54 protein-coding genes and 1 pseudogene (2 of these 55 cut by a window edge) are annotated in these 57671 nt (G+C 42.2%); 52 read left to right on the plus strand and 3 right to left on the minus strand.

The features are described from left to right. From HMPREF9124_RS06495 to tnpA, 30 genes and pseudogenes are all read left to right on the plus strand, one after another. Positions 1-311, plus strand: the end of a protein-coding gene (locus tag HMPREF9124_RS06495; protein ID WP_009429562.1) for a radical SAM protein. Its footprint begins 616 nt before the window's first position; the window shows 311 of its 927 coding nt (coding positions 617-927); the start codon falls outside the window, past its left edge; its stop codon occupies positions 309-311. Positions 312-320: 9 nt separating this feature from the next. Further along, complete coding sequence (locus HMPREF9124_RS06500; protein ID WP_009427805.1) at positions 321-1595, plus strand: aminotransferase class V-fold PLP-dependent enzyme; 1275 nt, start codon at positions 321-323, stop codon at positions 1593-1595. A gap of 23 nt (positions 1596-1618) precedes the next feature. Next, complete coding sequence (locus HMPREF9124_RS06505) at positions 1619-2314, plus strand: B3/B4 domain-containing protein (RefSeq protein ID WP_009428521.1); 696 nt, start codon at positions 1619-1621, stop codon at positions 2312-2314. A 274-nt stretch (positions 2315-2588) separates the two neighbouring features. Further along, complete coding sequence (locus tag HMPREF9124_RS06510; RefSeq protein WP_009428596.1) at positions 2589-3878, plus strand: double-cubane-cluster-containing anaerobic reductase; 1290 nt, start codon at positions 2589-2591, stop codon at positions 3876-3878. 53 nt (positions 3879-3931) lie between these two features. Then, entirely contained in the window at positions 3932-4186 is a 255-nt protein-coding gene (locus tag HMPREF9124_RS06515) for a DUF3343 domain-containing protein (protein WP_036597695.1), read from the plus strand. Positions 4187-4334: 148 nt separating this feature from the next. Then, entirely contained in the window at positions 4335-5270 is a 936-nt protein-coding gene (locus HMPREF9124_RS06520; protein ID WP_009427845.1) for a C40 family peptidase, read from the plus strand. A gap of 288 nt (positions 5271-5558) precedes the next feature. After that, the gene (locus tag HMPREF9124_RS06525; RefSeq protein WP_009428251.1) at positions 5559-6314 is read left to right on the plus strand and encodes a L,D-transpeptidase family protein; all 756 of its coding nucleotides are present in this window, start codon (positions 5559-5561) and stop codon (positions 6312-6314) included. Between the two features lie 8 nt (positions 6315-6322). Then, positions 6323-7180 carry a YitT family protein gene (locus HMPREF9124_RS06530; RefSeq protein WP_009429332.1) on the plus strand — a complete coding sequence of 286 codons (858 nt, stop codon included), beginning with the start codon at positions 6323-6325 and terminating at the stop codon, positions 7178-7180. 272 nt (positions 7181-7452) lie between these two features. Continuing rightward, a complete protein-coding gene (locus HMPREF9124_RS06535) occupies positions 7453-8361 on the plus strand; it encodes a hypothetical protein (protein ID WP_242821568.1) in 909 nt (302 codons plus the stop codon). A gap of 14 nt (positions 8362-8375) precedes the next feature. Then, positions 8376-9344, plus strand: a complete 969-nt coding sequence (locus tag HMPREF9124_RS06540) for a tRNA dihydrouridine synthase (RefSeq protein WP_009428010.1) — start codon at positions 8376-8378, stop codon at positions 9342-9344. Beyond that, entirely contained in the window at positions 9335-9928 is a 594-nt protein-coding gene (gene fliB / locus HMPREF9124_RS12335) for a flagellin lysine-N-methylase (protein ID WP_009429616.1), read from the plus strand. The genes HMPREF9124_RS06540 and fliB overlap by 10 nt, the downstream gene beginning before the upstream one ends. Positions 9929-10092: 164 nt before the next feature. Continuing rightward, a complete protein-coding gene (locus tag HMPREF9124_RS12340; RefSeq protein WP_036597700.1) occupies positions 10093-10437 on the plus strand; it encodes a hypothetical protein in 345 nt (114 codons plus the stop codon). A gap of 134 nt (positions 10438-10571) precedes the next feature. Next, positions 10572-12056 (plus strand): DUF1846 domain-containing protein, encoded by a 1485-nt coding sequence (locus HMPREF9124_RS06555; RefSeq protein WP_009427960.1) that lies wholly within the window; start codon positions 10572-10574, stop codon positions 12054-12056. A 336-nt stretch (positions 12057-12392) separates the two neighbouring features. Continuing rightward, positions 12393-14228: an NAD(P)-binding protein gene (locus HMPREF9124_RS06560; protein WP_009428748.1), complete on the plus strand. Its 1836-nt coding sequence runs from the start codon at positions 12393-12395 to the stop codon at positions 14226-14228. Then, positions 14222-15957, plus strand: a pseudogene (locus HMPREF9124_RS06565) (NADH-dependent [FeFe] hydrogenase, group A6). The gene HMPREF9124_RS06560 and the pseudogene HMPREF9124_RS06565 overlap by 7 nt, the downstream one beginning before the upstream one ends. Before the next feature lie 383 nt (positions 15958-16340). Continuing rightward, positions 16341-17258, plus strand: a complete 918-nt coding sequence (locus tag HMPREF9124_RS06570; protein ID WP_009429462.1) for an ABC transporter permease — start codon at positions 16341-16343, stop codon at positions 17256-17258. 17 nt (positions 17259-17275) lie between these two features. Beyond that, complete coding sequence (locus HMPREF9124_RS06575) at positions 17276-18328, plus strand: ABC transporter permease (RefSeq protein ID WP_009429456.1); 1053 nt, start codon at positions 17276-17278, stop codon at positions 18326-18328. Between the two features lie 13 nt (positions 18329-18341). Beyond that, entirely contained in the window at positions 18342-19352 is a 1011-nt protein-coding gene (locus tag HMPREF9124_RS06580) for an ABC transporter ATP-binding protein (protein WP_009429972.1), read from the plus strand. Beyond that, on the plus strand, positions 19352-20332 hold the full coding sequence (locus tag HMPREF9124_RS06585; RefSeq protein WP_009429353.1) for an ABC transporter ATP-binding protein: 981 nt from the start codon (positions 19352-19354) through the stop codon (positions 20330-20332). Before HMPREF9124_RS06580 ends, HMPREF9124_RS06585 begins: the two co-directional genes overlap by 1 nt. A gap of 45 nt (positions 20333-20377) precedes the next feature. Further along, entirely contained in the window at positions 20378-22051 is a 1674-nt protein-coding gene (locus HMPREF9124_RS06590) for a peptide ABC transporter substrate-binding protein (RefSeq protein ID WP_009428687.1), read from the plus strand. Between the two features lie 116 nt (positions 22052-22167). Continuing rightward, the gene (pyrH, locus tag HMPREF9124_RS06595; RefSeq protein WP_009427838.1) at positions 22168-22872 is read left to right on the plus strand and encodes a UMP kinase; all 705 of its coding nucleotides are present in this window, start codon (positions 22168-22170) and stop codon (positions 22870-22872) included. Positions 22873-22960: 88 nt separating this feature from the next. Continuing rightward, entirely contained in the window at positions 22961-23515 is a 555-nt protein-coding gene (gene frr / locus HMPREF9124_RS06600) for a ribosome recycling factor (RefSeq protein ID WP_009429767.1), read from the plus strand. Further along, entirely contained in the window at positions 23512-24237 is a 726-nt protein-coding gene (locus tag HMPREF9124_RS06605) for an isoprenyl transferase (protein ID WP_009428891.1), read from the plus strand. The genes frr and HMPREF9124_RS06605 overlap by 4 nt, the downstream gene beginning before the upstream one ends. 14 nt (positions 24238-24251) lie before the next feature. Next, positions 24252-25142, plus strand: a complete 891-nt coding sequence (locus HMPREF9124_RS06610) for a phosphatidate cytidylyltransferase (RefSeq protein ID WP_009428309.1) — start codon at positions 24252-24254, stop codon at positions 25140-25142. A 35-nt stretch (positions 25143-25177) separates the two neighbouring features. Then, the gene (dxr, locus tag HMPREF9124_RS06615; protein ID WP_009428728.1) at positions 25178-26422 is read left to right on the plus strand and encodes a 1-deoxy-D-xylulose-5-phosphate reductoisomerase; all 1245 of its coding nucleotides are present in this window, start codon (positions 25178-25180) and stop codon (positions 26420-26422) included. A gap of 166 nt (positions 26423-26588) precedes the next feature. Continuing rightward, positions 26589-27692 carry a M50 family metallopeptidase gene (locus HMPREF9124_RS06620; RefSeq protein WP_009428218.1) on the plus strand — a complete coding sequence of 368 codons (1104 nt, stop codon included), beginning with the start codon at positions 26589-26591 and terminating at the stop codon, positions 27690-27692. A gap of 133 nt (positions 27693-27825) precedes the next feature. Then, positions 27826-28917 (plus strand): flavodoxin-dependent (E)-4-hydroxy-3-methylbut-2-enyl-diphosphate synthase, encoded by a 1092-nt coding sequence (gene ispG, locus HMPREF9124_RS06625; RefSeq protein WP_009429468.1) that lies wholly within the window; start codon positions 27826-27828, stop codon positions 28915-28917. Continuing rightward, on the plus strand, positions 28914-33410 hold the full coding sequence (locus HMPREF9124_RS06630; RefSeq protein WP_009428955.1) for a PolC-type DNA polymerase III: 4497 nt from the start codon (positions 28914-28916) through the stop codon (positions 33408-33410). The genes ispG and HMPREF9124_RS06630 overlap by 4 nt, the downstream gene beginning before the upstream one ends. 152 nt (positions 33411-33562) lie before the next feature. After that, positions 33563-35662 (plus strand): elongation factor G, encoded by a 2100-nt coding sequence (locus tag HMPREF9124_RS06635; RefSeq protein ID WP_009427673.1) that lies wholly within the window; start codon positions 33563-33565, stop codon positions 35660-35662. A gap of 269 nt (positions 35663-35931) precedes the next feature. Continuing rightward, complete coding sequence (tnpA, locus tag HMPREF9124_RS06640) at positions 35932-36387, plus strand: IS200/IS605 family transposase (protein WP_007156859.1); 456 nt, start codon at positions 35932-35934, stop codon at positions 36385-36387. A gap of 219 nt (positions 36388-36606) precedes the next feature. On the opposite strand, the gene HMPREF9124_RS06645 is transcribed toward tnpA, so the two are convergent. From HMPREF9124_RS06645 to HMPREF9124_RS06655, 3 genes are read right to left on the minus strand one after another with little or no spacing between them, the layout of a single operon-like run. Continuing rightward, a complete protein-coding gene (locus tag HMPREF9124_RS06645) occupies positions 36607-37323 on the minus strand; it encodes an ABC transporter permease (RefSeq protein ID WP_009427702.1) in 717 nt (238 codons plus the stop codon). Then, entirely contained in the window at positions 37320-38135 is an 816-nt protein-coding gene (locus HMPREF9124_RS06650; protein ID WP_009429950.1) for an ABC transporter ATP-binding protein, read from the minus strand. The genes HMPREF9124_RS06645 and HMPREF9124_RS06650 overlap by 4 nt, the downstream gene beginning before the upstream one ends. A 2-nt stretch (positions 38136-38137) precedes the next feature. Then, a complete protein-coding gene (locus tag HMPREF9124_RS06655; protein WP_009429298.1) occupies positions 38138-38932 on the minus strand; it encodes a MerR family transcriptional regulator in 795 nt (264 codons plus the stop codon). 343 nt (positions 38933-39275) lie between these two features. Here HMPREF9124_RS06655 and plsX point away from each other — a divergent pair, with 343 nt between their 5' ends. The 22 genes from plsX to trpS form a co-directional block, all read left to right on the plus strand. Next, positions 39276-40286, plus strand: a complete 1011-nt coding sequence (gene plsX / locus HMPREF9124_RS06660; protein ID WP_009428658.1) for a phosphate acyltransferase PlsX — start codon at positions 39276-39278, stop codon at positions 40284-40286. Positions 40287-40288: 2 nt separating this feature from the next. After that, positions 40289-40525, plus strand: a complete 237-nt coding sequence (gene acpP, locus HMPREF9124_RS06665) for an acyl carrier protein (protein WP_009427958.1) — start codon at positions 40289-40291, stop codon at positions 40523-40525. Position 40526: 1 nt separating this feature from the next. Further along, positions 40527-41243 carry a ribonuclease III gene (gene rnc, locus HMPREF9124_RS06670; protein WP_009427981.1) on the plus strand — a complete coding sequence of 239 codons (717 nt, stop codon included), beginning with the start codon at positions 40527-40529 and terminating at the stop codon, positions 41241-41243. Further along, the gene (smc, locus tag HMPREF9124_RS06675; RefSeq protein ID WP_009428545.1) at positions 41224-44484 is read left to right on the plus strand and encodes a chromosome segregation protein SMC; all 3261 of its coding nucleotides are present in this window, start codon (positions 41224-41226) and stop codon (positions 44482-44484) included. Before rnc ends, smc begins: the two co-directional genes overlap by 20 nt. A gap of 76 nt (positions 44485-44560) precedes the next feature. Beyond that, entirely contained in the window at positions 44561-45433 is an 873-nt protein-coding gene (gene ftsY, locus HMPREF9124_RS06680; protein ID WP_009428076.1) for a signal recognition particle-docking protein FtsY, read from the plus strand. 180 nt (positions 45434-45613) lie between these two features. Beyond that, entirely contained in the window at positions 45614-46588 is a 975-nt protein-coding gene (locus HMPREF9124_RS06685) for an ABC transporter ATP-binding protein (protein WP_009428598.1), read from the plus strand. Further along, positions 46585-47205, plus strand: coding sequence for an ABC transporter permease (locus HMPREF9124_RS06690; protein ID WP_009429418.1), 621 nt, complete (start codon positions 46585-46587; stop codon positions 47203-47205). Before HMPREF9124_RS06685 ends, HMPREF9124_RS06690 begins: the two co-directional genes overlap by 4 nt. A 208-nt stretch (positions 47206-47413) precedes the next feature. Continuing rightward, the gene (locus HMPREF9124_RS06695) at positions 47414-48169 is read left to right on the plus strand and encodes an ABC transporter permease (RefSeq protein ID WP_242821610.1); all 756 of its coding nucleotides are present in this window, start codon (positions 47414-47416) and stop codon (positions 48167-48169) included. A gap of 562 nt (positions 48170-48731) precedes the next feature. Beyond that, on the plus strand, positions 48732-49046 hold the full coding sequence (locus HMPREF9124_RS06705) for a transcriptional regulator (protein WP_009428284.1): 315 nt from the start codon (positions 48732-48734) through the stop codon (positions 49044-49046). Further along, positions 49036-50418, plus strand: coding sequence for a signal recognition particle protein (ffh, locus tag HMPREF9124_RS06710; protein WP_009429106.1), 1383 nt, complete (start codon positions 49036-49038; stop codon positions 50416-50418). The genes HMPREF9124_RS06705 and ffh overlap by 11 nt, the downstream gene beginning before the upstream one ends. A 153-nt stretch (positions 50419-50571) precedes the next feature. Beyond that, on the plus strand, positions 50572-50811 hold the full coding sequence (gene rpsP / locus HMPREF9124_RS06715; protein ID WP_009534306.1) for a 30S ribosomal protein S16: 240 nt from the start codon (positions 50572-50574) through the stop codon (positions 50809-50811). A 23-nt stretch (positions 50812-50834) separates the two neighbouring features. Then, a complete protein-coding gene (locus HMPREF9124_RS06720) occupies positions 50835-51062 on the plus strand; it encodes a KH domain-containing protein (RefSeq protein WP_009428061.1) in 228 nt (75 codons plus the stop codon). 133 nt (positions 51063-51195) lie between these two features. After that, a complete protein-coding gene (rimM, locus tag HMPREF9124_RS06725; protein ID WP_009429555.1) occupies positions 51196-51720 on the plus strand; it encodes a ribosome maturation factor RimM in 525 nt (174 codons plus the stop codon). Continuing rightward, positions 51717-52448 carry a tRNA (guanosine(37)-N1)-methyltransferase TrmD gene (trmD, locus tag HMPREF9124_RS06730; protein WP_009428896.1) on the plus strand — a complete coding sequence of 244 codons (732 nt, stop codon included), beginning with the start codon at positions 51717-51719 and terminating at the stop codon, positions 52446-52448. Before rimM ends, trmD begins: the two co-directional genes overlap by 4 nt. Positions 52449-52754: 306 nt before the next feature. Then, positions 52755-53594, plus strand: a complete 840-nt coding sequence (locus HMPREF9124_RS06735; protein WP_009428396.1) for an ABC transporter ATP-binding protein — start codon at positions 52755-52757, stop codon at positions 53592-53594. Next, positions 53581-54288, plus strand: a complete 708-nt coding sequence (locus tag HMPREF9124_RS06740) for an ABC transporter permease (RefSeq protein ID WP_009428030.1) — start codon at positions 53581-53583, stop codon at positions 54286-54288. Before HMPREF9124_RS06735 ends, HMPREF9124_RS06740 begins: the two co-directional genes overlap by 14 nt. Positions 54289-54448: 160 nt before the next feature. After that, positions 54449-54802 carry a 50S ribosomal protein L19 gene (gene rplS, locus HMPREF9124_RS06745; protein WP_009429342.1) on the plus strand — a complete coding sequence of 118 codons (354 nt, stop codon included), beginning with the start codon at positions 54449-54451 and terminating at the stop codon, positions 54800-54802. A gap of 59 nt (positions 54803-54861) precedes the next feature. Then, positions 54862-55389 carry a signal peptidase I gene (lepB, locus tag HMPREF9124_RS06750; protein ID WP_009428803.1) on the plus strand — a complete coding sequence of 176 codons (528 nt, stop codon included), beginning with the start codon at positions 54862-54864 and terminating at the stop codon, positions 55387-55389. Positions 55390-55402: 13 nt separating this feature from the next. Beyond that, positions 55403-56281, plus strand: a complete 879-nt coding sequence (gene ylqF, locus HMPREF9124_RS06755) for a ribosome biogenesis GTPase YlqF (protein ID WP_009429450.1) — start codon at positions 55403-55405, stop codon at positions 56279-56281. Positions 56282-56368: 87 nt separating this feature from the next. Beyond that, positions 56369-57013 carry a ribonuclease HII gene (locus HMPREF9124_RS06760; protein ID WP_009428909.1) on the plus strand — a complete coding sequence of 215 codons (645 nt, stop codon included), beginning with the start codon at positions 56369-56371 and terminating at the stop codon, positions 57011-57013. Between the two features lie 106 nt (positions 57014-57119). Further along, positions 57120-57482, plus strand: coding sequence for a YraN family protein (locus tag HMPREF9124_RS06765; RefSeq protein ID WP_009428970.1), 363 nt, complete (start codon positions 57120-57122; stop codon positions 57480-57482). Between the two features lie 127 nt (positions 57483-57609). After that, on the plus strand, positions 57610-57671 hold the start of the coding sequence (gene trpS / locus HMPREF9124_RS06770; RefSeq protein ID WP_009428444.1) for a tryptophan--tRNA ligase. The gene runs 1090 nt beyond the window's last position; the window shows 62 of its 1152 coding nt (coding positions 1-62); it begins with the start codon at positions 57610-57612; its stop codon lies beyond the right edge, outside the window.

The raw sequence follows: 57671 nt of genomic DNA on the forward strand, positions 1-57671 counted from the left end.
CCGATACACCCTTGTATCAGGACATAGTAAAGGGATGCTTTCATCCGGCAACGGAACTGGAAAACCTAAAAGAAGATAGAAGACTGGTGGAACTTTTGGCTACGGACGGAACGGAACTATTTTATGATTCCTTTCACGACTGTATTCGAAAGCGAGTTTGGGGTACCTTAGCGAAAGATAGAGAAAAAATGCTGAAACAACTGGACAAATGGATAGAAGAATTTAAGCAGAAGGAATCGATCTATGCCACGGATTTTCCCTACAAGGACTGTCCTGCTCAGACGATGTTTGATTTGGAAAATATTTTATAGGAGAGACAGATGGAAAAGAAAAAAATATATCTGGATAATGCCGCAACTTCTTTTCCGAAGCCGGAAGAAGTTCCAAGGGCGGTCTACGATTACATGACAAAGCTCGGTACCAATGTAAATCGGGGCGGATATGCTACTGCCTATGATACGGAAACCGTTGTCTTTGAATGTAGAGAGTTGATTGGAGCCTTATTTCATGCGCCGGATTATAAAAATGTTGTATTTACAAGGAATATTACGGAAAGCCTGAATGTAGTACTAAAAGGTCTTTTGCGTAGTGGAGACCATGTCATTGTTTCTTCTATGGAGCACAATGCGGTAATGCGGCCTATCAGGCAGCTGGAAAAAAAGGGAATCAACTTTACAAGAGTGCAGTGTGAGTCAGATGGCAGCTTAAAACCGGAAAAGCTTTTGAGCTGTCTTCGTCCGGACACAAAGGCAGTAGTAATGACCCACGCCAGTAATGTCTTCGGCACCATGCTTCCTATTCAAGAAGTGGGGAATTTCTGCAAAGAAAACGGATTGATTTTTATTTTGGATTCGGCGCAAACAGCCGGCGTTTTCCCAATCGATATGGAAAAAATGCATATCGATATTCTCTGCTTTACCGGTCACAAAGGACTTTTAGGACCGCAGGGGATAGGCGGCTTTATTCTTCGAGATGAACTTGTTCTAAAAATAGAACCTTTGATTTCCGGAGGAACCGGAAGCCTTAGCAATGTAGAGACGGTTCCGGAGTTTATGCCGGATCGTTTTGAGGCGGGAACACCGAACTTACCGGGAATTTTCGGCTTGCATGCCGCGCTAAACTGGCTCCGAAAGCTGGGAGAAGCTGATTTATTAAAGGGGGAAAGTCTAAAAGAAAACAGTGCTGTGCAAGAAGTTTTCGGCAAAACTCCATTTTCCGTAGAACAATGCTTTTCAGCAGCCTTAGAAAAAATCAGAAAGCATGAATTGCATCTTACTGCAGAATTTCTTAAAATGCTGGGTCCCTTAGAAAAAGAAGGAAAATTAAAAATAATCGGGAAAAAAGATATGGAAAAGCGTACCGGAGTGGTTTCCATTCAGACTCTGACAAGAGAACTTTCCGATACGGCTTTTCAGCTGGATACACGCTATGGTATTATGACGAGAGTTGGCCTGCACTGCGCCCCGTCCGCCCATAAAACCATGGGGACTTATCCGACGGGAACGATTCGTTTTTCCTTTGGCTTTGCGAATACAGATCAGGAAGTAAAGATAGCTGCCGATGCTCTGAGGGAATTATTGGAGGAAGAAAAGTAAATTTTAGCAAAGGAGATTTTTCTATGAAAATTATTGTGGACAAAAGTATTGCCGATTTAGGGAAAAAGAGTATTGTGATTGCCATTGCCAAAAATGTAAATCCTGCTGCAAAGCTCTCGGACGCCTTCCTCGAGAAGCAGAAGAAGATGGAAGAGTGGGCACTGAATTGTGATGCGGAGGAAGCGGCGAAGCATCCTGTTAATCAGGGCTATATCGACTCTATTTCTGCAGTAGGAAGAAGTACTAAGAAGAATCCCCCTACGGCTGTAGCCCTTATTCAAAATATCAAGCGCCGCGGTTCTATACCAAACATTAACAGCATTGTAGATATCTACAATGTAGAGTCCCTGCATTCTTTCCTTGCTATCGGCGGACATGATTTCGATAAGATTGAGGAAGAAATCTGCTTTACGGTCAGCAAAAAGGAAGATATTTTTTACCCGATTCTTGCCCCGGAGAAGAATGTGGCGGAAACGGATTATGTTTACAAGGATAAGAAGGGCATCATGGCTTGGATTGATGTTCGTGACGGAGAAAACTACAAGTTTGACGAGAATACGAAGAATGCTATTTTTATCATCCAGGGAAATGCCAATACTTCCGTAGAGATGCGCCTGGAGGCCTTGGAGCGTATCCGAAAGGATATGGCGGAATGTATGCCGGATATGGAATTTACTACACATGTTATTACTTATGGAGATGAGAATACAGAAATTTAGACAAAAAATTTATAAAGAATCTATATAAATCCATAATTTTATACAAACTCACTATTTCTCAAGATCTTTTTTGCTCGGTATAATGGTATAGAAACCATTTTGTGTTACCGAGGGACTTATGGAGCGTGAGTTCCCTCAAAGACATCGGAACGATTTCCGGTGTCTTTCTTGATTCAGAATGAGTGTCGCGTGCAAAGCGTGCGAAATCTCGTTTATTACGAGCATTCTGTATAGGTGCTTATGAATCAAATCATTTTTTTCAGGAGGTCAAATTATGGACAAGAACCATCAGATGTGGTCCGATCTGGGAATGGATCTGGATAAACACGACTTACTTTGTGCCGCCCTTCCGGGTGCATTCGGCGATGTGTTTTTAACACAGGAGAACCGTCCGAAAGGGATGGATTATTTCAATATGGTTACTGCGGATATTCACGGGATTCGTCCTGCAGAACTGATTCAAGCACAAAAAGAAGGCAGAAAGGTCATTGGTACATTCTGTGTCTTTGTTCCGGATGAGGTAATTATTGCGGCAAACGGAATTGTTACCGGTCTTTGCGGCGGTTCCCAGTTCTGGGTACCGGAAGGAGAAAAGGTGCTTCCCGCCAATACCTGCCCCTTGATTAAGGCATCTGTCGGTGCAAGACTGGGTAAAACCTGCCCTTATTTCCGTATTGCCGATATGTTTGTGGGAGAGACGACCTGTGACGGAAAAAAGAAGGCCTACGAAATTCTTTCCGAAGATGTCAAGATGCACATTATGCATCTTCCACATGGAAAAAGACCGCAGGACGCAGCTGCTTGGGATAGAGAAATTCTTGACTTTGTTAAAGTTATGGAAGACTTTACGGGAAATAAAGTCGATATTGATAAGTTAAATCAAGCTATTCATATTGTAAATGAAAAGAGAAAGGCACTGCAGAGACTCTATAATTGCAGAAAAAATACTTGCGTACCGATTAGCGGAAGAGACGTGCTTCTCATTATGCAGATTGCTTTCTTTGATGATCCGGAGCGTTTGACGGCTCAAGTCAATACTCTTTGTGATGAGCTGGAAAAGAGGATAGAGGAGGGGATTTCCGTATCTCCGAAGAATGCTCCGAGAATTTTACTTACCGGTACACCGATGGCCATTCCGAACTGGAAGATGCATAATATTGTGGAAACCAGCGGTGGAATCGTGGTTTGCGAAGAAAACTGTACGGGAACCCGTTATTTTACCCATACCGTAAAAGAAAACAACAAGACCATGGAAGAAGCTGCTTCCGCCCTTACGGAACGTTATTTCAACAATATTCATTGTGCTTGCTTTACTCCGAACCCGGAAAGAATCGACGATATCCTAAGACTTGCCAAGGAATATCAGGTAGACGGTATTCTCAATGTAAACTTAAAGTTCTGTAATCTCTATGCTACGGAAAATTACTTCGTTGAGAGACGCTTAAAGGAAGAGGGATACAAGGTTTTAAGCTTGGAAACCGACTATGAAGACAGTGATGCGGAGCAACTGAGAACCCGTGTCAGTGCTTTTCTCGAAATGATTGAAGCGAATAAAACTAATTAATTGAATGGTTAATATACATAAAATTTTTTATACAATATGGTGATATTTCAAATATGTTAAATTATTACATTTTATTTGACAATCATGAGCAGGCAATAAAAATGCATAGAGACTTGCAAAATGCAGGGATTGATTCCGTTATAGCGCCTACCCCTCGTTCAGCCAGTCTTTGTTGCGGAGTGTGCTTAAGAATCATGAAGGAAGATTTTCAGAACCTGGAGCATTATTTACAGGAAAATAAAGCTGTATATCGAGAAATAAAAGAAATTCAGGAGAACTTAAATCCCAAAAGAGATGCTTATTTATAAAAAAATGTCGCTCAAAAAAAGAGCGACATTTTTTATAAACTTACAAAAACCTAAACTTTTGAGAGTAAAACTTACAATTTAAGTTTTGTTCTTGTGAAAAGGGAAGCTTTGCTTTATGATAAACAAAGTTTAGAAGAAGAGGTTTAGTATGAGAAATAAGAAATTTTTAGCTCTATGTTCGATAGCTGCTCTTTCCGTATTTCTTGCAGTTCCTGCCTATGCAGGGCAATGGCAAAAGGGGAGCGGAAAAAATAAAAATAAATGGTGGTATAATCACTTGGACGGAACTTATCCGAAGTCTGCTTGGGCATGGATTGACAGCAGTGGGGACGGTTTTGCGGAGTGTTATTATTTTGACAGCCAAGGATGGTTACAAACCAATAAAACAATTGACGGTTATACTGTAGATTCCACAGGAGCCTGGATTGAAAATGGTGTTGTAAAGTTGAAGTCCGTTAGTGAAACAGGTGTGTTTACAAATGGAAAAAATGAGTACAGTACCGGTACCGTGGAGATGGAAGGTGATCTGAATCTTGGTACGGAAGTGAAGGAGATTAAAGAAAATTCCATTTCTGCCGGAAAGAATGTACTGAATGGTAAGTCCAATCAGCCGGATAAAAAATTACAGGATAAGAAAGATGGAAGTGACATCTTGGATTTGAGTGATTCTTTCGGAGATCCGGATTTGGATACGATTAACGCTGCACTGAATGCCAACAAGGATATGAGTGATTTAATCACCTATGCACGATCTTTTATTGGCGTGCTTCCCTATAAAACAGCCGGTAGTTCTCTGATTAATGGAACGGACTGTTCAGGTTTTACACAGCAGGTGTTTAAAAAGTTTGGAATATCTATTCCGAGAGATTCCAGGTCTCAATATGCGGAATCCATTAAAATTTCCGAAGCGGAATTACAACCCGGAGATTTGATTTTTTATGGTTCTTCTCCAAGCACAATTTATCATGTCGGTATTTATTCCGGAAATGGCACCATTATTCATAATACAAGAACAGGAGACTTTGTCAGAGAACACGACTACCACTATGCAAAGGCTTACGGTTTTGGAAGATATCTTCGTTGATTGATGTTTTGTTTTTTGAAAGATTTATTTTCGAGGTATTACGAGACGGTTCGACCGTCTCGTTTTTTTTGAAAATATTCTTTTTTCGTATTATGTCATTCCCTTTAAATATTTTCTTATTTGCCTTTCTGTCTTCATATTTACAGAAAGAAAAAAATTGAGTATTATAGCTAGGTCTTGGCGAAACGAGATATCGCACGCTTTGCGCATGATACTCGTTATGAATTAGAAAGAATAATTTGAGAATATGAAAATAAACAGATTAAAAACAAAACATGGATTATTTTTTTGCTCCTCTGTTTTTCTGTCGGGTTCTCGGTTTTTGCAGGTCCCGGAGATGAGTACCGGAGGAAGCTTGAAGAAAAGAAAATTGCAGAAGAGGACAACAAGAAACCTTCTTATGAGGCAATAGAGTTTGATGATAAACTTCCGGAAAGTCAATCCGATGAAAAGGAAGAAAGAATCGGAAAGGCTCTCTTTGCATCTAAGGTAGGGCAGAGAGAATCCCAAGTTATTTTGGTATTAGACCACCAATTGAGCCTTTGGAATAAAGGAGAGGATCGTTATTTTAAGCTGAAAGAGTGGAAAAACGGTTACGGAAGAAAGGGAATGAAAAAGGCGGAAGAGCGCAAAGAAGGAGATGAAACGAGTCCTATAGGTGCATTTCCGATTTCCTTTGCCTTCGGCTTTAAGGAGAAAGAAAATACTTTGTTGCCTTATCGTCAAATCAAGAAAAATTCCGTCTGGTCCGGAGAAAAATCCACTTACAATCAGTGGGTGGAAAAAGAAGTTCCTGTTGCGGGCGAGCAGCTCTGGAACTATAAGATTTGCTATGAAAAAGCGCTTGCAATCGGTTTCAATCAAGATCCTGTTGTGTACGGGAGGGGATCGGCCATTTTCTTACATATCAAATCCCCCGGTACTTGGGAGAGTGCGGGGTGTATTACAATAGAAAAGTCTTCTATGGAAGAGTTATTGCCTTTATTAAAAGAAAAACTGAGTATTCTGATTCTTCAAAATGAAGAGGAAATTAAGAATTACTAGGAGGAAAAATGGATAAGAAGAAAAGAATTATTCGAGATTATATCTTTATTGTTGCAGGAAGCTTTTTGATTTCCGTGGCATCCCTATCCATTTATGATAGGGCGGAACTCGTTATCGGAGGAGTAACCGGTGTATCCATTATCATCCGTCATTTATTTTCCGTACCGCTGTGGTTGAGTTATACATTGATTAACGTGCCTTTATTTGTTATCGGTTTTTTTACTAAGGGCGGAAAATTTCTGTTTCGAACGATTGTTTCTACTTTACTCTGTTCTTTTTTTCTGTTTATCTTACCGGCTTGGGAAATTTTGCCCAAAGACGATTTCTTCTTAGCCTCGGTAGTCGGCGGAATCTTTATGGGCTTAGGTTGCGGTATGGTTTTTATTTCGAACTGTACAACAGGTGGAACGGATTTACTTGCCGCAATTCTGCAAACCAAGTTTAAACACATTTCCATGGCTAAGCTGGTTCAATGCGTGGACTCTATGGTTATTCTTTGGGGCTTACAGATTTTTGGTGTAAGAAAGGCTTTGTATGCTCTTGTTTCCATTTATGTTTTTACCAAAGTCTGTGAAGCCATTATGGAAGGAATGCACTTTGCCAAGGCGGTAACCATTATTTCTCATAAAGGAGATGAAATTGCAAACTATATTATTACCACGATGCATCGTGGCGTGACCGGACTGGACGCCAAAGGAATGTATACTAAAAAAGGCATTACCATGCTGTACTGCGTTCTTAGTAATCGTGAAGTTTCCAATCTGAAAGACGTTGTGAATGATATGGATGAAAAGGCATTCTTCATTATTTCCGATGTACGGGAGGTTCATGGAGAGGGATTTATCAGAAGGGATGAATTGGTTTGATTAGAAGAAATCATAAAAAATGGCTTCTTTTCCTATTGGCAGGATTGTTTTTACTTTCCTGCTTTTTCGTTTCTCCGGAAAAGATTACGAATCAAACTTCTTTTTCTTTCTTTTTGCAATTTCCTTTTATCCGCTATTTTCCATTTGAATCATTCTTGTATTTGGCGACTTTATTAATTTTGTCGTCTTATCTTATGGAAACAAGAATTCTTTTCTATTTGAGCTATCCTCTTTTACGCTTATGTAAAAGTAAAAGAGGATTACATGCCTGTTTGGTTTTGATCAGTTTCTTTGTTTCTCTGTTTTTTGGAACCGGGATTAGCCTGTATTACACCCTTCCCTTATGTAATGCCACTCTAGGCAGAGAAGAGGATTCTCCTTTTCTCTTTATTCATTGTTTTTGTCTGCAGATCCTGGCAGCGGAACTGGGTAGTATTCTTTTGCCTTATACGGCTTTGTCCGATTTTTATTTATTTTTGCATTTTAATTATTCACTCCTCGAGTATTTTCGTATCAGTTTTTTGTTTTTCCTCTTTTCTATTCTTTTTTTGCTTCCTTATGTTTTTTGCTTTAAAAAAGAAAAGAACCAAGTATTATCCTCCGGAACCTTGGAAAGACTGCAAAACGCCTATTTTACATTGAAGAAAGAGAAAATTTTAGGAAAGGGAAACTGTTTCTATCCCTTTTGTTTTTTCGGGATTTTGTTTTTCCTTTCTTGCATAAAATGGATTCCAATTCCGTTTTGTTTTGCGCTTACTTTGATTTACACCATCTTCTTTCGACGTAGAGTCATTGTAAGACTGGATTATGATCTTCTAAGCTTGATTATTCTGGTTTTTCTTATCCGGGGAAATCTTCTTCATCTTCGCGCGTTTTCCGAATTTCTATTACCTTTTATCCAGGGAAGGGAAGCCTCTCGAGCTTTGATTTTATCGGAAATTTTTACGCGTCTTCCGGTCAGTGTGTTTTTGGCGGACCTAAGCACGAAGGGGAGACAATTGATTATCGCCTCTATTTTATCCGCTATTCATCCTCTGGCCTTAAATTACAGTGGAATTATTACTCATTCCATGTTGAAAAACAAAGAGCATACCAAAGTATTTGTTTTGCATTACATTTTTTTACATCTTCAGATGCTGCTCTTATTTGTTTTTCTGGCCTTTTTTACCGGCAATCTATAGATAGGAGGAGCGTTATGAATTGTTATTTTGCACCATTGGAGTCTATCACTTCCTATCCTTTACGGAATACTCATGCACATTTTTTTCCTGAAACGGATAAGTATTTCAGTCCGTTTGTATCGGCAAATGAAGAAGGCAGTTACAGCGGAAGAATTGCAAGGGACCTTAGTCCGACAAACAATGAGAATCTTTATCTTGTTCCACAGCTTATGGGGAAAAACCACAAGCATATGCTGGAGGTTTTCAAATATCTGCAAAATTTGGGATATCAGGAAGTGAATCTGAATTTAGGATGTCCGAGCGGAACGGTTGTCGCAAAAGGAAAAGGGGCGGGAATGCTTCGGAATCTGACACTTTTAGAAGAATTTTTCAACGATATTTTTTCAGCACTTCCCAGTGGTCTTTCCGTTTCGGTTAAAACACGAATCGGTATTTCCGACAGCTCGGAAACAGAAGATATTTTCTTACTTTTTAACGCATTCCCTTTTTCTGAAATGATTGTACATCCTCGTTTACAGAAGCAGTTTTACAAGGGAAATGTAGATTTGGATGCTTTTAGAAAGATTTGCGGCATTTCAAAACATAAATTGATTTATAACGGAGATATTGAAAATATTGCAACGGCAATAAAAATCCGGGAAGAATTTCCCGAGATTTGCGGCATTATGCTTGGAAGAGGGTTGCTGTCCAATCCAGCTTTGGTTCGTGAAATCAAAGGGGGTAAGGCTTTACAGGAAGAAGAGTTTAAAGACTATATTTCGGCTGTAGAGGATGCCTTTTCAAAAGAAATCGCGGAGGATCGAAATCTGCTTGCAAAATTAAAGGAATGCTGGACCTATTTTTCCAGGAATTATCCGAATAGTGTGAGAGGAATAAAAGAACTTCGTAAAGCAAAAAATATGGCAGAGTACCGCAGTGCAAAATATAGAATTTACAGTGAAAGCAGTTTCTACGCATATAGAGGAGAAAAGGAATGGATATAGAATATCCGAGTTATTATGAAGAATTCAGATGTATTGCGGGAAAATGCAAGGACAGCTGTTGTCGAGGCTGGTGTATCGATGTTGACAGGGAAAGCAAAAAACGGCTGGATAGAATTAAAGGACCTCTTGGAGAGAAGATTAAAGAGAAGCTGAAAGAAGGAGAGGGGAACTATTATTTTCCCTTGGAAGAAAATGGGGATTGTCCCTTTCTTTTAAAGAGCGGCCTGTGTGAAATGATCCTATCCGAAGGAGAAGATGCATTATGTAATGTCTGTGCGTCTTACCCTCGAGTGAAACAAATCTACGGAAATTATGCCCAATATGACTTAAATGCTTCTTGCGAGGAAGCGTTCCGATTTATTTTAAAATGGGACGGACGCATCGTTCGTGCAGTAGAAGAGGGCATGGGAGAAAAACTTTCAAGAGAGCAGGAGAGAGAGCTTATCCATGTTTTAGCTTTTCGCACTGCTCTTTGGGAGGAGTTATCCTATCTTCCAACCGATTTCAATACTTTTTTTCTTCATCTATTCCCATTTTTTTGGAGGGAGAAAGTCAAATATTTCCTCAAAGTGAGCATCCGTTAAGAAAGAATCAATCAATCCATGAGCTTCTTACAAAATGGCAGGAACTGGAAGAATATCCTTTCTTAAGCAAGGAACGATATTCCGCCTTTTTAAAATGGCAAGACAAAAGTACGGAAATAAATAAGGACTTCGGTCAATGGAAAGAACTATTTAAGAAATACAAAATGAATCCGGAAATGCAGTTTAACAGTCTTTCAAAAGAAAAACGACTGGAATGGGAAAAACAAATCGTAGCACTATGTCGTTATTATCTGTTTCGCTATACCTTACTTTCCATAAAAGAGGCATCGCTTCTTCCTGTATTTTCCCTGCTTTATCAGAGTATTGAGTGGATTTATACCGCTTTTGTTTTTATCAACACTGTATCCGATGAGGAAAAGAAGCAATTTTCCTGCTTTTTTGGAGAAGAGCCCAGCGTATTGCGTATAGCCGTATTTTTTTCTAAAGAACTGGAACATGATGAAGGAAACATAAGAAATCTTTTATACTTTCTTCCTCTTTTCAACTAATGGAAAAAGAGTATAATGGGCTGAGTTTGGTACAAAGAATCTATTTCATCAAATCGTTCTGAAGTAGAAATTTATTTTTAACGAGTATCCTGTAGAGTACAGTTTCTCGTTGTAGAAGAAGGGATGGGGAGAACTTGGATAAGATTGGATTTGATAATGAACAGTATCTGAAAACACAATCGAAGCATATCAAAGAGCGAATCGCTAAATTTGGCGGCAAATTGTATCTGGAATTTGGCGGAAAATTATTTGATGATCATCATGCAAGCCGAGTTCTTCCCGGTTTTCAACCGGACAGTAAGATTCGTATGCTTGGAGAACTGAAGGATGATGCAGAAATTGTTATTGCCATTCATGCCGGAGACATTGAGAAGAATAAGGTTCGGGGAGATCTTGGAATCACCTATGATATGGATGTCCTTCGCCTAATTGATGCTTTCAGAGGATACGGGCTTTATGTCGGTTCCGTTGTTTTGACCCGTTTTAGCGGACAGGAAGGAGCAATTGCTTATCAGAAGAAGCTGGAAGCTTTAGGTATCAAGGTCTATCGTCATTATTCCATTCCGTCTTATCCGTCCAATGTTCCTCTCATTATCAGTGAAGACGGTTTTGGGAAAAATGAGTATATTGAAACCTCTCGTTCCCTGATTGTGGTGACCGCTCCCGGACCGGGATCGGGAAAAATGGCGGTTTGTCTGTCACAGCTTTACCAAGAGCATAGACACGGTATCAATGCGGGATATGCGAAGTTTGAAACCTTCCCGATATGGAATATTCCCTTACAGCATCCGGTAAATTTAGCCTATGAAGCAGCTACTGCAGACTTAAATGACGTGAATATGATTGACCCCTATCACTTGGAAGCCTATGGAGTCAGTACGGTTAATTACAACAGAGATGTGGAAGTTTTCCCTGTGTTGAAAGCTATGTTTAATACCATTTACGGAAGTTCTCCCTATGAATCTCCAACGGATATGGGCGTCAATATGGCGGGAAACTGTATCATTGATGATGAAGCGGTTAGAAAAGCTTCTCAGCAGGAAATCATCCGACGTTACTATCATGCTCTAGTGGAAAAAAGAAAGGGAAGCGGCAGTGATTCCATAGTGGAAAAAGAACAGCTTCTTATGGAAAAAGCAAACGTTTCCGGAAAGGACAGACCGGTTATTTCCGCAGCTTTACAGAAAGCCGAACTGACAGGAGCTCCTGCAGCTGCAATCTCTTTACCAAACGGTTCCATTGTGACCGGAAAAACTTCTTCTTTACTGGGCGCTTGTTCTGCAATGTTACTCAATGCATTAAAGGTTTTAGCGGGGCTTCCGGATGATTTGAAGGTTATTTCTCCTGAAATCATTGAACCGATTCAGCACTTGAAGGTTGAGCATTTGGGGAATCATAATCCGAGATTGCATACGGATGAAATCTTAATTGCCTTAACGATTTCCGCAAATACGGACCCCAATGCGGAGAAATGTATGGAACAGTTGGTTAATCTGAATCAGTGTGAAATGCATTCTACCGTAATTCTTTCTCAGGTAGATGAAAAAACACTGGGGAAACTGGGAATCCGCATTACGTCTGAACCGCAGTACCAAAACAAAAAGCTTTTTCACTCATAATTTAATTCATAGCAAGTGGAGCAGGCGAAGCCTGAGACATCTTGTTCATAACAAGTATCGTGCGCAAAGCGTGCGATATCTCGTTTATAGATAAAAAATTGCATCTTTATCGTAGTTTTCTTTTTGAAAATGGATAGAGGTGCTTTTTTAGTTTACTTTTATATATGTTAGATATATCTAACTAAAAATACTCTGTTAAAAAAATAACTTTTATACATTATGCACAAAAAATTCCTTCTTTTTTTGTGAGAAAAAAAAGTAGGCAATGTTATACTGGCTTTGAATACTAGAGTCTTAAGGCGAAAGCGCATCTTGCGTTTTAGCAAAGGAGAAAAAATGAGCAGGTTAATCATTGTAACGGAAAATGAAGCGCAAAAAACCGTGGAAGGTCTGTATCGTGACTTGGAACGGAGAATTCAAGCTTCGCAACCGGGATTATGTCCGGTTGATTTGGCAGAGGCATTCTTACATGTTTGCCATTCCCAGTCATGCGGTAAATGTACCCCCTGCAGAGTGGGGTTAGGGCAGTTGGAAAAATTAATGGAATCCGTTTTAAACGGTTCCGCCGATATGGATACATTAAAAACGATTGAAAAGACTGCAGAGGCGATTTACCATTCAGCGGATTGCGCTATAGGTTTTGAGGCTGCAAAGATGGTCCTCAGAGGTATCCGCGGATTTTATGACGATTATGCGGAGCATGTAAAACATGGCAGATGCTTCGCTAAACAAAGTCAGCCGGTTCCTTGTGTGGCACTTTGTCCTGCTCATGTAGATGTTCCGGGCTATATTTCCTTGATTCATGAGGGACGTTATGCCGAGGCAGTCCAACTGATTCGAAAGGATAATCCCTTTCCTGCCGCATGCGGTTTAATCTGCGAACACCCTTGTGAGCTTAGATGCAGAAGAACTATGGTGGATAAGGCGATTAATATTCGAGGACTGAAGCGCTATGCCGTAGAACATGAAGGAGAAATCAAGGTTCCCCAAATTATGGATAAAACCGGCAAGAAGGTAGCCATCGTCGGGGGAGGTCCTTCCGGTTTAAGTGCCGCATATTATTTAAGTATTATGGGCCATGATGTAACCGTCTATGAGCAGAGAAAAAAGCTGGGAGGAATGCTCCGTTACGGTATTCCGGCTTATAGACTTCCGAGAGAAATTCTGGATCATGAAATTGAAGGCTTAATGAAGACCGGTTTTCAGGTTAAGACGGATGTAAGCATCGGAAAGGATCTGAGTCTGGCTCAGCTAAAGAAAGATTTTGATGCGGTTTATGTTTCCATCGGTGCTCATACGGATAAGAAGCTCGGTATTCCGGGAGAAGATGCGGAAGGCGTTATTTCCGCAGTAGAAATGCTCAGAAATATCGGGGATGACCGGTATCCGGATTTCTCCGGTTTGGATGTTGTGGTAGTCGGAGGCGGAAACGTTGCTATGGACGTGGCCAGATCGGCAGTTCGTCTTGGTGCAAAGACCGTAAAGGTTGCCTATAGAAGAAGACGAGTAGACATGACGGCACTTCCTGAAGAAGTGGAAGGCGCTATTGCTGACGGTTGCGATATTGTTGAATTGCATTCTCCGGTTCGGATTGAAAAAGATGAGAAGGGACATTGTAAGGGTATTGTTTTAAAACCGCAAATTATCGGGGGAGTTCGATATGGAAGACCTTCTCCCAAGGATTCTCAGGCTCCCGAAGTTCTGGTAAATGCGGATTTGGTTCTTGTTGCCATCGGACAGGGAATTGACTTCCGTAAGTTTGAAGAATACCAGGGAATCACCATTGAATCGGGACGCATTAATGCTTTGGATACTTCAGCTTTAAAGAATGCTGAAGGAATTTTTGCAGGTGGTGATTGCGTAACCGGCCCGGCTACGGTTATTCGTGCCATTGCCGCAGGAAAAACGGCAGCGGCAAACATTGATGAATATCTCGGCTTCTTCCATGAGATTGAGTCGGATATTGTGCTTCCGCCTGTTCGTTTTGATGACAATGCACCCACCGGTCGTGTCAATATGAAGGAAAGACCGGCTAATGAAAGAGTCTGTGACTTTAAGCTCATGGAGTACGGTATGACGGATGAAGAGGCTTGCCAGGAATCCGGAAGATGTCTGCACTGTGATCACTTTGGTTATGGAATATTTAAGGGAGGCAGAGAGAGCAAATGGTAAATTGTATAATAGATGGAAAAAAGTATGTGTGCCGGAACATACTACGATTTTAGATGCGGCAAAAGAAGTGGGTATAACCATTCCGACACTATGTTACTTTAAAAATTTAAATGAAATTGGCGCTTGTCGTGTCTGTGTTGTGGAAGTGGAAGGAGACGCCCGTTTACACGCCGCATGTAACAGCCCTGTACTGGAGGGAATGGTCATCCGTACCAATTCCAAAAAAGCCAGAGAAGCAAGAAAATATAATGTTGAATTGATTCTGTCTCAGCATAATGTCACCTGCACCACTTGTGTTCGTTCCGGAAACTGTTCTCTACAGTCCGTAGCCAATGATTTAAACATCGTAGGAAAAGATTATTTTCCGAAGGATTTACCAAAGCAAAAAGGCTCAAAGGCCTTCCCGTTGATTCGTGAATATGATAAATGTATCAAATGTATGCGTTGTATCCAAGTCTGCGATAAAATTCAGGCTACCCATGTTTGGGATGTTATCAATAGTGGAGGAAAGAGTACCGTTGATGTAAGAGACTTTTATCGCCTGGAGGATTCCTCCTGTGCGCTCTGCGGACAATGTATCACCCACTGTCCGGTTGGCGCTTTACGGGAAAGAGACGATACCGATAAAATTTTGGATGCACTGGATGATCCGGAGACCATTGTTTTGGCACAAATCGCACCTTCTATTCGAACAGCCTGGGGAGAAGAGTTCGGCTTAAGTCCGGAGGAAGCAACGGTGGAGCGTTTATCCGCTTGCTTAAAGGAAATGGGATTTGATTATGTCTTTGATACGGATTTTTCTGCAGACTTAACGATTATGGAAGAAGCTTCGGAGTTTTTACACAAGCTGACGCATAATGAAGGGCAGTTTCCGATGTTTACCAGCTGTTGTCCGGGTTGGGTTCGCTTTATCAAGAGTCATTATCCTGAATTCATTCCTCAGGTATCCACTTCCAAGTCTCCTCAGCAGATGTTCGGTGCAATTGCAAAGAGTTATTATGCGGATATCTTAAAGGTGGATCCAAAGAAAATATTCTCTGTCAGCATTATGCCCTGCCTCGCGAAAAAGGCGGAATGTGCTTATCCCAATATGGTGGATAAAGACGGAAACTTTGATGTCGATGTCGCTTTAACAACCAGAGAAGTGAACCGATTGATTCGAGCACTGCATATTTCTCCGGCTAAGCTATCCGATAGAGCATTGGATATGCCTCTCGGCATCGGTTCGGGAGCCGGTAATATTTTCGGTGCAACCGGCGGTGTTATGGAAGCAGCTCTTAGAACGGCTTATTATCTTGCGACCGGTGAGAATCCGGATCCGGATGCCTTTCAGGAAGTCAGAGGTATGGAAGGATGGAAGGAATCCAGCTTTACAATCGCCGGGAATAAACTAAAGATTGCAGTAGTGCATGGTCTTGCCAATGCAGACCGTTTACTGAACGCCTTGAAAAACGGTCAAGTCCATTATGACTTTGTTGAGGTTATGGCTTGTCCCGGAGGATGCGTAGGTGGTGGAGGACAACCGATTCATGATCAAGTGGAAATGGCTGCTCTTAGAGCCCCTGTCTTATATAAGCAGGATAGAGAAGGCAGTATCCGCTTCAGTCATGAGAATCCCTCTATTAAGTCCGTATATAAGGATTATTTGGGAGAACCGCTGTCTGAAATTGCCGAGGAACTGCTTCATACCGACCAAAAGGGTTGGTTGATGCCTCAAGAAATAAAATAAACTAAACTTTCGGGATGGAGTTATATCCTGTTGGTTTTCATTTCATCAAAGAAAGTCTGTAAAAAATCGTAGATTAATTACAGACTTTTTTTGATTTTAACGACTATCTTTCGCACATTGTGTGGTATCTCGTTTTAACAAGACATCACTCTCAAAGTATGCGTATTTCATTTTAACAAAACATCATTAGATAAGTTATACAAGAAAAAATATGCAAGATTTATATAAAACAATAAAGACAATCAGTTTTATTATGGACATAAATTAGTAATTTGAATTTTATGTCTTGAAATCCAAACTCTAATCGTGTATATTCTTCAGTAAAATTTCATTTAAGCCAGCTAAAGACAAATGTTTGTTGTACATCGCCTTGGGAGGATACTATGCCAAAGTATATCTTGAAAAGAGCCATTATGTCTCTGATAACTGCATTTTTGGTAGCAACCATGACCTTTTTTGTCATGAACATGGTTCCCGGCGGTCCTTTTCTGGCTGAAAAAGCGGTAACTCCGCAGGCACAGGCTGCGATGGAAGCAAAATACGGTTTGGATAAACCGCTCATCAAGCAGTATACGACCTATATGACCGGGCTTCTCCATGGAGACTTCGGTCTTTCCATTAAGAAGAGGGGAAGAACCGTGGCGCAAATCATTGCCGTAAAGTTTCCGGTTTCCGCTCGTATAGGAGGCATGGCACTTGTTTTGGCCGTTCTTACCGGGGTGCCTCTCGGTGCGGTTGCCGCCTTCAACAGAGGAAAGTTTCTGGATAATCTCATCATTGTTTTATCCACGGCGGGAATCGCTATTCCTTCCTTCTTATCCTCCACTCTTTTGGTTTACGTCTTTACAACAAAACTTCATTTATTACCTTCTTTAGGCTTAAAGGATGCGAGAAGTTATGTGATGCCGGTCATTGCTCTGGCTTTATATCCCAGTTTTTATATGGCTCGTCTTATGCGCTCATCCATGCTGGACGTTATGGGACAGGACTATATGAGAACGGCAAGAGCAAAGGGAGTAACGACCTTCAAATCCATTTTTAAACATGCGCTCCGAAATGCTATTCTGCCGGTTATTACCTATTTGGGACCGCTTCTTGCGTCTCTTATGACCGGTTCCTTTATCGTAGAAAAGATTTTCAATATACCGGGACTCGGTTCCGAATTCGTGAGCTGTATCACCAGCCGAGATTATCCCATGATTATGGGAACGACCATTTTCCTGGCCGTATTTGTTATCGTCATGAATCTTTTCGTGGATATTGCCTATGCTTTTGTCGATCCGCGTATCAAATTAAAGTAGGAAGGAGAGATGAGAGTATGGAAGAAATCAAGAAAAATCCCCTGAGTATGCAGGTCTCCATGGAGGACTTTATGCCTGCATCCGGTGAAGATAAAGAGTCCCTCGTGGTGATGCGGGAGTCTGTCGGTTTCTGGAAAGACGGTATTCGCAGATTCCGGAAAAACAAGATTGCCATGAGTGCCTTTTTCCTTGTTCTTTTGATTATGATATTCTGTTTTATCGTTCCCGCCTTCTATCCTTATAAGTATGAACAACAGATGAAGGGGTCTGAGCGTTTGGCTCCCATGCAATATTCGAAGGTGGAACAAGCGGAGATGGCAAAAGGAGAGAAGATTTTTCCGCATCTCCTCGGAACGGATCAAAATGGACGTGATTATATGATTCGTGTTCTCGTCGGTGGAAGAGTATCGATGACTGTCGGACTTGTAGCCTCTGTTCTGATTTTAATGATTGGGTCCGTGTTCGGCGCCATAGCAGGGTATTTCGGCGGAATTATCGATATGGTTATGATGAGAATTGTAGACATTATCTATACCGTACCGGATGTTTTGATTATTATTCTGCTGGCGCAGACTCTGAAGTTTCCACTGGAAAAGCTATCCATGCTTCCTGCTTTTACCTGGATGCAGAAACTGGGCTCCAACATGATTTCCATGTTTATCGTCTTTGCTTTACTCTACTGGGTCGGCATGGCCAGAATTGTCCGTTCCCAAATCATGATTTTAAAGCAAAGTGAGTATGTTACAGCGGCAAGAGCTTTGGGAGCAGGCCCCGGAAGAATTATTTTCAAACACCTGATTGTAAACTGTATCGGTACTTTGATTGTGACCACTACACTGCAAATTCCGAGTTCCATCTTTACGGAATCCTTCCTTTCCTTCTTGGGACTGGGAGTGCAGGCTCCGATGCCATCCCTCGGTTCTTTGGCCAGTGCGGCACTGAACGGCTTTCAAACTTATCCGGAAAAACTTTTTGCACCGGCTTTCCTGATTTTTATCATCATTTTAAGCTTTAACCTCTTGGGAGACGGACTTCGCGATGCCTTTGATCCCAAGTTAAAACAGCAGTAAGAAAGGAGTAAATATGGCAGAAGAGTTTCTTGTAAATATCCAAGAAGAACGACTTTCCTTCTTTACTCCAGCAGGAGAGGTAAAAGCCTTAAATAATGTCAGCATTCAAATGAAGGAGGGAGAGGTTCTCGGTATCGTTGGAGAATCGGGTTCAGGAAAATCCGTTACAGCCTATTCCATTATGGGTCTTACCGCGCAAAACGGAAAAATTGTAGGCGGCACCGTGGATTTTAATGGACATGCCATTCAGAATATGACCGAAAAAGAGCTCCGTAAGATTCGGGGAAATGAGGTCAGTATTATTTTCCAGGATCCCATGACCTCTTTAAATCCGGTATGGACTATCGGAAACCAAATTGCGGAGGCGGTGTCTCTCCATACGGATAAGAAGGGGAAAGCGGCGAGAGACAGAGCAAAAGAACTTTTGGAGCTGGTTGGCATAAACGAACCGGAGAAAAGACTCAAGCAGTATCCGCACGAGCTTTCCGGCGGTATGCGACAAAGGGTGATGATTGCCATCGCTCTAGCCTGTGAGCCGAAACTTCTTATTGCGGATGAGCCGACGACTGCGCTGGATGTGACGATTCAGGCTCAAATTCTGGAGCTTATGCAGGAATTAAAAAAGAAGCTTGGTATGGGAATCATCATGATTACCCACGATCTCGGAGTAGTGGCCTCTATGTGTGATTATATTGCGGTAATGTATGCCGGTGAAATTGTGGAATACGGTACAACCGATGATATTTTCTACAATCCGAAACACGAATATACCAAGGGACTTCTCCGTTCAATTCCGAAGTTTCATGAGAAGGATTATTCGAGGCTGGTTCCGATTGACGGGCAACCGGTGGATTTATTAAATCCGCCGAAGGGTTGCGGCTTTGCACCAAGGTGTGCATCTTGCATGAAGATTTGTCTGGAAGTGAAACCCGAAAAGAATTATTACGGGGGAGTACACTATGCCAGATGCCTATTACAGCAAAAAGAGGATTTCATAAGAAACACCGGAAAGGGGGAAGTATAATGGCAGATCATTTACTCGAACTCAGTCATTTAAAGCAGTATTTTCCCGTTGCCGGCAGTAAAAAAGTGGTCAAGGCGGTGGATGATGTTTCTTTCTATATCAATAAAGGAGAAACCCTCGGTCTTGTTGGAGAATCCGGTTGCGGAAAAACGACCACCGGTAGATCGATTTTACGACTCCATGAGCCTACAGAAGGGAAAATCGTCTATGACGGAGAAGTGATTTTTGATTCTGAAAAGGGAATCAAGAAAAACATGCTTCCTTACAGAAGGAAGATGCAGATGGTTTTTCAGGATCCTTATGCATCACTTGATCCCAGAATGACCGTAGAGGATATCGTAGGAGAGGCTATTGACATTCATAAGCTTTGTAAGAATAAGAAGGAGAGAAGAGAGAAGATTTTGTCCCTCCTTTCTACCGTAGGGCTGAACTCCGAGCATGCGAACCGTTATCCGCACGAGTTTTCCGGAGGGCAGAGACAAAGAATAGGAATTGCCAGAGCGCTTGCCGTAAATCCCGAATTTATTGTCTGTGATGAGCCAGTATCCGCTCTTGACGTCTCCATTCAGGCGCAGGTTGTGAATATGTTTGAGGATTTGCAGGAAAAGTTCGGCTTGACTTATCTCTTTATTGCGCACGACCTTTCCATTGTGAATCATATTTCATCCCGAATCGGAGTCATGTATCTGGGACACCTCGTGGAACTTGCGGACAGCGACCAAATCACCTTCCACTCGATGCATCCCTATACCAAATCCCTTATCTCGGCAGTACCGATTGCCGATCCGAAGGTGGCTAGAGCCTCACATAGAATTATCCTGAGCGGAGACGTACCGTCTCCTCTAAATCCGCCTTCGGGATGCCCTTTCCGGACTCGCTGTCCCTATGCGGATGAACAATGTGCATCGGAAACACCGAAATTCAAGGAAGAGCAAGCGGGACATTTTGTAGCTTGTCATCATTTGGATAAGTTAAATTAGTTACCTGCTATCTTAGGATAGTGTTGATACAGAAAAGGAGGGTATATGAAAAAAACAAAATTAATTAGTGCTATGCTCCTTGCTGCAGTATTACTTTCAGCTTGTGGCGGATCAAAGACTGTTGACGGCACAAAGTCCGGCAGTGATGCGGCAAGTGAACAAACTGCGGAAAAGACCTCTGCCGGCGGCTCTATCGATGTGCAGATCGGTTCTTCTCCGGAGACCATGGATCCGGCTTTGAATTCCGCTGCCGATGCGGCCAACATGATTCTTCATGCGTTTACGGGACTTCTTACGGTAGACAAGAATCAAAATATTGTGGGAGGTCTTGCAGAGAAATGGGAAACTTCCGGAGACGGTTTGACCTGGACCTTCCACCTTCGCCCGGACTTAAAGTGGTCTGACGGATCCGACTTAACAGCAGAGGACTTTGTCTATAGCTGGAAGAGACTTGCCGATCCTTCACTTGCGGCTCCTTATGGCTATGATTTATTAAATATGATTGAAGGCTATGATAAGGCCGCAAAAGGTGACTTGGATGCTTTAGCTGTTTCAGCACCGGATAGCAGTACTTTTGTAGTAAAGCTAAGTAGTCCCTGTACTTATTTTGATAAAATTGCTTCTTTCATCTCCACATCTCCGGTACAAAAAGTTACCGTTGAAGAAAATGGAGACGAATGGTCTACTAAGCCGGAGACCTATATTACCAGCGGTCCTTATAAAATGACGGAGTATGTAGACGGTGACCATATTACCTTTGAAAAGAATGACTACTACTATGATGCAGCAAATATTACCTTCGACAAGATTGTTTTCCATCTGATTTCCGATGATAATGCGGCATATACCGCATATAATCAGGGAGAACTCCTTCTTGCCAAAGCGATTCCTTCCGAGGAAATTCCGAACTTGGCAGGAAAAGAGGATTTCCATGTGGATCCCATGATGGGAACCTACTATGTTTCTTTTAATACACAGAAGGCTCCCTTTGACAACCCGAAGGTAAGAGAAGCACTGTCTCTTGCTATTGACAGAAACTATGTTGCCAACACCATAATGCAAGGTACTTATTCTCCGGCAGTGAACTTTGTTGGTCCCGGTATCAGTGATGCTGCAAAAGACTCTCAGTTTGCGGAAGTTACGAAAGAGAAGTATGGCGATTTCTTTAATAATGACGACTATGATGCTAATTTTGCAAAGGCAAAGGAGCTTCTTGCCGAGGCGGGCTATCCGGACGGCCAAGGCTTCCCGCAATTTTCCTATCTCACGAATGATACCGGATATCACAAGGCGGTAGCGGAGTATCTGCAGGACGTATGGAAGAAGCTTGGCCTCAATATGACGATTGATATCCAGGAGTGGAAAACAGTTACGGCAAATCGTAGAAACGGAAACTTTGATGTGGCACGTAACGGTTGGGTAATGGACTATGATGATCCTTCCAATATCATTAACCTCTTTGAAACCGGTAACGGTAACAATGACGGTAAGTACAGTAATCCTGAATTTGATAAGCTTGTGGAAGAAGCAAGAAGCACCGCCGATGTGGAAAAGCACTATGATTATCTCCATCAGGCAGAGCAGGTTATTTTAAAGGATTACGGCATGGCTCCTATAGCTTACTACAGCGAGTTCTATCTCAAGAGTCCGAAGCTTCAGAACGTATGGTACTCTCCGACAGGATATTACTACTTCATGTACGGAACCTTGGCAGAGTAATTTTACAGATATAAATCCGGAAAACTTAAGTTTTCTTTTATCACGAAAAAGGCTCGGAAGAATTGCCGAGCCTTTTTTTGTATGGTAAACTAAGGCATTAGAAAGAGGAGAATACTATGGAAAAAAGAAGAGTCATGTTGAAACTTTCCGGAGAGGCCCTGGCCGGAGAGAAGCATTTCGGATTTTCCGATGATGTAATTTTTAGAGTGGCGGATCAGGTAAAAAGAGCAGTAGACAGAGGCATAGAAGTAGCCATTGTAATCGGCGGAGGAAACTTCTGGAGAGGAAGACAGTCCGAGCAGGTAGACCGGTATAAAGCGGATCAGGTCGGCATTCTTGCGACACTCATGAATTGCATCTACGTTTCGGAAATCTTCCGAATCAGCGGAATGAAGACCAGAATCATGTCCTCTTTTTCCATTTCCGATATGAGTGAAGTCTTTTCCAAGGATGAGGCAAATAAAGCTTTACAAAATGGAGAAGTGGTATTCTGTGCCTGTGGTACGGGGCATCCCTATTTTTCCACCGACACCGGCGTAGTGCTTCGTGCGCTGGAGCTTACCTGTAAGGAAATTCTCCTTGCAAAGGCCATTGACGGGGTCTATGACAAGGATCCGAAGAAGTTCCCCGATGCCAAGAAATACGATACACTCAGTATTGAAGAAGTGGTGGAAAAGCGTCTGCAGGTCATTGACCTTTCCGCATCCATCCTTTGCCTCGAGAACAGCCTCCCGATGTCCGTATTTTCCTTAGAGGAAGAGGACGGCATCTTCAAGGCCCTTCTCGGAGAACACAAAGGAACAAGAGTGACAGCAGACTGACTTTCAAGGAAATAGTATCCCGTAGTGAGAATTCATTCTGATTTAAGATAAAACAAAAGCTAAAAATACGAAAGAAGAGGACTGAAAAATGGATGATCAATTTACAATCTATATTGAGAAAATGCATAAGACTCACGACAACTTAATGAGTGAGCTCGCGACGATTCGTGCCGGTCGTGCGAATCCCCATGTTTTAGATCGAATCACTGTGGATTACTATGGTACGCAGACCCCGATTCAGCAGGTAGGTAATATCTCCGTTCCGGAAGCAAGAATCATTCAGATTCAGCCATGGGATAAGTCTGTGATGAAGGAAATCGAAAAAGCGATCAATATGTCCGACCTCGGAATTAATCCTACAAACGACGGACAGGTGATTCGTCTTGTGTTCCCTGAACTTACTGAAGAGAGAAGAAAGGAACTGACTAAGGATGTAAAGAAGAAGGGCGAAGCGGCAAAGGTTGCTATTCGAAACATCCGAAGAGATGCCATGGATTTGGCTAAGAAGCTGGAGAAAAATGCGGAGATTACCGAGGACGATTTAGCAAGACAGACGAAGGATATTCAGGAGCTCACCGACCACATGATTGAGAAGATTGATCAGTCCGTGGAAGCAAAGAACAAGGAACTCCTTACAGTATGATGGAAAACACGGAGCGCTTTCCAAAGCACATTGCCATTATTTTGGATGGAAACGGTCGTTGGGCGGCTTCTCGCGGGCTTCCGAGAGCCCTCGGCCATAAAAAAGGCTGTGAGACCTTGGAACAGATTGTAGAAGACTGCGCAAGGCTTGGCGTATCCTATTTAACCGTATACGGTTTCTCCACAGAAAATTGGAAGCGCTCTGAAGAAGAGGTTGGAGCGCTTATGCAGCTTTTTCGTTTCTATATGAAAAAGCTTATTTCCGTTGCCAATGCAAATAATGTGAAAGCGAAGATGATTGGCGAGCGAAGTCGTTTTTCCGGGGATATTCAGGAAGGGATCCGTGCTTTGGAAGAAAGCACGAAGGACAATACGGGGATGGAGTTTATCTTTGCCGTAAACTATGGCGGAAGAGATGAAATCATTCGTGCAATGCATCGCTTTTCTGAAGAATATAGGGGAGAGAATTTGAAAGATGCTTTAGCTAATCTTACGGAAGAGCAGCTTGCTTCCTACTTGGATACAAAAGATATTCCCGACCCTGACCTTGTTATCCGTACCTCCGGGGAATTTCGGACTTCGAACTTCCTTTTATGGCAATCTGCCTATTCCGAGTATTATATTACGGATGTGCTCTGGCCCGACTTCAATAAGGAAGAGCTTTTAAAAGCGATAGAAAGTTACGGAAAAAGGGAAAGAAGATTTGGTGGAAGAAAAAAATAGAGGGTTAGGGGTAGATGGAGAAACACAACGAAACGGAAGAAATAAAAAATCGAGAAGGCAGTGTTAAAACAGCTCCGAAAGGACAGAACGAGAAGAAGCTGTCCTCCTTTTTTGTGCGATTAGCAAGCGGAATTGTCTTACTGCTTCTTTTGTTTATCATCCTTCCCGATGGAGGAAATCTACTGTTATTCTTTAATTTCATTTTATCTATTTTTGCCTGCTATGAGCTTCTGCATTGTTTTTCCTTTCATAAGGAGAAAATGTCGATTTTACCCTACCTTTTTATTTCTCTGCATTACCTTGCACTTTACTATGGGAAGCATTTTGAAATGGTCCTTATGCTGGTTTATTTCATTCTGCTCTGTGTAGACTATGTTCTGTTTTATCCGGAAAAGACAATTCGGGAGATTTGCCTGTATTTTCTGATTCTACCCTATGCGGGAATCATGTTTTCCTACCTCTATCAGACAAGAGGAGTCATGCATGGAAAGATTCTGGTTTGGCTGATTTTTCTATCGAGCTGGGCGGCGGATACCTGTGCCTATGCCGTAGGGATTCTTTTCGGAAAGCACAAAATGACACCGGTTTTAAGTCCGAAGAAGACCTGGGAAGGGGCTATCGGGGGAGTTCTCGGCTCTTTTCTTTTAACTTACCTTTACGGACTGTATAATAATCAAGTCTATGACGGATTTTTCCATTCCCCTTTAAAGCTTGCGATTTCTGTCGCCTTTGCCTCCCTTTTTTCCATTGTGGGAGATTTGACGGCTTCCGGAATCAAGCGGGATTTTGGAATCAAGGATTACAGTAATTTGATACCCGGACATGGAGGAATACTGGACCGTTTTGATTCGGCACTCTTTACGGCTCCGATTATCTACTTTGCTTTGGTTCTTTTTGTGAAATAATGTTTTTTCTAAGATTGTGTGAATCGAGGATATATATGAATATTGTGATTTTGGGGTCTACAGGCTCTATAGGCACACAGACCCTGGAACTTTTAAAAGACCATACGGAATATAAAGTGCTTGCCCTTTCTGCCGGAGAAAATATTTCACTTTTGGAAGAGCAGGCGCGGGAGTGGAAGCCGAAGTATCTTTGCGTTTTTCATGAAGATAAAGCAAAACTTCTGAAAGAGCGCTTTCAATCAAGTTATAATCGAGATGATACGCTTCATTCGGAATCTGCCGAGAACAGCATACCTTACGAAAAGAAAGAAATCGAAAAAGATAGCTATTCTCCTGTGATTTACTCCGGAATGGAAGGCCTTATCCGGCTTTCCGCCTTGGAGGAAGCCGATATGATTGTAATCAGCGTAGTGGGAATGGTCGGAATACAGCCCACTATTTCGGCTATTCAGGCGGGAAAAAAGATAGCTCTTGCCAATAAAGAAACATTGGTCTGTGCCGGGCATTTAATCAATGACTTATTAAAAGAGTCGAAGGCGGAGCTTTTCCCTATTGATTCCGAGCACTCCGCAATCTGGCAGTGCTTAAGAGGAGAAAAGGCGGAAGAAGTCGAGAAACTCATTTTAACGGCTTCGGGAGGGCCTTTCTTCGGTCTTACAAAAGAGGAAATGAGGGGAAAGAAGAAGGAAGATGCCTTAAAGCATCCCAACTGGTCTATGGGAAGAAAGATTACCATAGACTCCGCTACCATGGTGAATAAAGCCTTGGAAGTTTTGGAAGCACACATCCTTTTTCATATTCCGATTGAAAAAATCCAGGTTGTCATTCAGCGGGAGAGTATTATCCATTCTGCGGTACAATTTCGAGACGGTGCAATCAAGGCGGAACTGGGAGTCCCTACTATGCGTGTTCCCATAGCTTATGCCGTTTTTGAAGAAGAGAGAGAAGATTTCAAGGGAGAGAAGCTGGATTTTACCAAGGTGATGTCTCTGCATTTTTATCCCCCTTCTTATACCGATTTCCCGGCTCTAGCCTTAGGACGGTCTGCAGGACTGAAGGGCGGTTCCATGACGACTGTTTTTAATGCGGCAAATGAAGAAGCGGTTTCCCTTTTCCTTCAGGATAAAATAGCCTTCCTTTCCATTCCGGCTTTAATAGAAAAGGCGATGCAGCTGCATGAGAAGGACTGGAAGGCTTACCCTTCTGTAGATGAGATACTTTCTATTGAACGCTGGGCAAGGAACTGTGTAGAAGAGAATGCAAATCAGGTAGAAGTATAGATCTTAGGAGAAAGCCAATGAAGGCTTATAATGAAAATGATTTTAGATTTTAATACAAGATAGTATAGAGATTAATTATTTTAACAAGTAAAGGAGTAATTTTGAGTATTGTTTTGGCGTTACTTGCCTTATCGTTTTTGGTTTTTTTCATGAATTAGGTCACTTTTTGGCGGCGAAGTTTTTTAAGGTCGGTGTTTTGGAGTTTTCTATCGGGATGGGTCCTCGGATTCTTTCCGGTGTCTTCCGTAACACAAGGTATAGTTTGAAACTTCTCCCCTTAGGCGGAAGCTGTGCGATGCTCGGAGAGGATGCGGCAGGCAGCGGTGATTTTTCGACAGCGAAAGGGGAAGAAGAGGAAGATGTTCTGGACTTTGATGGCGTAGTTTTTTCCAAGGAAGACTTGGAAAAATACAGCTTCGAGAAGAAACCCGCCTGGCAAAGATTTATTATCTGCTTTGGAGGGGTCTGGCATAACTTTCTTTTGGCCTTTCTCTTTGCCATTATTCTTACGGTAAATATTGGTACGGAATTTCCGATTATCGGAGCCTCTACCGTGAAGACTCCGGCCATGGAAAGCGGTTTACAAGATGGAGATAGAATTGTAGCTATTGCCTTTGCCGACGGAAGTAAACGCTCCCTTGCCACCTTGCAGGAGCTGTCGATTTTTCTTGAGCTTCATCAGGAGGACTTTAAGAAAGGAGAGATTAAAGTCACTGTACTTCGAGAGGGAAAGAAAGAAAGCTTTAGCTTTAGTCCCTATCGGGATCCGGAAACGGGAAGATATCGCCTTGGAGTGCAATTAAAAAACGGAAGGGCCAAGGCGAATAATTTATTTCAAGTTTTTGAGTACAGCTATTACGAATTCCGCTTTAATGCACGAATTGTCTTTGACAGCCTCGCCATGATTCTAAGAGGAAAGGTTTCCAGACAGGATGTGATGGGGCCGGTAGGAACCGTGGCCGTGATTGGCGGTGCGGTACAGCAGTCCAGCTCCGGAGGTCTTCGCCTAACGATATTGGTTTTAATGAACCTTTCTCTTATGCTTAGTGTAAACCTCGGGATTATGAATTTACTGCCGATTCCGGCGCTGGACGGCGGAAGACTCCTCTTTATTCTTCTCGAAATGCTTCTTCGAAAGCGTTTAAACCCGAAGTGGGAAGAGAGAATCAACACTGTAGGAATGGCTATTTTACTACTTCTCATGGTGGCTATTGTCTTTAATGATGTATTCAACTTGTTTACGGGAGTGTATTCCAAGTTGTTAAACTAATCTGTAGTACAGCTGAAATACAAAGAGGAATGAGTAAAAATGTGTTTTAGGGAAACATTGAGGAAGTCTATAAAACAGTGTTCATCCGGTGATTTTTTGAAATTGAAATAATCCGGCAAAAAGGGGAAAAACAATGATAAAACGAACGGAAACTCGAGTAATTGAACTCGGAAAAAAAGAAAAAGGACTTTACCCATCCCTTCCCTTAAAAATCGGCGGAGGGAATCCCGTGGTATTGCAATCGATGTGCAATACCAAGACGGAGGATATAGAGGGAAGTCTTTCCCAGATTCGCGCCTTAAAAATTGCGGGTGCGGATCTGGTTCGTTTAACGGTTCCGACAAAGGAAGCGGCAATTGCCTTTGGAAAAATCCGAGAGGAATCCCCTCTTCCCATGGTGGCGGATATCCACTTTGATTATCGCTTAGCCATCCTTGCTATGGAAAATGGTGCTGACAAAATCCGCATTAATCCCGGGAATATCGGTTCCTCCGATAAGGTAAAGGCGGTTGTAGACTGCGCAAAGGAAAGAAATATTCCTATTCGTATCGGGGTGAATTCCGGTTCTTTGGAAAAGGATATCTTAGAGAAGTACAATGGAAGAGTTACAGCGGAGGGGCTTGCGGAGTCCGCTCTTAAGAATGTCGAACTTGTGGAAAACATGGGTTATCATAATCTTGTCCTTTCTATTAAGTCCTCCGATGTTTTAATGGCTTATCATGCGCATAAGATTGTAGCGGAAAAGTGTGAACTGCCTTTGCATATTGGGATTACCGAGGCGGGCACCGTCTGGTCCGGTAATATCAAGTCCGCCATGGGGCTGGCTCTTATTTTAAATGAGGGAATCGGAGATACCGTTCGGGTCAGTCTTTCCGCGGATCCCGTAGAAGAAATTCGAAGCGGACAGCTGATTTTGGAGACGCTCGGACTTCGTAAAAAAGCTGTTTCTGTGGTATCCTGTCCCACCTGCGGAAGAACGGATATTGACCTTATTTCCCTTGCAAAAGAAGTGGAGAAGATTGCCTTTTCCTATCCCGATAAGTCCTTAAAGATTGCCGTTATGGGTTGTGTGGTAAACGGCCCCGGAGAGGCAAGAGAGGCGGACCTCGGCATTGCCGGAGGAAAGGGTGTCGGCATGCTCTTTAAAAAGGGAGAAATCATCCGAAAGGTTAAGGAAGAAGACTTACTTAGCGCACTACGAGAGGAAATTGAAAAGTATTCATGAAAAACTTTTTTCAAGTATTTCAAGAACTGAAGGGAAATAAAGACTTAGAAACACTCTTCATGACGACGGAAGTCAGTCGCATTACGTTAAGCAGGGATCGCACGAAGATGAAAATCTACCTGCATAGCGATCATTTACTTAAAAAAAATGAACTCCATGCCATGGAAGAGCTCATTCAAAAGCAAGTTTTTTCGGGGAAAAAGATTCAGATAGAAATTCACGAAAGCTTTCATCTTTCTTCCCAGTACAATGCGAAGATTCTTTTTGAGCGTTATGAAGACTCCCTTTTGGATGAGTTGAAAGAAAAAAACATTGTGCTCCATCAAATGTTTACAAAGGGAAAGCTAGAGTGGGAAGATGAATCCACTCTAGCTCTTTTGATACCGGAAATTGCCCTTTTTCAAAAGGAAGAGGAAGAATGTATCCGGGTCATTGAGAAAATAATGCATGAGCGTTGTGGAATTATCCTGCATTTCTCCATTAGCTATAGTCCCGAGCTCAATAAAGCGGAAGAAAAAGAGTTTGAAGAGGATGAAAGACGTGAACATAGGGAAGAAAAGGAAAAGTTCGAGTCTATCGAGGCCAAAATGCAAGGGAAAAACTCCGACAAGCATAGTAATGATAGCAGTGAAGCCGGCAGCAATACAGCGGTAAACAAGGAAAAACCGGAGAAAAACCTAGGAAAGACTAAAGAGGAAGGTAAAGAAGAGAGTAAGGGAGAGGATTCATCCTTTAAAAGAAACTTCGGAAGTAGAGGTCCTTTCAAGAGAAGCGACAAAGAAGAGGTTTATTACGGCAGAGATTTCCAGGACGAAATTGTGCCGATTTCTTCGGTTGGAGAATTCTCCGGAACCGTGGCGCTGCAGGGGATTATTCTTCATGTGGATGAACGCCCGACCAGAAAATCCGGTATGGTCATCTTCACCTTTTCCTTTACGGATGATACCGACTCCATTGCCTCTAAAATCTTCGTGGAAGAAGAAAATCTGGACGATGCGAGAGCATTTTTACAGGTCGGAAAGACTATAGCTGTAAAAGGAAATATCGAATACGACCAGTACGATAAGGAGCTCGAGCTTTCCCGTGTATTCGGCATTAAAAAATCCGATTTTGTTCGGGCAAAGCGTGTGGACAATGCGAAAGAAAAGCGCGTGGAGCTGCATCTTCATACCAAAATGTCCGACATGGACGGGGTTTCCGACATAGAAGAGTATATTAATAGAGCTCTGGAATTCGGTATGCCGGCTCTTGCCATTACCGACCATGGCGTAGCGCAGTCCTTCCCGGATGCCATGGCACACTTAAAAAAGCTCGGAAAGGAAGACGAGCTGCAGATCATCTACGGCATGGAGGGATACCTCGTAAATGACCTCGATACCGTGATAAAAAATCTTTCCGAGGATCTCCCATTATCCTGTAGCACCGTGGTCTTTGACCTGGAAACGACCGGCTTTGATCCGAAGAAAAACCATATCATCGAAATCGGTGCGGTTAAACTGGAAGACGGAAAAATCGTGGACCGCATGGATCTCTTTGTGAATCCTCGTGTTCCGATTCCCTATCGCATTACCCAGCTTACCTCGATTGACGACTCTATGGTTATGGATGCAGACGGCATTGAAGTAGTGCTTCCGAAGTTTCTGGAGTTTGTCGGAGACAGTATTCTGGTCGCACACAATGCGGAATTTGACTATAACTTCGTGGAAAATAAGGCGAAGGCACTCGGCATTCCTTTTAAAAGACCGGTACTTGATACGGTGGCTTTGTCAAGACTCCTTCTTCCGAAGCTCCATCGTTTTAAATTGGACACTGTTGCGAAGGAATTAAAGATCGAACTTTTGCATCACCACAGGGCCGTAGACGATGCGGAAGCAACCGCCCGCATTTACCTGAAAGAATTGGAAATGCTTGAAAAAAGAGGCGTGCAGTCCTTAGGGCAAATAGACAGCCTCGATATGGACACCGTGGGAAAGGTAAGAAAACTCCCTAGCTATCATATTATTTTGCTTGCCAAAAATGACCTTGGGCGAATCAATCTCTATCGTTTGATTTCCGAGTCGCATTTAAAATACTTTGCAAAGCACCCCCGTATTCCGAAGTCTCTTCTGAAAAAATACAGAGAAGGACTGATTATCGGCTCCGCCTGCTCAAACGGAGAGCTATTTCAGGCTCTGATTCGCGGTATGGACGATCAGCAGCTTCTCACGATTGCGTCCTTCTATGACTATCTGGAAGTCCAGCCGCTGGGAAACAACCGCTATATGCTTTCTTCCGATAAGTACAGTGCGGAGACGGAAGAAGATTTAATACAGTACAATAAGAAGATTATTTCCCTCGGAGAACAGCTCGGAAAGCCGGTTTGCGCAACTTCCGATGCCCATTATACGGACAAGGAGGAAGATATTTTCCGAAAAATCATCCTCGCCACGAAGGGAATGACGGAAGAGGAGGGGGATACCTTCCTTTATTTCAGAAGTACGGAAGAGATGCTTTCGGAGTTTTCCTATCTCGATGAAAATACCAAGAAAAAAGTCGTAATTGATAATCCTCTAAACATCTTAAAACAATGCGAAAGGATTAAGCCGGTACGTCCGGACAAGTGCCCGCCCGTGATTCCGAACTCCGATGAAACATTGCGGGAAATCTGCTATGAAACAGCGCATAAGATCTACGGTCCGAAGCTTCCGGAAATCGTGGCAAATCGCTTGGAGAAAGAACTGAACTCCATCATTTCCAACGGCTACTCCGTAATGTATATCATCGCACAGAAGCTCGTGGATCAGTCCAATGCGGACGGCTATCTGGTAGGTTCCCGTGGTTCGGTAGGATCTTCCTTTGCGGCGACCATGTCCCGCATTACCGAGGTAAATCCCTTGCCTCCGCACTACATCTGCCCTAAATGCTATTACACGGACTTTGACTCGGAAGAGGTGAAGTCTTATTCGGGTATGGCAGGATACGATATGCCCTCGAAAAAATGTCCGCACTGCGGTGCGGAACTGGACCGCTTAGGCTTCGATATTCCCTTTGAAACCTTCCTCGGTTTTGACGGAGATAAGGAGCCGGATATTGACTTAAACTTCTCGGGAGAGTACCAGGCAAAGGCACATGCTTACACCGGAACGATTTTCGGCGAGGAAAATACCTTTAAGGCCGGGACCATTGGTACTCTTGCTGAAAAAACCGCCTACGGCATGATTAAGAATTACTACGAAGAACGAGGAGAACAAAAGCGAAATGCGGAGATTGATCGCCTTGTGCAGGGTCTGACCGGAATCCGGAGAACTACAGGGCAGCACCCCGGCGGCATTGTCGTGCTTCCCCACGGAGAGGACATCAATACCTTTACCCCGGTACAGCATCCCGCAAATGATGTGGAAAGCCCGATTATTACCACGCACTTTGACTATCATAAGATTGACCATAACCTCTTAAAGCTCGATATTCTCGGGCATGATGATCCGACCATGATAAGAAAGCTGCAGGACTTAACCGGGCTTGACCCCGTAAAAGATATCCCCTTGGATTCCAAAGAAGTCATGTCCTTGTTCCAATCTACGGAAATTCTCGGGATTAAGCCGGAAGACATTCACGGAGTAAAACTCGGTTGTCTCGGAATTCCGGAGTTCGGAACCGGTTTTGCGATGCAAATGGTAGTGGATACGAAGCCGCAGTATCTTTCCGACCTGATTCGTATTTCCGGACTTTCCCACGGTACCGATGTGTATCTAAACAATGCGCAGGACCTCATTTTAAACGGGATAACGACTCTTCGTGATGCCATCTGCTGTCGAGACGACATCATGGTTTATCTAATGCATATGGGCTTGGATCCCTCCGAAAGCTTTACGATCATGGAGGCCACCAGAAAGCATAAGCCCTTAAAAGAGGAGTGGTGTCAGGACATGCGCGACCACGGTGTACCGGAGTGGTATATCGACGCCTGTAAGAAAATCAAGTACATGTTCCCGAAGGCCCATGCCGCAGCTTATGTCATGATGGCTTACCGTGTAGCTTACTGTAAGGTTTTCTATCCGCGAGAATATTACACGGCATATTATTCCGTGCGTGCGGACGGCTTTGATTTTGATAAAATGTGCTTCGGGGTGGAAAAGCTCCGTTTCTATATGCAGGAGTATCTGGAGAAGGATAAGCTTTCCGCGACAGAAAATCTATGTCTTCGTGATATGCGAATCTGTGAGGAAATGTATGCCAGAGGCATTCGCTTTGCCAAACTCGATATCTATAAGGCAAAGGCCAAGGATTTTCAGATTACGGAAGAAGGAGAAATCATGCCTTCCTTCAGCTGTATAGCGGGACTCGGAGAGGCGGTAGCCCTCGGTCTTGAAGAAGGGGCAAAATATGGCCCCTACCTTTCCAAGGATGATTTTGTGCAAAGAACACATTGCCCGAAGGCATTTGCAGATAAATTCCATGAATTAGGCCTACTCGGAGAAATTCCTCTCTCCAATCAAATCTCTCTTTTTGACTAAGAAGATTGAAATTTTGTCCCTTTTTCGATACAATATGACTATCCATTTTGTTATCAACGAGTTTTCTGTGGGAACGCTTCAGACTCTCGTTGCAAAAGAGGGCTGAATAGAATAGGTTCTCACAAGAAGCTAAGATTGGAGGAAAGGTTTCTATGAAGGTGTATGATACCGGAAGTATTCGTAATGTTGTTCTTTTAGGGCACGGCAGTGCCGGAAAAACGACTGTAGCAGAGTGTCTTTGTTATGTGACCAAGGTGACAAACAGACTGGGCAGCGTAGACGAAGGCAATACAGTTTCCGACTTTGATAAGGAAGAAAAGAAGAGAAAGTTTTCCATTTCCACAAGCTTACTTCCGATAGAGTATAAAGGAGAAGACGGAGATTTAAAGATCAATATACTGGATACCCCGGGTTATTTTGATTTCGTAGGAGAGGTTGAAGAAGCTGTCAGCGCTGCCGATGCCGCTATTATCGTAGTAAACGGCAAAGCCGGTATTGAGCCCGGTACCGTAAAGGCATGGGAACTTTGCGAGGAGAATCATCTTCCGAGACTTTTCTTCGTGACCAATATGGATGACGATAAGGCTTCCTTCCGTCAGCTCGTTTTGGATCTGGAGAAGCGTTTCGGTAAGTCCGTGGCTCCTTTCCAGTTACCGATTCGTGAAAATGAGAAATTTGTCGGCTTTGTCAATGTCGTTAAGATGGCAGGTCGCCGTTTTACCAATTTAAATGAATATGAGGCTTGTCCGATTCCCGACTATGTGGAGAAGCATTTGAATATTGCCCGTTCTTCCTTACTGGAAGCCGTAGCGGAAAGCTCCGAAGAGCTTATGGAGAAGTACTTTGCGGGAGAAGAATTTACCACGGAAGAAATCCAGAGCGCTTTACGGGAAAATGTAAAGCAATGTAATATTGCCCCGATTCTGATGGGTTCCGGTATCCATGTGCAGGGCTTCAATGTTCTTTTACAGGTTATCGATAAGTACTTCCCGTCCCCGAAGGAACTGGAAGCAATCGGAGTGGACGCCTCGACAGGGGAGCATTTTACAGCGCACTATAATGACGAGGCAACCATCAGCGGCAGAGTATGGAAGACCATTGCGGATCCCTTCCTTGGAAAATACTCCTTATTTAAGATTTGTACCGGTGTTTTAAAGGCAAACTTCGAGGTTTACAATGTTAATAAAGAGGCCACAGAGAAAATCGGTAAGCTCTATATCTTAAGGGGAAATACTCCGATTGAAGTACCGGAATTAAAGAGCGGAGACTTGGGTGCCGTTGCAAAACTGAGTATTACAGAGACCGGAGACAGTATTGCGGTTCGTAATGCGCCGATTATTTATCATGCACCGAAGATTTCTACTCCTTACACCTATATGGCTTATACCGCAGAGAATAAGGCGGATGAAGATAAGCTCTCCACAGCTCTTCAGAGAATGATGGAAGAGGATCGCACCCTTAAGGTAAAGGCGGATCCGGAAAACAGACAGAGCTTAATTTATGGTATCGGAGAACAGCAGCTTGAGGTACTGGCAGCACGTTTGAAGGATCGCTACAATGTTTCTCTTATCTTAACTAAGCCGAAGTTTGCTTATAGAGAGACGATTAAGAAGACCGCCAAGGTACAGGGTAAGTATAAGAAGCAGTCCGGCGGACACGGTCAATACGGTGATGTAGTGATGGAATTCTCTCCGAGTTTCGACTATGATCAGGCTTATACCTTTAAGGAGCAGGTTTTCGGCGGAGCCGTTCCGAAGAACTATTTCCCTGCAGTTGAAAAGGGTATCCAGGAATCCTGCAAGAAGGGCCCCTTGGCAGGTTATCCCGTAGTGGGCGTACAGGCTGTCCTCCTGGACGGATCCTACCACCCGGTAGACTCCTCCGAGCAAGCCTTTAAGACTGCAGCTTCTATGGCCTTTAAGGACGGTTTTATGCAGGCAAATCCTGTTCTTCTTGAGCCGATTGCCCGCCTGACGGTAAATGTGCCCGACAGCTACACGGGAGACATCATGGGCGACTTAACGAAGAGAAGAGGAAGAATTCTCGGTATGAATGCCGTACATGGCGGTAAGCAGCTCATTGAAGCGGAGCTTCCGATGAGTAATCTTTACCTTTATAACACGGATCTTCGCTCCATGACAGGCGGTTCCGGATCCTTCTCCTTTGAATTTGACCGTTACGAGCAGGCACCCGGTGATATCCAAAACATCGTAATTCAAGAAGCGAAGGATAGAGCGGCAGCGGAAGAGTAAAAGAATACATAAGTATTTCCTTAAAGCAAAAAGCGACGAGATAAGAAACTTTCTCGTCGCTTTTTTCATTCATAACGAGTATCGTGCGCACAGCGTGCGATATCTCGTTCATGGACTTTAGCCAGTATCGGAGCTGACATTTGAAAAATGTTAGCTCTGATACAAAAAACCACCCGCTATGCGGGTGGGAAACACTTGTTATACAAAAATCACCTTTCCTAATACAATAAAGTTGTTCAAGCTATATTGCAGAAAAGGAAGGTGATTTTATGGCGAAGAAAGAATATGCATTAGCACATACGAAATGGATGTGTAAATATCATATTGTCTTCACACCGAAGTATAGGCGAAAAATAATATATTATCAATATAAGTCAGATATTCGGGATATTATCAAGCAACTCTGCGCCTTTAAAGGAGTGGAGATTATAGAAGGGCATTTAATGCCGGACCATGTACACATTCTGGTTAGTATTCCACCTAAGATTAGCGTTTCTTCTTTTATGGGCTATTTAAAGGGAAAAAGTGCTTTGATGATATTTGATAAACACGCAAATCTTAAATACAAATTTGGGAACAGACATTTCTGGGCCGAAGGCTATTATGTCAGTACAGTAGGTTTAAATGAAGCCACAATAAAAAAGTATATCCAAGATCAAGAAAAACACGATATAGCTTTGGATAAACTAAGTGTTAAAGAATATGAAGACCCTTTTAAGGGTTAAAGTGCAGTAGTAACAATACCCCTTTATGGGGTAGCGACGAGTCAAACGCAATATGGCTTGAATGGAGCTGTGGGAAGGTGCAAAGCAAACTTCCCATAGCCCAAAATGAAAGCCAGCGCCTTTAGACGCTGGCCAGTAGCAGGGGCTTATAGCCCCGAGCAAACCACCCGTTTGACGGGTGGTAGTGATTCCGTTCTATTCAGATTGTTGTCCCCCAAACTACTGCAATTTTTGCTTATTTAAAAGCACAGTACATGCAATTACAGCTAAACAAAATACGAGAATCAAATACCATAGATTTTCAAGATGAAAACCGTGATCCAACATCAAACGATATCCCCAATAAGCGGGAAAAAAACGCCCTAAAATGGCAAGAAAATCAGGCAGTAAATGGATAGGAAACATAATCCCCGAAAGCATAATTGAGGGTAAAAACACAAGTTGCGTTATCATGGTCAGTTTTGCCGGGTTTCTTACAATAAGCCCCAGTATACTTCCGATACTCAGCGATACAATAATAAAGAGGGAAAGTGAAAGAAAGAAAATGGAAAGTTGGGTTGGTAGAATTGCTTTAAATAAAATAGGGGCAAGTAGCACTATTACCAAGCAGCTTATCATCAAGTGCACAAATGCAGAGAGATACATTGTAACGAGCCCTAAATAGATAGGCGCACCGTTTGCTTTATAAATCTTTTTTATGTCGCTTCCGTAAGTTTCAATCAGCAAAGGAGGGAATCCGATAAAGGCTCCCATTGAAACACTCATTACAATCATAGACTGTATTAGCGTGTTTCCCATTTCGGGCATAACGGACGTAAAAATCCCCCCCATTAAAAGAAAGAAGATAAGCGGAACAATATAGCAAGTAACCAAGAGAGACTTACTTCGTATATCCAATCTCCACTGTAATGCTACGCTGTAAAAAAAGCTGTTCATTTCGCTTCCCTCCTTGCCAATTCAATAAAATGTTGTTCCAGCGTGCCACGATCAACCTTAATATCCAATACATGGATTTTTTTCTGTTTAAATCCGTTTAATAATGAAATCAAGGTATCCTCTATGTTGTCCGTTTCCAAAGACTTGTCTCCCTCTTGTGTCTTGAAATGGATGAAATATTTTCTTCCGATTTTCTCGGTTAGTTCAGAAGCGCTGCCGCAGAAGACAATATTTCCACTATTTAAAATGGCTATACGGTCACATAAGCTTTCTACTTCTGCCATATCGTGGCTTGCCAAAACAATTGTTTTTCCGTGTGATTTGAGATCTCGGATTAGATTGTGGAGTGATAGTCGTCCTTCAACATCAAGTCCTGCTGTCGGTTCATCGAGAAAAAGAATATCCGGATTGCCAACAAGTGCAAGAGCTAGATGTAGCCGCCTTTTCTGTCCTGTGGATAATTGGATGTATTGTGATTTCTCCATTTCTTTTATTCCAAGACTGTTAAGTGTGGCATAATCTAATGTTGTATTGTTCCATTTTGTAAACAGATTTATCGCTTCCATAGCTTTGATATGCGCGGGTAAAGAGGAGGACTGGAGTTGAATCCCCATTTTACCGTTCACCGAGATTATGCCGCCATCATACTTTCTTAAACCTTCTATACATTCCAACGTTGTAGTTTTTCCGGCGCCGTTTACACCGAGCAGAGCAAAAATTTCGCCCTTTTCGATTTGAAAATCAAGGCCTTTAAGAACTATATTCCTGCCATAACTTTTCTTTAATCCACGAACCTGTATTACATTTTTCACACTTACACCTCCTCAAAAGGATTTGTTCCAAGTTTTGAAAAATAGATCTGCAAAGCAGGGCCTAAATACTCATTTATAATTTTTTGCTTTTCTTCCCAAGCGTTTGTGGCGATATCTATTTTTCCTACTTCCGTCAATCTCGGAAGCATAGTCATATCACCATTTGTAAACTCCATAATGAGATCCCAGTATTCTTTCACAAGTTCTTGGCATTTTTTGCTTTCAGGAGGCACCTTATTTTTTTGAAGTTGCATAATTTCATCACTTAGGCGGTTAAACCTATCCATAAAATCCGATCCGCTTTTCTTGTCAAATCGACTGCGTATATGGTCGAGAGTATCATCATCGAAACGCTTAATTAGCGAATAAGAGTCATTCTGCATCTGTAGATTGACAATAATATCTGCATACTTCTTAAAATTAACCGTTTGTATCTGTAAAACTTCCGCTTTTAACTGTTCTATTGCGGACAAAGAAGCCTTAAGCTTCTCTATTTTTTTTCGTATATCCTCTGCCTGCTCGGAAAGCGCATTTGCAACTTCCTCCGGCGTTTCCAAAGGGAACAAACGCCCTTTTATGTCCTCCAGAGAAAATCCCAGTGATTTCAAGGATATAATTTGATTAAGCATAAGCAAATCTTTATCTGTATAAAGCCTGCGTCCACCCTCACTTTCTGCTGATGGAGTAAGCAATCCTTCTTTGTCGTAATATTGTAGAGTACGTATGGTAACTCCCATTTTCTTTGCTATTTCCCCGACAGTCATAAATCCCGGTGGAATTGCTCTGTATTTCGTCATATTTACGCACCTCCTTATAGATATAATAAATCATTACGTAAGGTCACGAACAAGAATCATTTTTTTTATCAAGTAAAAGACAATTTATCTATATCTTTACTTTTTTTATCTTAAACTCCAATTTATCTTTACTTTTACTCCAAAAATCACTGAAATAAGTAAAGATAATGAAAATGAACAGAAACCCCGAACTCCTAGTTTTTTAGACCTCTTTTTACGCTCTTTCGTACCGCTCTTGGCAAGTTGACAGTTTAGGGCGAATAATTTATCATAACTCTTGTTGCTATAAGAGAGTCGGAAAGGGCTCTTTGTATCCTATTTTATAGCGTAAAAAGGGGTAAATATGGTTCGTATTGCGATAGATGCTATGGGTGGCGATTTAGGCGCAAAAGCCATGGTAAAGGGCGCAGTGGAAAGTCTTAAAGAAGAAGGAATGAAGCTCCTTCTTTTTGGAGAGGAAGAAGTCCTAAAGCAGGAATTGTCTCCCTACAGCTATGATCCGGAGAGGATCGAGATTGTTCCCTGCAGTGAAAATATCAGTATTCATGAATCACCGGTTATGGCGATTCGAAGAAAAAAGGATTCGAGCCTTGTTCGCGGAATGCTGGCTGTGAAAAATGAAGAGGCCGATGCCTTCATCTCCGCCGGATCTACCGGAGCGGTGCTTGCCGGAGGGCAACTCGTTGTAGGAAGAGAAAAGGGTGTCTACAGACCGCCCCTTGCAGCGCTCATTCCGACTAAGAACGGAGTTTGTCTCCTTACGGATTGCGGGGCAAATGTGGATGCCAAGCCTGAATGGCTGCACCAGTTTGCCAAGATGGGCGCAATTTATATGGAGGAAATGCTGCAGATTAAAAATCCGAGTATCGGTTTAGTCAACATCGGTGCCGAAGAAGAAAAGGGAAACAGCCTTGTGAAAGCTGCCATGCAGATTTTAAAGGAGGACACGGACTATAACTTCATCGGTTCCGTGGAAGCCAGAGACATTGTAGAAGGAAACTGTTCGGTTGTTGTCTGTGATGCCTTTGTAGGAAATGTCGTTCTGAAAATGTACGAGGGTGTCGGAAAGATGCTCCTTTCGGAGATTACGGACACCATGAAACACAGCGGTCCTCTGGCACTTCTTGCGGCCCTGATGTTAAAGAAGCCCTTAAAGAAGAGACTCAAAAAGTTTGATGCAAAGCAGTACGGCGGAGCACCAATTTTGGGACTTAAGGGACTGGTAATCAAGGTGCACGGAAATACGGACGGTAAGGAAGTCACAACGGCTATCAAGCAAGCAAAGGAATTTGCGGAAAAGAAGCTGACAAAGAAAATAGCGGAGGCTATCGATTTTAAGGAAGTAGAGGAATAAAGATGGAATTAGAGAAGTTAAAGAAGATTATTTGCCACGAATTAACGAATATTAAGGAAGAGGATATCACGGAAGACACCCGTTTTGTGGAAGACTTAAATGCCGATTCCTTAGATGTGGTACAGATCGTTATGGGTATTGAAGACGAGTTCGGGATTGAAATTCCGGAAGAGGCGAGCTACCAGATTAAGACTGTCGGAGAGGCACATAAGGCTATTTTAAAGGCATTAGGACAGTAAAATGACAGAGAAGGAAGAGGCGCTTTCCGCCTTGGAAGAGCGTTTGGAATATCATTTTCAAAACAGAGAATTGCTGCAGCACGCCTTAATTCATCCCTCTTACTCCAATGAAATGGGAGAGGCCAAGGAAGCCTCCAACCAGCGTTTGGAATTTCTGGGGGATGCCGTGCTGGAGCTTATTTCCAGTACCGTACTTTATCATAGAAAGCCAGCCATGCAGGAAGGGCTTATGACGAAGCTCCGTGCTGCACTGGTTTGTGAACCCGCGCTTGCCGCCGTTGCCAAGGCTCTCAAGCTCTCGGAGCACATTGTGCTGGGAAAGGGCGAGGGAAGAGAAGGAATCCAATACCGGGATTCCGTGCTTTCCGATACACTGGAAGCGATTATCGGTGCCATTTACCTGGATAGCGGTATTGAAAGTGCAAGCTGTTTTGTAAAGAAAAATCTATTAAATGATATCGAGAAGAAGCAACTGCAAATGGATGCCAAAACCATGCTGCAGGAATATTCTACGGCAAAGCACCTTCCTCTTCATTACAGTCTTTTGGAGGAATCCGGGCCATTTCATGACCGCTTTTATCGCGTAATGGTGTATCTGGGAGACACGGAGTACGGTATGGGAGAAGGAAGCTCCAAGAAAAAGGCAGAGCAGAATGCAGCATACTTTGCTTTAGAAAAAATAAAGGCGGAAACAGGGGATGTATTTAAAATCTATTGAGGTACAGGGCTTTAAATCCTTTGCGAATAAAACCGTACTGGATTTTTCCCCGGGCATTACGGGAATTGTGGGCCCAAACGGTTCAGGAAAATCGAATATCTCCGATGCTGTGCGTTGGGTTTTGGGTGAGCAAAAGGTAAAACAGCTTCGTGGTGCTTCCATGCAGGATGTGATTTTTGCCGGAACCGCAACAAGAAGACCGCAAAACTATGCCTCCGTGAGCATTTCCTTTGATAACAGTGATCATGCACTATCGCTTCCCTATGAGGAAATCACCGTCAGTAGAAGGCTCTATCGTTCAGGGGAGTCGGAATACCGTTTAAATGGTTCAGAATGTCGTTTAAAGGACATTCATGAGCTTTTTTATGATACCGGAATCGGAAAAGAGGGCTATTCCTTAATCGGACAGGGACAAATTGATAAAATTCTCTCCGGTAAGGCGGAAGAAAGAAGAGCCCTTTTTGATGAGGCGGTGGGGATTGTCAAGTTTAAAAGAAGGAAGGACATCGCCGAAAAGAAGCTGGAAGAAGAGCAAGCGAATCTGGAACGCATTCAGGACATTGTCTCCGAGCTCGAAAAGCAGGTAGGCCCTCTGGAAAAGCAATCCGAAAAGGCCAGAAAATATCTGAGCTTCCGTGATGAGCTTGTAGTACTGGAGTCAACGCATTTTTTGCAAAAGCTGCAGGATACGGAAAAGCTGTTACAGAAGCTGGAAGAGGCGGAAAAAGATCTGAAGGCCACTATCGAAGCAGAAGTCAAAAAGCAAAATGCGCTTTCCGAGTCCTTTAAGGGCTTGGAGGAAGAGCTCCTCTTACTGGATGAAAAGGAGCAGGAAATCAGCCGCGGAAACGAGGAGGACGAGAGCAGGAAAAAAACGCTCGAGGAAGAGATTGTCCGTTTAAAGGAGGCTATCTCCGGAAAAGAAAGCTCGTCGAGGCATTTTCAGGAAAGAGTCAATGCCTTAAAGGAAGAGGCATCGTCTTCCATTGGGAAAATGGAGGATTTGGTTTCTGCACTCCTTTCCATGAAGAAGAAGTTTCAAAGCTTTCTCCTCTTTAACACGGAAGAAGAGAAGGTGAAGCTTGATATTCAGCTGATTGACTCCACTATTTCGGAAGCCAAGCAAATCATCCGAAGTACCTTTTATCCCGACTTTGACTTTGATGAGGGAATACAGGAGAAGGAAGATGCGGAGGCCTCGTCTGAGGACGCGAAAAATTTCCATGCAATCGAAACGGAAATTCGCGCCTTAAAAAAAGAGGGAGAGGAAAAGCAGGAAGCCTTTTCTCATTTGCAAAGGAAAAGGGCGGACGCGGAAAAGACGGTTACGGATAAAAGAGCAAGCTTACAGGATTTCTTGCACCAAAAGGAAAGACACAGAATTCAGCTGGAAAACCTGCAAAATCTTGCCGAGCGCTATGAAGGCTTCGGACAGGCTGTTCGGAAGTGTATGCAGGAGAAAGAGCGGGAAAAAGGGCTAATCGGTGTAGTAGCCGATGTTTTAAAAACCAAACCCGAGTACGAACTTGCACTGGAAACCACTCTTTCTGGCAGTCTGCAAAACCTTGTTACGGAAGAGGAAGCGACGGCAAAGCGTCTCTTGGAGAAGCTGAAAAGAGAGAAACTCGGTCGGGCAACCTTTTTACCTCTTAGTTCGATTCGAAAGGAAAGAGACGGACGTTATGACAGCGTTCGAGGAGAAAAGGGGCTGATTGGCGTATTTGCCGATTTTGTAGAGGTACCGAGGTCTTGCGCGGGTCTCGAGAACTATCTTTTATCCAAGGTTCTTCTCGTTGACAATCTGGACAATGCCCTAGCCATTGCTCGAAAATATAAACATAGTCTTCGCATTGTCACCCTGGACGGAGAACTTCTTCAGGCCGGCGGTGCTCTTTCCGGTGGAGCTTACCGAAATTCCTCATCTCTTATTGGTAGAAAGAGGGAAATTGACGAGCTCGTGGAGACGCTGAAAGCTATGGAAAGGGAAGAAGGGGAGAAAAGGGCTTCTCTACGAAGAGAAGAGGACGCATTGCAGGAACTATCCTCTATAGAAGCGGAAAAAAGAGAAGAAATCCTGAGTCTGGATAAGCTATATCGGGAAAAACTCCTAACCTTCCAAGGTACAGTCAATGCAGAGAGGCAAACTCTCTCTACAAGAGTTGACTTCTTAACCGAACAACTTCATGACTACGGAGAAAGGCTCGAAAAGAACTTCACGGACCAGATGGATTTGGAAGAGGAAAATAAAAATACTGCCGGCTCGGTAGAAAAGGACCAAAATCAGATTCATGCTTTGGAAGATAAGATTCGCGCACTACTTGAAAAGGAAGAAAAAAGAAAAGAAAGCCTTAGCGCTTTAAAGAATAGAAGGGCGGAAATCGCAGAAGAAGAAAAGCGCTTCTACAAAGAAAAAGAAGGAATCCAGGAAGAACTCTTGCAAATTGAGAAAGAACAGCTTCGACTGGAGCATCAGAAGGAAAAACTGGAAGACCAGTCTGCCCAATCCGCGTCACAGCTCTTTGAAGACTACGGAATCGGGGTCAGTCAGGCAAAGCAGTATTTCGATGAAAATCTTTCCGATAATCCCGCACTTCCCTCTATTATTCAAGAGAAAAAGGCGGAAATGAAGGGACTAGGCTCCATTAACCTGGATAGTATTGAGCAATATACCGAGGTAAAAGAACGCTATGAATTCCTACGGAAACAGGTGGAAGACCTGATTAGCTCGGAGGAATCGCTTCGAGAGATTATTAAGGACTTGGACAGCGGGATGCGAAAGCAGTTCCATGAGAACTTCCACAAGATTCAAGAGCGCTTTAATGAGGTTTTCCGTGTACTCTTTGGAGGAGGCAGCGGAAAAATCGAAATTGATGACAGTGAGGACCTGCTGGAAAGCGGCATTTCCATTATTGCGGAGCCTCCCGGAAAGAAGCTGCAGAATATGATGCAGCTTTCCGGCGGAGAAAAGGCTTTAACTGCCATTTCCCTGCTCTTTGCTCTGCAGAGCTTGAAGCCCTCCCCCTTCTGTCTTCTGGACGAGATTGAGGCGGCACTGGATGACTCCAATGTGGTGCGCTTTGCGAAGTACCTGCATCATTTAACAAAAAACACGCAGTTTATCGTGATTACCCATAGAAGAGGAACCATGGAAAGTGCCGATCGTCTTTTCGGCGTCACCATGCAGGAAAAAGGCATTTCCACTTTGGTCTCCGTGGACCTTGTGGAAGAACATTTGCAATAACTATATCGAAATGGATTTAGTGGAAGAGCATTTGCAATAAGTAATTAGATATAAAACTATGGTATAAGGAGTAGCTATGGCGAATTTTTTCTCAAAAATTTTAAATAATCTCTTTCAGTCGGATCGGGTTGCCGATGAGGAATTTTACGAAGAGCTGGAAGAGGCTATGATTCAAAGTGATGTTTCTTATCCAAGCTGTATGCGGATTATTGATGCGGTGAAGCGCGAGGCGGATCGAAAGGGCGTAAATCTTACTAAGGATGTCCAGAAGATTTTAAAGGATTATCTTTTGGATACCATGTCAGTGGATGAGGATTACTATAATTTTGAAAAAGAAAAGAGTATCATTTCCGTAATCGGCGTAAATGGAGTCGGAAAGACCACTTCTATCGGAAAGCTCGCCTACCACTTAAAGAAAAAAGGGAAAAAAGTCATCCTTGCCGCTGCCGATACCTTCCGCGCCGGTGCGATTGAACAGCTTGTAGAATGGGGAAATCGTGTAGGGGTGGACTGTATTCACCAAAAAGAGGGCTCAGACCCGGCTGCCGTGGTTTTTGATGCTTTACAATCCTTTAAGGCAAAGAATGCGGATATTTTAATCATTGATACCGCAGGAAGACTGCATAACAAGAAAAACCTGATGGAAGAGCTCGGGAAGATTAACCGTATTATTGACAGGGAATTTGCGGAAGGCTATAGAGAGACACTGGTGGTTCTCGATGCCACTACCGGACAAAATGCGATGAGCCAGGCCAAGATGTTCAAAGACTGCTCTCAGGTCACCGGCGTGGTTTTAAGTAAAATGGACTCCACAGCAAAAGGCGGCATGGCCATTTCCATCCAGGCGGAACTCGGACTTCCCGTAAAGTATGTGGGAGAGGGAGAAAAGATCGAAGACTTAAAGCGCTTTGATGCCAAAAAATATGTGGAGGATATTTTTGCCTTTTAGAGATTTCTTCCGGCTAAGTTAAAAAAATAAAATCTATTGTAGAAGTAAATTAAATATTAAAAAACATCCAAAATCAGGCAGTATAAAATTTTATTTCTGCCTGATTTTGTTATAATGAGAAACAGTTACGATCACAAAATATCTCAAAAACTTTATAAAAATACACGGTAGGAGATTACCATGATTGAAGTGGAACATATTACGAAAGTTTATAAAGTGGCTAAAAGGGAGGCGGGCTTTCATAACGCTGTTAAAGCTTTATTTTCCCGTAAACAGGATACTGTAAGAGCTCTTAATGACATCAGCTTCAAAATTGATGATGGAGAAATTCTTGCCTATATAGGACCTAATGGTGCCGGCAAAAGTACCACTATAAAGATATTGTGCGGAATTCTGACTCCTGATAAAGGCAATTGTATTGTGGATGGCTATGTTCCATGGAAAGACAGAAAATCATATGTTAAAAACATCGGGGTTGTGTTTGGGCAGAGAAGCCAGTTGTGGTGGGATATTCCAATCATTGATAGTTTTGAATTGATTAAGGATATGTACGATATAGATAGTCGTACATATAAACAGAATGTATCGGAATTGTGCCAGCTACTGGATTTAGAGAAAATAGTAAAAACGCCTGCTAGAAATCTTAGTCTTGGTCAACGAATGAGATGTGAAATTGTAGCATCATTATTACATAATCCCAAGATTCTTTTTTTGGATGAACCAAGCATTGGTTTGGATGCGATATCTAAGTTGGCAGTAAGGGATTTCATAAAAAGAATCAATGCAGAAAAGGGAACTACCGTTATATTAACAACACATGACATGCAGGACATTGAAGCATTAACACATCGTGTAATGTTAATTGGCAAAGGCCAAATTCTCTTGGATGGAAGCATTGAAGAACTGAAAAAAAGAGTCTCGGATAAGAAAGAGATAATAATCAAACACCATGGAAAGACTCCTGAACTATGTGAAGGGATGAATTTCCTAGAACAAAAAGAAGATAAATTAAGAATCTCATTAGACCCTAAGATGATTTCTGTTTCTGAAGGAATTGCGTATTTGTCTCGAGAGACTGAACTAATTGATTTGGAAGTATCTGATATATCGGCGGAGGAAATGGTCGCAAGACTCTATAAGGAGTATCAGATATGAAGAAGTATTTATTAGTATTTAGAATTCGCCTTATAAACAATATTCAGTATAGGATGGTTACATTTGGCGCTATAGCTTCCAATATAGTATGGGTATTGTTGGAACTGATGATCTATATGGCACTGTATAATTCTGCGGGGCATGTACTGCCTATGACGTTTTCTCAAATTGTCTCCTACGTTTGGGTAAAAAGAATTGTAATGAATATGCTTGCTGTAGTTGCGTATGATGGAGAGATATATAGTGTTATTAATAATGGCGCTGTAGCATATGAACTGGTAAGGCCTATGGATCTATATGGAAAATGGTATTCTCAGGCCGTAGCCAATAGAGTCACATCTACAATGATAACTTGCATCCCGGTGTTATTGATAGCAATAATACTCCCGGAACCATATAGACTGCAGTTTCCTATGAGCGTTCTACAGGTATTTGCATTTATTGTTTCTGTCATTCTTGCACTGGGACTTGTAGTAGCGTTTGCCATGATAATGTTTATTACATTGTTTTATACGATAGCTCAACGAGGGATAAAGATTATAGTTACAGCAGTAAGCTCATTTCTATCAGGAGGAATGATTCCGATAACTTTTTTCCTGAAAAGGTATTCGCTGTAGTGAAATATCTTCCCTTTTCGTCTATGCAGAGCACTCCGTTACTAATCTATAGTGGAAATATTACCGGTACAGAAATTTTAAAAGGAATTGCTATGCAGATTTTATGGATGCTTATTTTAATTTTAATTGGAAAGGTTTTGATGAATCATTCAATAAAGCATGTAGTTGTTCAGGGAGGATAAACACAATGAGAGTTTATCTAAGGATGATGATATTGAATTTAGAAAGTCAAATGCAATATAAGATATCCTTTTTCATGACAGTTTTAGGTCAGTTTATAACAGCCTTTGCAGGATTATTCAGTATCGAATTTATCTTTGAACATGTGGACAAGATATATGGTTTTAACTATACCGATGTAATTTTGTGTTATGCGATTGTGGTTTTGTCTTTCTCAATTGGTGAAGCTTTTGCTGGCGGATTAGCAAGATTTGGTAGCATACTTGGAAATGGTGAATTTGATAGAGCATTAGTAAGACCGGGCAATGTTGTACTCCAAGTACTGGCTCCGAGTGTGGATTTTACACGTATAGGGCTGTTGATTCAGTCTGTAGGAACGCTTGCATATGCAATAGGGAGATCTGCTATTCAATGGGACTATAAAAAGATAATCACCCTTGTTCTAATGGTTGTCTGTGGAAGCATTTTGTTTTTTTCTATGTTTTTGTTTAAGGCGACATTTACTTTCTTCACTGTACAGGATTTAGATTTTTTAAATTTATTTACGTATGGAGCAAAGGAATACGGCAAATATCCGTTTTCCATTTATGGGAAGACTGTCTTATCCATTCTTACCTACATCATACCGCTGGCGTTGTTTCAATATTATCCTTTGTTGTATCTAATTGGCAGAAAATCGGAAGTGTATTATATTGGGTTTCCATTGCTATCCCTTATTTTTTTAATTCCGTGTTGCTTATTCTTTAAATTTGGTGTCAGAAGGTATAAATCGATAGGCTCTTGATCGTGATGAGAAAGAATTGAATTTATTGATGGTGAATAAGATAGGTGATATTGTTATTTTGCTTCCTAAACAAAATTAGAGGGATTCGTTTATGAGAGCAGTAGATTTGTTCTCAGATGGTTTTGCTCTATTTGATTATAGGTATTCTATTTATTAGAGCGAACGGCAGAGCAATTCGATATTTAACTGGACATGATCTTGACGAAAATATATCCAATAAAAGCAAAGAACTATGCATCATTTGTGGTAAGCAAATTATGAAATGGAGCGTATGTTTCATTATAGGGTTTGCGATAGATTTGCTTTGGGTTGGAGCTGGTCTTATATTAGCGGCTATTCTGAATACTGTTCTAATATTTAGATTAATGGTATTAAGAGTTCATTTTGAAAATGGTAAATAACCTGCCCGTTCAAAAAAATCTGCCGGCTCTTTGATGTGACCCCGAAAAGTTAAACTTTTTAAGCGTAGCAGTTTTTTTGGTCGATGTGAACCCAATAGCTGTCAAGAAAAATACTTGACAGCTATTCTTTTTTTTGTTATTTTATTGCAGCGAGGTGTGCTATGGATGAATTTGTAGAAAAAGGAAATCTATTCCTGCTTTACTCGGGGCTTTTAAAGGAAAACCAGAAAAAGGTCTATGCCTATCACATAATGGAAGATATGAGCTTCTCGGAAATCGGCATAGAGATGAATATCACGAGGCAGGCAGCACAGTACTTGTACAGTAAAGCCGACGAAAAACTTCGCTTTATGGAAGAGAATCTGCAGCTGGGAAAAAAGTGGTTGCATATTCGTGCACTGGCGGAGAGGATTGCAGAGCAAAGCGGGGATGAGGAAATCAGGAAATTAGCAGGAGAAATAATGCATGGCATTTGAAAGCTTATCAGAAAGACTAAGTACAATATTTCAAGGTTTATCCGGTAAGGGGAAGCTCTCCGAGGACGATGTAAATCTGGCGCTAAAAGAAGTCCGTATGGCACTTTTGGAAGCGGATGTGAATTTCAAGCTGGTAAAAGACTTTGTTGCCAAGGTAAAGGAAAAGGCCATCGGTGAAGAAGTATTTTCTTCCTTAAGTCCCGCTCAAACCGTAATTAAAATCGTAAAAGATGAACTTACGGCGATGATGGGTGAGGAAAATACCGAGCTGAAGCTTCGTCCCCAAAGTGAGATTACCGTCCTTATGATGGTCGGTCTGCAGGGTGCCGGTAAAACGACTACAGCGGCAAAGCTGGCCGGAAAGTTCCAGAAGATGCATAGAAAGCCTCTCCTTGTTGCCTGTGATATTTACCGGCCTGCAGCGATTGAGCAGTTAAGAGTCAATGCGGAAAAGCTCTCCATTCCCTTCTTTAGTCTGGGAAATCAGGTTAAGCCGGAGGAAATCGCCAAAAGAGCTTATGAAGAGGCGAAAGAGAAGGGATATAATCTTCTTATTTTGGATACGGCAGGTCGTTTGCAAATTGACGATGCTTTGATGCAGGAATTAAAGCGTATGAAGGCTGCCGTTCCGGTGGATTGGACAATCCTTACCGTAGACGCGATGACCGGTCAGGAAGCGGTCAATGTCAGTCAGAGCTTTAGTGAAGATATCGGCGTAGACGGTGTTATTCTTACGAAGTGTGACGGAGATACCAGAGGCGGTGCCGCTTTATCTATTAAAGCAATGACCGGACAGCCTATTTTATTCCTCGGTATGGGAGAAAAGCTTGTCGATCTTGAGCCCTTCTATCCGGATCGTATGGCCGGAAGAATTCTCGGTATGGGCGATGTCCTTTCTCTAATCGAGAAGGCGCAGAGCGAAATTGATGAAGAGAAGGCGAAGGAATCCGTTCGTAAGCTTTCCAAGGGGCAGTTCAACTATGATGATTTCATGGAGCAAATGAACCAGCTACAAAAGCTGGGCGGAATTGCCGGGATTTTAAAAATGCTTCCGGGGATGAATAAGGCGATGCAGGGAATAGACCTTGAAGACTCCGAGAAGAAGATGAAGCAGGTAAAATGCATCATTCAGTCCATGACCTTTAAGGAAAGAGCCAATCCGAAGCTTATGAATCCTTCCAGAAAGAAGAGAATTGCAAGCGGTGCCGGTGTGGATATTTCTGAAGTAAACAGACTGGTAAAGCAGTTTGAAGAAATGCAGAAAATGATGAAGCAGTTCGGCGGAGGAAGAGGAAAGCACGGCAGTCCGTTTGGCGGCGGTTTTCCCGGTATGGGCATGAAGGGCATGGGAGGAAAAGGATTTCCTTTCTAAGATAGATGAAGAGAATCGGAAATACAATTTTTATCTAAATTTCAATTCAGGATTTGATATATTTAAAGTAAGAAATTAGGCGAATATTTCATTAAACGGTTTCAACAGCATTGCTGAAGAAATAAATCAAGTGTATTTTCAAAGGAGAAAAAAATGGCAGTTAAGATCAGATTAAGAAGAATGGGACAGATCCACGCACCGTACTATCGTGTAATCGTAGCAGATTCCAGAAGCCCGAGAAACGGTAGATTTATCGAGGAGTTAGGATACTATGATCCGACTAAGGAGCCTACTGTATTTAAGGTAGATGCTGAAGCTACAAAGAAGTGGTTACAGAATGGTGCTCAGCCGACAGAAACCGTAGCTAGACTTCTCAAGAAGTTTAACATCTAACTCTACAAGGAGGGGATGCTGTAATGAAAGAACTTCTGGAGACCATTGCAAAAGCATTGGTTCAGTTTCCCGAAGATGTTCATGCCGAAATGGAAGAGAAAGAAGGAGAAGTCTTTCTCACCCTTTCTGTAAATGAGCAGGACATGGGAAAGGTGATTGGACGCTCAGGCCGTATTGCTAAGGCGATTCGTTCTGTGATGAATGCAGCTGCATCCAAGCAAAACAAGAGAATATCTATCGATATTCAGTAAAATCGGCGAGATTTATCTGGCAGTTTTGATAAGCGCTGTAAAAGCAAAGCTAAGGATTTTTGATTGCTGTACAAGTCTGTAGAGCATAAAGAAGCTTTGATTTTACAGCCCTTTTCTTTAGGAGCGGTAAACTATGTTAGAAGAATTACGAGTGGGCATTGTAGGAAAGCCTCATGGCTTAAAAGGGGAACTTAAGATCTTCCCCACAACGGATGATCCGAAACGATTTTCCGCCTTAAAGGAAGTTATTTTAAAAAAGGAAAGCAAAGGACTGATTTCCAAGGAAGAGCGAGAAGAAAGAGAGGTTTCCGCTGTCCGCTATCATAAGGATACCGTTCTTTTAAGTTTAAAGGGGATTGACAGCATAGAGCTTGCCGAAAAATATAGAGATTACTCTCTTTATGTAAAAAGAGAAGAAGCTCTCTCCTTAGCGGAAGGAGAATATTTCCTCGGAGATTACCTCGGTATGGAGGTTTTTGTCGAGGGAGAGGAGAGTCTTGGGCAGGTTTCGGAGCTTATTGAAACCGGAGCCAATCTGGTTTTTGTGGTAAAAGGAAAGGATAAGGAGTATCTGATTCCGCATGTTCCTGCCATCGTCTACTCTATAGAGAACAATCGTATCCATATTCATACCATACCGGGGTTACTCGAACTATGATGAAATTTACTGTACTGACCTTATTTCCGGAACAGGTGGAAGCCGCATTTTCCCACTCCATTATGAAAAGAGCGATGGAAGACGGGAAAATAGAGCTATGCTGTATCAATATCCGGGATTATACGAAAGATCCGCACGGGCATGTCGATGATTCGCCCTTTGGAGGCGGAGCGGGAATGCTCATGCAGGCGGAGCCGATATATGAAGCATTTTCGGAGCTACAAGAGAAGGAGAACCCCACAAAGGTAATTTACTGTTCTCCGAGAGGAAAAATATTTTCACAGAAGATTGCGGAAGAGCTGGCAAGAGAAAGTCATATCGTTTTTCTTTGCGGACACTATGAGGGAGTGGATCAGAGAGCTTTGGAGCTTCTTAACGCTGAGGAGCTGTCACTCGGTGACTATGTTTTAAGTGGTGGAGAGCTGGCATGTGCCATTATGATGGATGCCATTTCCAGAGTAAGAGAAGGCGTGCTCAACAAGAAAGAGAGCTACGAGGAGGAGAGCTTCTCGAACGGTCTTTTGGAATATCCGCAGTATACAAGACCGAGAGTATATAAGGGACTCACGGTTCCGGATGTCCTTCTTTCCGGAGATCATAAGAAAATTTCCGCATGGAGACATGAGGAAAGTTTGAAGCTAACCGAAGAGGTTCGTCCCGATCTCTATAAGCTCTATAGAGAAAGGAATCCGGAAGAATTTCAGCCTAAGAAAAAGAGAAGAAAATAGCATTTTTGCTAAATTGAAAAAGTAAATTCTAGTGCAGAAGTAAATTCTACCTAGCTTAAAAAAATCCCTAAAATCAGGCAGTTTGAAATTCATTTCTGCCTGATTTTGTTATAATAAATAGTGCATAACAACCTCAAAAAAATCTCTTTCCGGGCATGGGAAATAAGCCACAGGCAGAGTGTAAAACTTGTGAATTATTTCCTATCTGTTACGGTGGATGTGAATATAGGAATCAAATATCGGGATTTCATTGTGAAAAGGCTCAATTTTATGCCAATGATATTCCCCTGATCAAGGAGATGGTAAATGCTGGAAATCAAAGACTTGAAGAAGAGTTTTAAAGCAAAAGAAGTTTTGAAAAATTTGAATTTTTCCATCAATGAAGGAGAAATCGTCTGTTTGCTGGGGAATAATGGAGCCGGAAAGACCACCTTAATTAACTGTATTCTGCGAATGATACAGGCAAATTCGGGCTCTATACTCTTGGACGGACGAGACATTTTTACGTATAAAAACAAGGAGTATTTTTCCAAGGTAAATGCTTTGCTGGAATCCAGTGTGAATGTTTATGATTATCTTACTGGATGGCAAAATATTGAGTACTTTTCCGGACTTCTGAACATCGATTCCGGGAACGAGAAAATCAAAACATATATTTCCCTATTCGAATTGGAAGAAGCAATCCATGAAGCTGTAGGGACTTATTCTCGAGGAATGCGGCAAAAGCTGGCTTTATTGATTGCCCTAATGTCTTCTCCAAAGCTCTTACTCCTAGATGAGCCAACTTTAGGGCTGGATATACAGAGTAAGTTATCCGTTATTCAGATATTGAATACCATTATAAAAACAGAGAAAATTTCAGTATTACTTACCTCTCATCAAATGGATGTGGTACAAAAACTTCAAAGCAGAATACTGATTTTAAAGGATGGAGTCGTAGATGAATTCGATAAAACGGATTACGAAGACAAGGATTTATATATTGTTTCCTATATGAAGGACAATAAACTGGAAAGTGATGCGGTTCGAGGAAGCTTTCAGGATATTTATCAAAGCTATTATGGAAAACATGAAATTATGGAAATAAGAAAAAAAGAAAGAGACTTGGAAGAAATGCTGCTGGAGGTTTTCCATGAAACTGATTAAAGCTGAATTCAAAAAAAGTCTGATAGAGGCGGCCAGCTATTATCCGGATTATATTGTGGGCATATTAACAGATCTTTTGTTACTTGTAATAGTCATGAATACGGAGGGGGAACAAGAGGAAAAGCTCTTTGCTTATGTTTTATGGATTTTGGTAAATGGTGTTTTATCAGAAGCGTCTTTATGTATATCCACGGAAAAGCAACAGGGAACTTTGCAAAACCTGATGATTAAACCCTATTCCATTATGCAAATCATTAGCGTGAAAACCTTGGTTTGGTTTTTGCTAAATAGTGTTAAAGCTTGTATTTGCATAGGAATAGCCTCTTTGTTTATAAAACTTACCTTTCGATTTGAATACTTTTATATTGTTGTGCTGGTGTGCTTTGGCTGTATGGGGATATCCTATATACTGTCTGCATTAACCCTCATTTTTACGAAAATGGCCTCTTTTGTCAACATTGTGGGCTATCTGTTTTTATTTCTTTCCGGAAGTATCCTCTCTTTACCGGAATATCTGAACTATACCAATCCGCTATCGGCAGGTTCCCATTTTTACGCCCGAATGATTCATCACACAGCAAGTGTTAAGGATTTTTTTATTCTAATGATGCTATGTGCAGTATATTTCTTTGTAGGAAAAGAAATTTTTGCTTTTGTTTTTCGAAGAAGTAAACAGTTTAAATGGACCTATTAAGACTATAATGAAGTGTTGGAAAATAGCATTTTTTCTTGCATTTTAGAAGAGACTGTGCTATTCTATACGAGCTGTTTTGTCATAAGACAAAATATAACCCTATAATATGTTCCGCTGACGAGACCGTGTATGAACATAGAATGTTTTGGAGGACTTGTATATGTCAAATTTTGAAATCATTAGAGAAATTGAACAGGCACAGTTAAGACAGGAAGCCTTAGCACCGTTCAACACAGGAGATACCATTAAGGTATACAACAAGATTAAAGAGGGTAACAGAGAGAGAACCCAGATTTTCGAGGGAACCGTTTTAAAGATTCAGGGTGGTTCCAACAGAGAGACCTTTACCGTTCGTAAGTCCAGTAACGGTGTAGGCGTTGAGAAGACCTGGCCGATTCATAGCCCGTTCGTAGAGAAGATTGAAGTAGTTCGTAAGGGTAAGGTTCGTAGAGCGAAATTGAACTACCTTCGTGATCGTGTTGGTAAGGCTGCTAAAGTTAAGGCTGCGAAGTAATTTAAACCATACAGTACAGGTGTTCCTTTCGGAGCACCTGTTTTTTTCTAAGGAGTGTTATGAAAGAAAGAACGATTTTTCAAAAGTTTATTCATACTCTGGTGGACATCCTTGTTCTTCTTTCTTTGGCCTGGTTCATTGTTTACAGCTTCTTCTCCCTTTACCGGGTTTCGGGACACAGCATGGAGACAGCTCTTTCCACAGGCGATACCGTTCTCATTGATGAGCTGAGCTATCGTTTTATTAAGCCGAAAAGGATGGATATCGTGCTGTTCCAAAGAGCGGATAAGTCTTATAATATGAAACGGATAGTCGGTCTACCCGGTGAAACCGTGATTATTCAAAATGGGAGAATCTATATTAACGGAGAGCTTCTGGAAACAACGAAGATTTCTCCCATCGCTTTACCGGGTTTGGCCAAGAATCCCGTAGAGCTTGGGAAAGACGAGTATTTCCTTATTGGAGACAATACGGATTCCTCGGAGGACAGTCGTTTTCAAAATATTGGAAATGTGCATTTTCAGCAGATACGGGGAAGAGTCTGGTTTCGCCTGCTTCCTCTTCGGAAAATGAAGCTCATAGTATAGAAAGGAGCCGGAAGTGAAAATACAGTGGTATCCCGGGCATATGGCAAAAGCCAAGAGAAAGATGAAGGAAGATCTGCCCCTTGTCGATGCAATTATTGAAGTAATAGACAGCCGTTGTCCTAACTCCTCTCGAAACCCGGAAATCGATATTTTGGCTAAGGATAAGGCCAGAATCATGCTTTTTAACAAGGCCGACCTTGCAGATCCGGCAAGAACAAAGAGCTTTATGGAAAGCTTTCAGAAGCAGGGCTTCTATACCATGGAAATGGACGCCAGAAGCCGTTCCAGTGTAAAGGGCGTAAATAAGCTTGTCATGGAGAGCTGTGCGGAACTTTTGGAAAGAAAAAAGCAAAAAGGGATTCTTTCCCAAAGCATCAAAGCCATGGTTCTCGGCATTCCGAATGTAGGGAAATCCACCTTTATCAACGCCTATGTGGGAAAGGCCACGGCAAAAACCGGAAATAAGCCCGGAGTCACCAAGGGGGCACAGTGGATTAAGATTGGAAAAGACTTACAGCTTCTCGATACGCCGGGAATCACCTGGCCGAAATTTGAACGAGAGATTGTGGGGCTGAATCTTGCGCTCATCGGTTCTATTAACGATGAGATACTGCCGATAGAGGAGCTTATCTTTTATCTTCTGAAATATCTTACCCGTTATTACGGATCCGCCCTTGTTTCCCGCTATGGAGAAACGCTATTAGGGAAAGAAGAAGCTTTGGAAGCAATGGATGCCATTGCCATAAAAAGAGCCTGCATCAAAAAGGGTGGAGATATTGATTACACGAAGGTATCGAGACTCATTCTGGACGATTTTCGAAGCGGAAGACTGGGAAGAATCAGCTTGGAGCATCCCATGAAATGGGAAGAAGACAGCCGGATGGAAGTATAGATTGGAAGTATAAATTTATTAGATAGTTCAAAGTATGGAAGAATATTCCCATGCTTCGAAAAGGAATGAATTTTAATAGGATAAGATATGACCGATAAAGCAAGAGAAAAGGAAGAGCTTCGGCTCGAGGAAATGCGAATAGAGGAGAGGACAGTTTTAGAGCTTAGCCCGATAGCAGGAGTGGATGAAGCGGGACGAGGCCCCTTGGCAGGACCGGTGGTTGCGGCCTGTGCCGTGATTCCTTTGGATTATCCCTTTTACTATTTAAATGACTCGAAGAAGATGTCCGAGAAAAGAAGAGAATCGCTTTTTGAGGACTTACAGAAAGAAGCCATTGCCTTTGGAATCGGCATTGTTTCTCCGGAAAGAATCGATGAAATCAACATCTTACAGGCGACTTATGAAGCTATGCGAGAGGCGCTGAAGGATATGGAGAAGCATTTTTCGCTTAGCCCGAAGATTCTTTTAAATGATGCAGTGACGATTCCGGGAATTTCGATTCCGCAGAAGGCTATTGTTCACGGTGACGCGAAGTCTTTATCCATTGCTGCAGCCAGTGTCTTAGCCAAGGTGACAAGAGATCATATCATGCTCAAATACGATGAACAATATCCCGAATACGGTTTTAAGCAGCATAAAGGCTATGGGACAAAGGTCCATAGAGAAGCCATTCTTACACACGGCCCCTGTCCGATACATAGAAGAAGCTTTTTAAAGAATTTATATCGTTAAATATGAGTAAACTGCTAAAGAGAATGCAATCTCGATTTGCAGACTTTCCTATGAATAATCAGTGCTTTAGAAATAACACAGCGGTTTATCGAGAGAGGTAAATCAAATGCGGAGTAATAAGGCGAAGAATACCCATCTTCTCGGGCAAAAGTACGAGAATATGGCGGTAGAATATTTGGAAGCAATGGGGTATAGTATTTTGGAGCGCAATGCGCGCTTTCACCATTTAGAGACGGATATTATTGCAAGAGACGTAGAATACCTCTGCTTTATAGAAGTAAAGGGGAGAAAGAGCGGAAGCTTAAGCTCTCCCTATGAAGCCGTGAGTCGGAAGAAAATCCAATTTCTTCGAACCATGGCGGAGGGATACTTGGTAAAACAACATTTATCCTTATATGACACCCCTTGTCGTTTTGATGTACTTTGCATTTCAGGGGAAGAAATAGAGCTCATTAAGAATGCATTTTAGCTACTTAAGAACAGATCTTAGTTATTTTAAAATGGAAAAATGTGTTTTGCATATGATGCTTTTTTATAAAATGATATATTATTTCTCATCATTCGAAAGAGAAGAATAGATAAAGGAGTTTAACGGAATGGAAGAAAAGAGCAAGAATAAAAATGAGCGCAAAGTGATTTTAACGGGAGACAGACCTAC

The sequence above is a fragment of the Oribacterium sp. oral taxon 108 str. F0425 genome (assembly GCF_000214455.1).
GTDB classification, from domain to species: Bacteria; Bacillota; Clostridia; order Lachnospirales; family Lachnospiraceae; genus Oribacterium; species Oribacterium asaccharolyticum.

What these genes read in the sequence shown, in the direction of transcription:
- HMPREF9124_RS06500 (WP_009427805.1), top strand. Translation starts at nt 321, where the DNA reads ATGGAAAAGAAAAAAATATATCTGGATAATGCCGCAACTTCTTTTCCG.
- HMPREF9124_RS06505 (WP_009428521.1), top strand. Translation starts at nt 1,619, where the DNA reads ATGAAAATTATTGTGGACAAAAGTATTGCCGATTTAGGGAAAAAGAGT.
- HMPREF9124_RS06510 (WP_009428596.1), top strand. Translation starts at nt 2,589, where the DNA reads ATGGACAAGAACCATCAGATGTGGTCCGATCTGGGAATGGATCTGGAT.
- HMPREF9124_RS06515 (WP_036597695.1), top strand. Translation starts at nt 3,932, where the DNA reads ATGTTAAATTATTACATTTTATTTGACAATCATGAGCAGGCAATAAAA.
- HMPREF9124_RS06520 (WP_009427845.1), top strand. Translation starts at nt 4,335, where the DNA reads ATGAGAAATAAGAAATTTTTAGCTCTATGTTCGATAGCTGCTCTTTCC.
- HMPREF9124_RS06530 (WP_009429332.1), top strand. Translation starts at nt 6,323, where the DNA reads ATGGATAAGAAGAAAAGAATTATTCGAGATTATATCTTTATTGTTGCA.
- HMPREF9124_RS06540 (WP_009428010.1), top strand. Translation starts at nt 8,376, where the DNA reads ATGAATTGTTATTTTGCACCATTGGAGTCTATCACTTCCTATCCTTTA.
- fliB (WP_009429616.1), top strand. Translation starts at nt 9,335, where the DNA reads ATGGATATAGAATATCCGAGTTATTATGAAGAATTCAGATGTATTGCG.
- HMPREF9124_RS12340 (WP_036597700.1), top strand. Translation starts at nt 10,093, where the DNA reads ATGAATCCGGAAATGCAGTTTAACAGTCTTTCAAAAGAAAAACGACTG.
- HMPREF9124_RS06560 (WP_009428748.1), top strand. Translation starts at nt 12,393, where the DNA reads ATGAGCAGGTTAATCATTGTAACGGAAAATGAAGCGCAAAAAACCGTG.
- HMPREF9124_RS06570 (WP_009429462.1), top strand. Translation starts at nt 16,341, where the DNA reads ATGCCAAAGTATATCTTGAAAAGAGCCATTATGTCTCTGATAACTGCA.
- HMPREF9124_RS06575 (WP_009429456.1), top strand. Translation starts at nt 17,276, where the DNA reads ATGGAAGAAATCAAGAAAAATCCCCTGAGTATGCAGGTCTCCATGGAG.
- HMPREF9124_RS06580 (WP_009429972.1), top strand. Translation starts at nt 18,342, where the DNA reads ATGGCAGAAGAGTTTCTTGTAAATATCCAAGAAGAACGACTTTCCTTC.
- HMPREF9124_RS06585 (WP_009429353.1), top strand. Translation starts at nt 19,352, where the DNA reads ATGGCAGATCATTTACTCGAACTCAGTCATTTAAAGCAGTATTTTCCC.
- HMPREF9124_RS06590 (WP_009428687.1), top strand. Translation starts at nt 20,378, where the DNA reads ATGAAAAAAACAAAATTAATTAGTGCTATGCTCCTTGCTGCAGTATTA.
- pyrH (WP_009427838.1), top strand. Translation starts at nt 22,168, where the DNA reads ATGGAAAAAAGAAGAGTCATGTTGAAACTTTCCGGAGAGGCCCTGGCC.
- frr (WP_009429767.1), top strand. Translation starts at nt 22,961, where the DNA reads ATGGATGATCAATTTACAATCTATATTGAGAAAATGCATAAGACTCAC.
- HMPREF9124_RS06605 (WP_009428891.1), top strand. Translation starts at nt 23,512, where the DNA reads ATGATGGAAAACACGGAGCGCTTTCCAAAGCACATTGCCATTATTTTG.
- HMPREF9124_RS06610 (WP_009428309.1), top strand. Translation starts at nt 24,252, where the DNA reads ATGGAGAAACACAACGAAACGGAAGAAATAAAAAATCGAGAAGGCAGT.
- dxr (WP_009428728.1), top strand. Translation starts at nt 25,178, where the DNA reads ATGAATATTGTGATTTTGGGGTCTACAGGCTCTATAGGCACACAGACC.
- ispG (WP_009429468.1), top strand. Translation starts at nt 27,826, where the DNA reads ATGATAAAACGAACGGAAACTCGAGTAATTGAACTCGGAAAAAAAGAA.
- HMPREF9124_RS06630 (WP_009428955.1), top strand. Translation starts at nt 28,914, where the DNA reads ATGAAAAACTTTTTTCAAGTATTTCAAGAACTGAAGGGAAATAAAGAC.
- HMPREF9124_RS06635 (WP_009427673.1), top strand. Translation starts at nt 33,563, where the DNA reads ATGAAGGTGTATGATACCGGAAGTATTCGTAATGTTGTTCTTTTAGGG.
- tnpA (WP_007156859.1), top strand. Translation starts at nt 35,932, where the DNA reads ATGGCGAAGAAAGAATATGCATTAGCACATACGAAATGGATGTGTAAA.
- HMPREF9124_RS06645 (WP_009427702.1), bottom strand. Translation starts at nt 37,323, where the DNA reads ATGAACAGCTTTTTTTACAGCGTAGCATTACAGTGGAGATTGGATATA.
- HMPREF9124_RS06655 (WP_009429298.1), bottom strand. Translation starts at nt 38,932, where the DNA reads ATGACGAAATACAGAGCAATTCCACCGGGATTTATGACTGTCGGGGAA.
- plsX (WP_009428658.1), top strand. Translation starts at nt 39,276, where the DNA reads ATGGTTCGTATTGCGATAGATGCTATGGGTGGCGATTTAGGCGCAAAA.
- acpP (WP_009427958.1), top strand. Translation starts at nt 40,289, where the DNA reads ATGGAATTAGAGAAGTTAAAGAAGATTATTTGCCACGAATTAACGAAT.
- rnc (WP_009427981.1), top strand. Translation starts at nt 40,527, where the DNA reads ATGACAGAGAAGGAAGAGGCGCTTTCCGCCTTGGAAGAGCGTTTGGAA.
- smc (WP_009428545.1), top strand. Translation starts at nt 41,224, where the DNA reads ATGTATTTAAAATCTATTGAGGTACAGGGCTTTAAATCCTTTGCGAAT.
- ftsY (WP_009428076.1), top strand. Translation starts at nt 44,561, where the DNA reads ATGGCGAATTTTTTCTCAAAAATTTTAAATAATCTCTTTCAGTCGGAT.
- HMPREF9124_RS06685 (WP_009428598.1), top strand. Translation starts at nt 45,614, where the DNA reads ATGATTGAAGTGGAACATATTACGAAAGTTTATAAAGTGGCTAAAAGG.
- HMPREF9124_RS06690 (WP_009429418.1), top strand. Translation starts at nt 46,585, where the DNA reads ATGAAGAAGTATTTATTAGTATTTAGAATTCGCCTTATAAACAATATT.
- HMPREF9124_RS06695 (WP_242821610.1), top strand. Translation starts at nt 47,414, where the DNA reads ATGATATTGAATTTAGAAAGTCAAATGCAATATAAGATATCCTTTTTC.
- HMPREF9124_RS06705 (WP_009428284.1), top strand. Translation starts at nt 48,732, where the DNA reads ATGGATGAATTTGTAGAAAAAGGAAATCTATTCCTGCTTTACTCGGGG.
- ffh (WP_009429106.1), top strand. Translation starts at nt 49,036, where the DNA reads ATGGCATTTGAAAGCTTATCAGAAAGACTAAGTACAATATTTCAAGGT.
- rpsP (WP_009534306.1), top strand. Translation starts at nt 50,572, where the DNA reads ATGGCAGTTAAGATCAGATTAAGAAGAATGGGACAGATCCACGCACCG.
- HMPREF9124_RS06720 (WP_009428061.1), top strand. Translation starts at nt 50,835, where the DNA reads ATGAAAGAACTTCTGGAGACCATTGCAAAAGCATTGGTTCAGTTTCCC.
- rimM (WP_009429555.1), top strand. Translation starts at nt 51,196, where the DNA reads ATGTTAGAAGAATTACGAGTGGGCATTGTAGGAAAGCCTCATGGCTTA.
- trmD (WP_009428896.1), top strand. Translation starts at nt 51,717, where the DNA reads ATGATGAAATTTACTGTACTGACCTTATTTCCGGAACAGGTGGAAGCC.
- HMPREF9124_RS06735 (WP_009428396.1), top strand. Translation starts at nt 52,755, where the DNA reads ATGCTGGAAATCAAAGACTTGAAGAAGAGTTTTAAAGCAAAAGAAGTT.
- HMPREF9124_RS06740 (WP_009428030.1), top strand. Translation starts at nt 53,581, where the DNA reads ATGAAACTGATTAAAGCTGAATTCAAAAAAAGTCTGATAGAGGCGGCC.
- rplS (WP_009429342.1), top strand. Translation starts at nt 54,449, where the DNA reads ATGTCAAATTTTGAAATCATTAGAGAAATTGAACAGGCACAGTTAAGA.
- lepB (WP_009428803.1), top strand. Translation starts at nt 54,862, where the DNA reads ATGAAAGAAAGAACGATTTTTCAAAAGTTTATTCATACTCTGGTGGAC.
- HMPREF9124_RS06760 (WP_009428909.1), top strand. Translation starts at nt 56,369, where the DNA reads ATGACCGATAAAGCAAGAGAAAAGGAAGAGCTTCGGCTCGAGGAAATG.
- HMPREF9124_RS06765 (WP_009428970.1), top strand. Translation starts at nt 57,120, where the DNA reads ATGCGGAGTAATAAGGCGAAGAATACCCATCTTCTCGGGCAAAAGTAC.